Raw genomic sequence first — 53,227 nt, forward strand, 5'->3', positions numbered from 1 at the left:
GCGGATGCGGGCGAGCGCGGTGTCGGTGCGGGCGTCCACGAGGCCTCCGGGGAACTCGGCGAAGGCGTCGCCGGGCGCCAGGCGCGGGTCGGCGACGATGGTCACCTGGTTCTCGGCGAGCGCCGCGAGGCCCTCGGTGCTGCGCATCTGCTCGACCACGGCGAGGTCCTCCGGGTTGAGGCGGACCGTGATGTCCGCGTGGGTGGGGGCGGCGTCCAGGGCGCGGCGCAGCGCGGTGAAGCCGCGCGTGCCGTCGTCGGCGATCTCCCGGCCGATGACGACCTCGGCGAGGTCGACGACGGCGATGGCGACGGCGTCGGCGACGGCGTCCAGCTGCGGCGCGGTGCGGGCGCGGAGCTCGTCGGCGGCCACCTCCAGGGAGGTGATGGCCTGGGCGACCTGCGCCTGCAGCGCCGCCACCTCGGCGGCGGCGCGGGCGCGCAGCTCGGCGATGACGCGGCGCTCCTCCTCCGCGGCGGCGGCCACGCCCTGGGCCCAGCCCGCGGCGTAGCCGGAGGCCTGGGAGGTGGCGGCGACGTTCTGGGAGGCGAACGCCGCGGCGGTGGCGTGGCCGTCGAAGGAGGACCGGCTGCCCGGCAGCGGCGTGAAGACCGCCGCGTGGGGGCTAGGCGACGAACTCATCGTCGGACTCCCTCTGGATCGTGATCTGACCGGACTCCTCGAGCTGGCGGATCGCGGCCACCACCGCGGAGCGACCCTCCTCGGCCTGCGAGAGGCGGACGGCGCCCATGAGCTCCATCTCCTCGAGCAGGTTCTCCTTGGCGCGCGAGGAGACGTTGTTGAGGATCTTGTCGCGCAGGTCGTCGCGGGCGCCCTTGAGCGCCACCGCCAGCGTGCCGGCGTCGACCTCGCGCAGCACCAGCTGCATCGCCTTGTCCTCAAGGGACAGGATGTCCTCGAAGGTGAACATGGACGCGCGGATCTGGTCCGCGAGCACCGGGTCGCGCTTGGCGAGCTCCTCGAGCAGCTGCTTGCTGGTGCCGGCGTCGGTGCGGTTGATGATCTCCACCAGCGGCTGCATGCCGCCGACCACCTCGTCGACCTGGGCGGTGAGCACCGCCCCGGCCTTGCGGCGGATCGACTCGGCGACGATCGCCACGACGTCGGGCGAGGTGCGCTCCATCGTGGCGATGCGCTGCGCGACGTCCGCCTGGACCTCCGCGGGGAAGGTGACCAGGGCCGCGGACGCCTGGTGGGCGCGCAGGTGCGCCAGCACCAGGGCGATCGTCTGGGGGGTCTCCCCCTGCAGGAACGACACCGTCTGACGGGTGTCGGCCTCCTCGAGGAAGAGGAACGGCTGCTTGTCGTCCCCGCCCTTGAGGCGGTCCATCATCTCGCCGGCCGCCTCCTTGCCGATGGAGGCCTCCAGCATCGCCTTGGCGAAGCCGGGACCGCCCTGGCCGAGGGCCGCCGGGCCCACCAGCTCGCTGAAGCCCGCGATGAGCACCTCGTCGGCCAGCTCGGGGTCGATCTCACCGAGGCGCATGAGCTCGACGGTGATGAGCTCCACCTCCTCGGGGTCGAGCTGGGCCATGAGGAGGGCCGAGCGCTCGGGACCGAGCTGCACGAGCAGCACGGCGGCCTTCTGGGGACCGGTGAGCGCTTCGACGGAGCGCAGGGCGAGGCTGGTGGCCATGGCGGGTCAGCCCTTCTTGGAGGCGGCGAGCCAGCCGCGGAGCAGGTTGGCGACCTCGGCCGGCTGGGTGTCCACCAGCTGGCCGAACTCCTGGCGGCGCAGCGCCTCCGGCTCCGGCTCCGGGGCCACCAGCAGGTGGCCGTCGTCGGCGGCGGGGGCGAGCGCGGACATCGGGGTGCCCGGGGCGGGGACCTCGGGGTAGAGCCGCTCGAGCTCGCCGAGGTCGACCGCCTCGCGGCGGTTCTTCTTCACGGCCCGGCGCCAGGCGATGAGCAGGACGATCGCCAGGAGCAGCACGCCCAGGGCGATGGCGCCCTGCTTGATGAGCGCCCACTGGGCGTCGCTCTTCTGCTGCGCGGCGGCGGCGGCCAGCTGCTGCTTGGCGGCGTCGGCCGCCGTGGTGTCGAACGTGGCCGGGGTGATGGTGACCACGTCGCCGCGAACCTGGTCGAAGCCGGCCGCGGCCGCGATGGCGGCCTGCAGGTTCTGCTGGCCGATCCCGGCGAGCGCTGCCTGGTCCACCATGACCGCCACCGACTGCCGCTGCACAGCGCCCGGAGCGACCATCGTGTTGTCCACCACGGTGTTGTTGGGGTTGTCCTGCACGTTCGACTTCTTCGTGTACCCGCCCTGGCCCGTGGTGGAGCCGGCACCCGCCGTGGTGGACGTGCCGTTCACCCCCAGGACGCCATTGGCGCCGAGCGCACCACCCACGCCGCTGGCACCGCCGTTGTAGACCTCCTCGTTGGTGGACTGCGAGGACGGCAGCGCGCCGCTGGGGGTGTAGGTGGTCTTGACGCGGTTGGTCTGGTCGAAGTTCAGCGTGGCGTTGACGGAGGCGATGGCCTTGCCGGGCCCCAGGGTCTTGTCGAGCATCGCCTGGATCGCCGACTGGGTCTTCGTCTCGTACGCGGTGGTCTGCTCGTCCCCCTGGCCGACGGCGCCCTGGCCGGCCGCGGAGAGCAGCTCCCCCTTGGCGTCGGAGACCGTGACCTGCTTGGGGTCCAGGTCGGGCACGGAGGAGGAGACCAGCTGGATGATGGAGTTGACCTGGTCGTCCGTGGCCTTGGTGATGCCCGTGTCGATGAGGACCGAGGCCTTGGTGGGCTCCTTCGACTCGGTGTAGACCGTTTCCTCCGGGACCGCGATGTGGACGACGGCGGACCGCACCCCGTCCAGCTGCTCGATGGTCTTGGCGAGGTCACCCTCGACAGCGCGCTGGTAGGCGACCTTCTGCTGGAACTGCGACGCGGTGATGCCCTGCTGGTCGAGCAGCGCGAACCCGCTCTTCTCCTTGGGCAGGCCCGCCGCAGCGATGGCCATGGCGGCCTTGGACTCATCGGCGGACGGCACGAGGACCTGGCCGCCCTGGAACGTGCCGGTGATGCCCGCGCTCTGGAGGGCGCCGGTCATGTCGGAGGCGTCGGCGGCCGAGACGCCGCTGGCGACCGGGACCAGGTCCGGCTTGGAGACGTAGGTGACGAAGGCCGACCCCCCGAGGAGGAGGATGCCGATGCCGATCACGGCGAGCACCTTCTGGCCCAGGGACAGCGAGTTCACCTGGGCACCCAGCTTCTTGAGCTGGTCCGTGAGCTGCGGGGGCATCAGAACTGCATCCTCATGATCTCGGAGAACGCCTCGAGGGCCTTGTTGCGGAGGGCCACGGTCACCTGGGTCGCCATGCCGGCCTCGGCAGCGGCGACGGTGTAGTCGTGGACGTCCTTGAGGTCGCCGGTGGCGGCCTGGACGGCGAGCGCGGAGCTCTTGGACTGCAGCGCCTGCACGTTCTCGAGGCTGGAGGCCAGCGTCGTCGCGAACCCGGTGGATCCGGTGGACCTCGTGCCCGACGCGCCGGCGAGGGCCTGCGCGGCCGCTGCGAGGGCGTCGGTGTTCGCGGAGGGGTCGGTGCCGTCGGTGCTGCCGGTCCCGCCGGCAGCGCCCGCGGCGCCGTTCCTCAGGAGTGCGGCGTACTGCTCCAGCGCGGAGCTTCCGCCGGCGCCGAGGGGGAGGATGCCGGCCACGTCACTTCGCTCCGATGTTGATGGCGGCCTCGTAGGAGGCGCGGGCGCGCTCCACGACGGCGGCGTTGGCCTGGTAGGCGCGCTGGCTGATGATCAGCTGGCCCATCTGGCTGTTCATGTCGATGTCGGGCATCTTCACGTAGCCCTTGGCGTCGGCGAGGGCGTTGGACGGGTCGTAGACCAGGCGCCCCTCGCCGCTGCCGAACTGGACGCCGGCCACCTCGACCCCGCCGGCGGTGCTGCCGTCGTGGGCGCTGCCGTAGTCCTTGGCCTGCGCGACCACGAAGCGCTGGCGGAACGCGTCCTGGTCGGTGCGGGAGACGTCGTTGATGTTGGCGATGTTGTCGCCGACGGCGTCCATCCACTTGCGAGCGAGGGTCATGCCGGACCCGGAGGCCTTGAGGGCGTCGAACAGGCTCATGGCTGCCTCAGCTCGTCTTCAGGGCGTTGGCGACGGACGAGAACTTGTTGCTCATCGCCTGCGACACGAGCTGGTAGCGCAGCTGGGTGTCGATGTTGGAGAGCGTCTCGGTGTCGAGGTCGACGTTGTTGCCGTCCTCGCGGGTGGGCGTCGCCATGTCGCGGGACTCGGTGGACGGAGCGACACCGCTGCCCCCGGCGACGGCGTCGCGCAGCGCGGACTCGAAGTCGACGCGCGCGGCCAGGTAGTGGGGGGTGTTGATGTTGGCGATGTTGTCGGCGGTGGCGCGCTGGCGTGCTGCAAGCCCGTCGAGGGCCGAGCTCAGCGCGGCGGAGCTGACGGAGTCGAACACGGTGCCTCCACAGAAGCGGGCTGCTGAGCAGTCCCGCGAGGGGATGGCCGTGTCCGTGGCCTCTGGGTGAGCGATCCGTCGCTCAGAGGAGTCATCGGCAGACCGGGTGACGTCCTTGAGCCCGAGCGGGTGACGCGTCCAGCGAGGTGTTCAGCGAGGTGTTCAGGAGGTGAGCATGGCCGTGAGGCCCGCCGCCTCGGAGAGCGCTCGCGCGTACGCGCGTCCCGCCTCCACCGGCGATGACGAGGCCTCCCGCGGCGCCGGCGCCGCGGGGCTCGCCTCGGTGGACAGCACGGCGGCCAGCGCCGAGCCGACCGGCCCCTCGAACTGCGTCAGCGCTCCGCGCAGGGAGTCCGGCACGTTGACGGTGGAGAGCAGCTCCTCCACGGACAGGCCCATCGCCTCGGCGGTGCCGGAGAGCAGGCCGGCGGTGTACGCCTCCTGCGAGCGGTCCCCCGCGAGGCGGGACACCGCACCGGCGCGGGCCAGCACGAACGTGAGGGCGGCTCGGCCCTGTCCCCCGCCGGAGCCGGTGGTGGCGCCGACCACGGTGAGGGCCGCCCAGGAGGACAGCGTGCGCCGCCCGACCAGCACGATGGCGTGGCCGACCGAGCTCACCGGCGACAGCGTCGCGACGGCGGAGGAGCTGGCCAGGCGCAGCACGCGGAAGCTCAGCGCGGGGTCGGCCAGCACGAGCCGCTCGATCTCCGCGGTGGGGGTCTCGAGGTCGCTGAGGGCCACGAGGAGCCGCAGCGCGGAGACCCGCGCGGGGTTCATGGAGGTGCTCTCGTGCACCACGGGGCGCTGCACCCAGTAGCCCTGGAAGAGGTCGACGCCCAGTGCGCTGCAGCGCTGGAAGTCCTCCAGGCTCTCCACGCGCTCCACCACGATGAGCGCGGAGCTGTTGTGCTCGCGCACCAGGGAGATCAGCTGCTCGACGTGGTCGAACCTGTTGACGAGCCGGCCGTCGTCGCCGAGGAACACGTCGTCGGCCGGGGGCAGCACCAGCTTGACGAACTGCGCCAGCGGGAGCGTGGGCAGCCGGTGCTCCTCGCCCTCGAAGTCGTCGATGGCCAGGGAGAACCCGCGGTCGCGCAGCCGGTGCACGCCGGCCATGACCTCGTCGTCGACGACGATCTCCTCGGTGATCTCCAGGACGACGTCCTCGAGGCCGGGCGCGAGGGGCAGCTCCCCGACCACGAAGGCGCGGGTGAGGTTGACGAAGAAGCGGGACCCGGTGGACAGGGTCCGGTCGCCGAAGTCGCCGAGGACGGCCGTCAGCACCTGCGAGGTCGCCGCGTCGTGCTCCGCCTGGCTGTGCAGGTTCGCCGCGTCCGCGCCACCGGCGCGGAACAGCAGCTCGTAGCCGACGAGGTTGAGGTCGCGGTCGACGATGGCCTGGCGGCCGACGCGGACCTGGGTGCTGACGGGCACGGGGCTAGACCGCCTTGTCGACGTACACCGGCCGGGGCGCGGTGCCGAGGTCGAGGCGGGCGTGCAGCCTGGTGGAACTGGCCTGCTGGCGGCGGATGGCCAACATCGCCCGCTCGACGCGCGCGGTCATGTCCTGATGGCGAGCCAGCAGAGCGGCGGCGCGGGGCGCGAGCTCGGCGGGCAGCGGCACAGCGGGAGCCTGCCACGTCGGACGGATCTCCGGGAGGACGTCGGTCTGGGCCTGCACCGCCAGAGCGCGCTCGGTCTCGACGACGTCGGCCTCGAGGGCCTCGAGGGCGGCCGCCCAGACGGCGCGCGGGTCGGCGTCCTGGCTGCTCGTCTGCTCGCCGGTCATGCCACTCCCCCGAAGGAGCGGGCGGCCGCCGTCGCCGCGACGGCAGGGGTGGTGGTCACGGCGGGGACGCCGCTGACGGCCTGGCGCCACGCGTCGGCGAGCGGCTCCACCACCGTGCGCAGCTGCGCGGTGAGGTCGGCGTCGCGGGTGACGTTGGCGGTGACCAGCTGCTGCTGGAGCCACGCGTACAGGGACGCCAGGTCGTTGGCGCCGGTCCACGCGTCGCGGTCGAGCGCCCTGTCGAGCTCGGCGACGATGGCCTGCGCGTGCTGGAGCTGGGTGTTGGCGGTCTGCAGGTCGCTCGCGCGCTGGGCGGCCTCGGCCCGGCCGAGGTCGAGGACCAGGCGGTCGGCGAGCAGCACGAGCAGGGTCTGCGGGGAGGCGGCGGCCACGCCGTCGCTGATGAAGCGGGCGCGGCGGGTCTGGAGCGCGTAGGTCATGAGTGGTTCCCTTCCGTCGGCGTCGTCCTGGTGGTCCCTGTCGACGGTCAGTTGTTGTTGTTGCCGCTGAGCTGTCCGAGGGCGGCGGTGACCGCGTTCCCCTGGTCCTTGATCTTGCCGAGCGCCACCTCGAGGGCGGCGTACTGGGAGGTCAGCAGGGTCTGCTTGGCCAGCAGGCGCTGGTCCCAGTCTGAGATGCTGTTGGTGAGGCTGGTGACGTCGCTCTTGTCACCGTTGATCAGGCCCGTGATGGCGCCCGAGACCGGGTCGCTGGCCGTGGCGCCCGCCGCCTTGACCGCGGTGCCGAACGCCTGGAGGACCTTGGCCGCCCGGGCCGGGTCGCTGGCGTAGAGCGCGGAGAACTTCGAGGCGTCGAAGGTGATGTGCCCGTCACGCGTGACAGCCAGTCCCGCGAGGGTCGCGGCGCTCGACCCGACGCTGTCGCTCACGGTGCTCAGCAGGGCGTTGCCCGTGTCGCGCAGCGTGCCGTCGCCCTGGAGGAGACCACCGTTGGTGGCCGACGGGGTGACCCCCTTGCCGACGATCTGGGTGTGGAAGGAGATGTCGTCGAGCACCGCGTTCATGCCGGTCACGAGACTGGTCAGCTGCGAGCTGAGCGCGCCCTGGTTCACAGCCGTCGACACCGTCACCGGTGTGTTGACACCGCCCGCGGTGCTGTTGGTGGTGACGGCGCTGACGGTGACGTTCACGCCCGGCATGAGGTTGGTGAAGGTGTTGGAGTGCGACGTCAGGGTCACGCCGGAGCTGCTGCTGGCCGCCGCGGTGGACCCGACGATCTGGATGGTCGCGTCGCTGCCGCTCTGCAGCGTGGTGAACGAGTCGTTGCTCCCGGAGGTCGGGAGGCCGCTGGTGCTGAACCCGCTCGTCGCGCCGGTGTCCTTGGAGGTGATCTGCAGCTGTGCGCCGCTGCTGCCGTTGACGACGACGGCGCTGTAGCCAGCGCTGCTCGCGCCGGTGGGCTGGCCGCTGAAGGACGCCGCGTTGATGGCGGAGGCGATGTCGGCCGCGCTGCCGCTCGCCGCGGTGATGCTGACGGCGCTGCCGCCCTGCGGGGTGAACGAGAAGGTCAGCGGCCCGCTGCCGGTCCCGGTGGTCGGGGGCGCGGGGATCACCGAGGAGATCTTGCTGGTGGACTGGGCGAGCGCGGTGACGTTGAAGCTGACGGAACCGACGCCGGCCGTGATGTCCGCGGTGGCCGTCACCGAGCTGTTGGTGCTGCTGGCCGCGGCCTTGGTGTACGTGGCCGGGTCGGCGAGCGTCGCGGCGAGGCTGGTGATCGAGGCGGCCTTGGCGTTGATGCCCTGAGCGGCGCTGATCTGGGCGTTGGTGGTGGCCAGCTTGGTCTTGAGGTCTGCCTGCGGCTGCGCGGCGATCTGCATGAGCTGGCTGATGATGCTCTTGGAGTCGATGCCGCTGACAAGGCCGCTGATGGACGTGGTCGAGGAGGACATGGGTCCGCTCTTTCGTCAGGGCCCGGCAGCGGTGGGTGCTCGGGCGGGGCAGGGTCGGTGGGTGGCGCTCAGGAGAGCGGCGCCTGCCGCGCCGGGTGCTGAGCACCCGGCGCGGCAGGCGCGCTGTCAGCGACCACCGGGGCCGGCACCTGGCCGGCCCCGGTCGCCATCAGCCCTGGAGCAGGGACAGCACCGACTGCGGCAGGTTCTTGGCCTGCGACAGCATCGCGGTACCGGCCTGGGCCAGGATCTGCTTGCTGGTGAACTTGACCATCTCGGACGCCATGTCGACGTCCTTGATCGAGCTCATCGACGCCGTGAGGTTCTGGGTCGCGGTGCCCAGGTTGGCGATGGTGTGCTCGAGGCGGTTCTGCACGGCACCGAGGTTCGCCCGGGTGGTGGAGACCTGCTTGATGGCGTTGTCGATCAGGGTGATCGCACCCGACGCACCCGAACCGGTGGTGAAGGTCGGCGTCGCGTTGTCGATCTGCGTCTGCGAGGACGTGGTGGCGCCGGTGTCGGTGAGCGCGTTGCCGCTCGTCGTGGTGAAGCCGGTGATGGCCTGCGTCACCAGGAACTTCAGGTGGCTGGAGTCCGCCGACGTGAACGGCGTGGCGCTCGAGTCGGTGAGGCCGAAGGCGGCACGCGCAGCCTTGTTGAGGGCGTTCAGCGCCTCGGAGGCGGAGACGGTGCCGTCAGCGGTGCCCTTCGTGCCGTCAGCGGCCAGACCGTCAGCGTTGTTCGCGCTGTAGTCCACCGAGCTCAGGTCGAAGGTCTTGCCGCCGAAGCTGATCGTGCCCGTGAGGTGCTGGAACGACGCGGTGCTGAAGCTCGTCCCCGAGAAGTAGTCCTGGGTGGAGCCGGCGGTGCCGTCGGCCTTCGGCGGGGTCGCCGCGTTGAAGGTCAGGTAACCGGCGGCGGACGAGGTGGCGGCGGTGGCAGCGACACCGCCGACGCCGGTGCCCAGGGAGGCGCCGGTGCTGGCGGCGTAGAGGCCCGTGGCCGTCATGTCGACGCCCGAGATGCCCAGGCCCGCGGAACCCATGGACGTGCCGATGTTGACCGAGATGGTCTGGCCCTGGTTCGCGCCCACCTGGAAGGTGGTGCTGAACGAGCCGTCGAGCAGGTTCCGACCGTTGAAGTTCGTGGTCTGGGCGATGCGGTCGAGCTCGGACTTCAGCTGCACGACCTCGGACTGGATGTTGGACTTGGCGTCCGCGTTCATCGAGCCGTTGCTCGCCTGCACCGCCAGGGTGCGCATGCGCTGGAGGATCGAGGTGCTCTCGGAGAGCGAGCCTTCAGCGGTCTGGACGACGTTGATGCCGTCCTGGCTGTTGCGCGTGGCCTGGGTGAGGCCCTGGATCTGGGAGTTGAGGCCCTCGGAGATGGCCAGCCCGGCCGCGTCGTCCGCAGCGCGGTTGATGCGGTAGCCACTGGACAGCTTCTCGAGGCTCTTCGACAGGTCGCTCTGGGTGGACGTGAGGTTCCGGTACGTGTTGAACGCCTGGATGTTGTTGTTGACCGAGATGGCCATGGCTGACTCCTCCGTGACAGGTGGGTGTAGCGGTGATGCCCGTCCGTGGGCGATCACCAGGTCCATCGGCGCCGGCGGAGCGGGCCTGAAGGAAAACGACCCGACTGCTGGAAGACACCCGTTCGGCTCAAGGAGGGCGGCCGAGCGGCCGATCCCCTCTGCGTGACCACCATCCGCACCCTGAGCCCCCGCGAGACCCCGCCCGGGGTCGTCATCGTGCACTGCGGTGCGCTGACCGTCCCCCGGCTCGAGCGACGCCTGCGGGCCGTCGTCGCGACGGTGCCGGACTCCGTGCGCGTCATCGCCACCGTGCTGGCCCCCCAGAAGCTGGGACCCTCGCTCGCGCGGCGCGTGGAGGTCTGCGTCATCGCCGACGGCGGCATGGGACTCATCGAGCGGGAGGTGGCAGGAGCCGCCGACGTCGTGGTGCTCCCCTTCACCTGCCGGGTCGCGGGCGGGTGGTGGTCAGTCGCGCAGCGCAGGATGGGCCAGCAGCAGGACCGGATCGGTGTGCTGCCGCTCGCCGTGGGGTTCGTGTTCTGCTACCCCGCCCCCCTGACCTCGGTGGACGCGCCCCGCGTGGGCTGGCAGCCCCTGGAGGGCGTCACCTCCGTGGTGGCCCGCACGACGCAGCCGCTGCCCACCCTGGCCGCGGTCCTCATCGTCAAGGACGAGGAGCGCCGTCTCCCCCGGTGCCTGGACGCCCTGGTCGACGTGGTCGACGAGGTGGTCGTGTACGACACCGGGAGCTCGGACAGCACCGTCACGATCGCGCGCGCGTCGGGCGCCACGGTGGTCGAGGGCTTCTGGGACGACGACTTCGGCGCCGCCCGCAACCGCGCGCTGGAACACGCCACGAGCGAGTGGGTCCTGTCGGTCGACGCCGACGAGGTCCTCGAGACCGATCGCGACGAGCTCCTCGCGTGGTTGGCCTCGGTGGAGGAGGACCTGTGCCTCGTGCGCCTGGAGTCGACCACCACCGAGGGCGCCGCCCACGGCCACGAGAGCCGGCTCTCGCGCCTCTTCCGCCGCGAGAAGACGACGTGGGCCAACGCGCTGCACGAGCAGCCGGTCGCCAAGGGCGGTGGCGCCCTGCGCATGTGCCAGTCGATCCCCCCGCTGCGCCTCCTCCACTCCGGCTACACCATCGGCCACGAGAAGGTGGGCGAGAAGGCCGAGCGCAACCTGCGCATCAGCCGACGCGCCTTCGAGGCGGTCCCCACCGAGAGCCCTGCCTGGCCCCAGGTCGCCGTCGACTACGCGCGCTCGCTGGCGCTCGCCGGCCGCGCCGAGGAGGTCCTGAGCACCACCGACCAGCTGGCGGACCGGGAGATGGAACGACCGCTGGTCGTCCAGGTCGCCCGCAGCGTGGTCCCGCTCCTGCTCAGCCCCGACCGTGCCGCCCGCGCCGCTCACTGGGTGGACCGCGCCGCTGCGGCGGGTGAGTCCCCCGGCCTGGTGTCGCTGTGGCGCGCCCAGGTCCAGGGGGTCCGCGGTGACATCACCGGGGGCGTCGCAGCGCTCGAGCACCTCGTCTCGCAGCCACCGGTGGAGACCGGCTTCGACCTGTGGGGGAAGGAGTTCGACGCCGTGTCGGCCACGAGCGCCCTCGCGCGCGCCTACGACGCGACGGGACGCAGCGCTGCGGCCGCGGACCTGCTGACGACCATGATGCAGGACGAGCCCGACCGCGTTCCCGTCGAGCAGCTGCTGCTGACGGCGCAGCGAGCGGGCAGGCGCCTGGAGGACCTGGCGCTGCTCGCCCCCGACGCCCTGGTCCGGCGCTCCCTCCTGGAGACGACCGTGGTCGCCCCCGCCCTCGCGCTGGCCTGGTACCGGGCGCTCCACGCGGCCCGGCCCCTCGACGAGCGCGTGCTCGCCGTGGGCAGCGCGGCGGCTGCGCGCACGAGCGTCGAGGCAGCGCTCGAGTGGTCCGTCCTGTCCCGCGAGGCCGGGCTGGGCGAGGGGATCTGCGCCCTGCGCTGGCTCGCGGAGGGCGAGGTCGCGCACCCTCGGACCAGGGCGCTCGCCTGGGCGGTCCTGGTGCACGGCTTCGGCCAGGCGGTCGACGGGCCGCTGCTGGAGGAGGCCGTCGACCGGCTGTCCGGCGATGACGCGGCCGAGGTGCTCGACACCCTCCGGCGGCTGCTGCCGGAGGTCGCCTCGCTGCGACCGCACCGGCCGTCGCTGGACCACGTCGGCTGAGGGCTCAAGGTCGTCACCCGATCGGCCGATCCACTCCTCGTGACCGAACGACGTCCAGCGAAGGTCAACCTGTGCCTGGCGCACGTGCCCGGCAACCCGTTCACGCTCGGGCTGCTGGACCCCCTGCACCAGGTCGGGGAGGCGCTGACCGCCGTCGGCGTCGACGTGACGATGGGCCGCAACCGGCTGCAGCGCGGGGTGCCCAACTGGGTGTTCGGTGGCTTCCGCGGCTTCGACCCCGACCTCGCGCGCAGCTACGAGTGCGTCATCGTCAACCTCGAGCAGCTCGGTGCTGGCGGCGGGGCCACCGGGACCGACTACCAGCGGCTGCTCGTGGAGAACGCGGTGGTGGACTACCACCCGGACAACCCGGCCGCCTACGGCAAGACCCTCGACGAGGTCCCGCTGCTCGCCTTCGGGCACTCCCCCCGCCTGGCGACGTCCCCTCCGCTCCCTCTGCAGGAGCGGCCCATCGACCTGCTCTTCCTGGGGCTCCCCGGGCCGCGTCGGAACGCCGTGCTCGACCGCGTGCGCGCCACCGGGGTGGAGGTGTTCGTCCCCGACGGACCGGTCTTCGGCCCCGAGCGCGACGAGCTGGTCCGCAGCGCCAAGGCCGTGCTCAACGTGGCGGCCTACGACCTCAACCGCTTCGAGCAGGTGCGTGCGTCCCTGTGCCTGTCCCTCGGGACCCCGGTGGTCAGCGAGAGGCGCGAGCTCGCCTCTGACGGCGAGAAGGCCTTCGAGGACCACGTCTCGTGGTTCGACCTCGCCGATCTCGAGGCGTACTTCACCGGGACGTTCCTGACGGGGTCCTGGCTCGCCGCGGCGCAGGAGCAGGTCTCGAGCTTCACCGGGGTGTCGATGGTCCCGAGCCTCGAGCGGGCCCTCTCGGTCCTCTCGGGGAGGCCCCAGCGCGCGCTCGAGGCCCCTCCTGCCTCCGAGCGGGTCACCATCGGCATGGGTACCGGCTACCGAGCTGGTTGGCTGAACGTCTCGACGTCGTCCTCGCACATGCCCGACGTCCAGGTCTCCAGCTGGTCGCAGCTGCGCTCGGGACTGCACCTCGACACCGCCGCCCACGGCGCCGTCACGACCGGGAGCGCCCGGGAGGTCCTCGTCGCGCCCGGTCCCGAGGGCCTGCTGCTCGACCACCTGCACGCCGCACTGGACCTGCTCGCCGACGGACAGCTCGCCCGGATCGAGGTGCCCCTGGGCGACAGCGTCGCGGCCGCGGAGGTCCACATGAAGCGGTTCTGGGCTCACGGCGTGGCGAGGAGCCGGTTCGAGTTCGTGGAGGCGCACCCTGTCGACATGAACGGCGAGCCCTGCGGGGAGGACTCGGCCATGCACCTGCGCGTGGTGCTCCGCAAGGTTCCCTGCACCAGCGCGCAGACCACGTCCTCGAGGACGTTCCTCGACGACCTCGGCGGACTGCTCCCGAGCGCGCCACCACCGCTGCGCCTCGAGACCTCGGAGGACGACCCCCGATGACGACGACGGCCGACACCCTGGCGCCTCGCGTGACGATCGTCATCCCTGTCCACAACCAGGTGGCGTTCACCCTGCTCTGCCTCCAGAGCATCGAAGAGGCCCAAGCGCGCAACACCACGACCTTCGAGGTCGTCGTCGTCGACAACGCCTCGACGGACGGCACGCGCGAGCTCCTCGACTCGCTCTCGGGGGACGTCCGCACCGTCCGCAACGAGGAGAACCGCGGGTTCGGCGACGCGTGCAACCAGGGGGCGGAGGTCGCCCGCGGCGAGTTCGTGCTGTTCCTCAACAACGACACGGCCGTCACCGGCGACTGGCTCGACGTGCTCGTCGCCGCGATGGACGAGGACGCCCGCCGCGGTGCCGTCCAGCCGAAGCTCCTGTACCCCGACGGCCGCGTCAACGACGCCGGTGGTCTGGTGTTCCGCGACGGCGTGGCCGTGGTCTACGGCAAGGGCCACCTCCACCCGAGCGCACCGGAGCTGGACGTCAGGCGAGCCCCCGACTACGCCTCCGGGGCGTGCCTGCTCGTCCGTTCGACCGCGTTCCGCGAGATCGGCGGCTTCGACCACCGCTACGCGCCCGCCTACTACGAGGACACCGACCTGTCCTTCGCGCTCCGCGCCGCGGGGTGGACGGTGCTGTACGAGCCGGCGGCCGTGGTCATCCACGTCGAGGGCGCCACCGCCGGGACGGACACGACCGCGGGCTTCAAGGCCCACATGCCGCGCAACCAGCGCCTCTTCGCCGAGAAGTGGGCCGACGAGCTCCGCCACCGCCCCGCCTTCACCCCGGAGGCCATCGACGCGTGGGCCCACCGACCGCAGGCGGGGTGGGGACCGGGAGAGTCCGCGGAGGCCACGACCGAGGGGCTCCGCGTGCTGGTGCTGGATCCCTTCCCGCCGATGTACGACCGCGCCAGCGGCAGCCTGCGGACCCTCGAGATCGAGAAGGCCCTCCGAGCCCTCGGGCACGCCGTGGTGCACGAGGCCACCGGGGCGGCCCCCGAGCGCGCGCGCTACTCCCGTCACCTCTCGCGCTGGGGCATCAGGCTCCACGGAGAGGACCCTGCGGCCCCCGGGCCACCGCTCAACGGCTCGACGCTGCACCGCCCCCTGCACCCCGAGGACGGGTACGACTGCGTGGTCGTCGGCCCCTGGCAGACGGCAGAGCACCTGCTGCCGCGCATCCGCCAGCACTTCCCGAGCGCTGCGGTCGTCGTCGACTCCTGCGACCTGCACTTCGTGAGAGAGGCACGGGGCGCGACCTTCCCTCCGGAGGAGCTCGTGCAGCGACGCGAGAGGGAGCTCGCGGTCTACGCGGCCGCTGACCACGTGCTCGTCGTCAGCGACGTGGAGCGCGAGCTCCTCCGCAGCCTGCTCCCCGGCGTCTCCGTCTCCGTGGTCGGCAACGCCCACAGCGCGGTCGACGCTCCGCCCCCCGCGCAGGGCCGCAGCGGTGTCCTCTTCGTGGGCAACGCCAACCACCCGCCGAACGTGGACGGGGCCCGCTGGCTCGTCGAGGAGGTGTGGCCGCGGGTGCGGGCACACCGACCGGACGTCGAGCTGGCCATCGTCGGCAACGACCCGCTGGGCGCCTTCAGGGCCTTCGCCCAGGAGTCCGTGATCGTCACCGGCTGGGTCCCCACCACCCGCCCCTTCCTCGACGCCGCTCGCGCGTCCGTGGCCCCGCTGCTCTCGGGTGCGGGGGTCAAGGGCAAGGTCGGCGAAGCGCTCGCTGCCGGCCTGCCGGTCGTGGCGACCAGCATCGGCGCTGAGGGTCTGGGCCTGACCGACGGCGTGGACGTCGCCGTCGCCGACGGTGCGGCGGCCTTCGCGGAGCGCGTCCTGCGGCTCCTGGACGACGACGACGCCTGGTCGGCGCAGAGCGCCGCCGGCCTCCACCGCTCGCGTGAGGCGCTCGGTCCGGACCGGCTCACGACGGACGTGCGCACTGCTCTCGAAGCGGCGGCCACGGCCCACGCGAAGAGACCGCGGCCGGTGGTGTTCCTCGTCGACTCGGACGAGAGGACCGTGGACGAGGTCCTGCGCCTCGAGCTGTCGCAGAGGTCTGGCGCTGTGCTGCACGGGCGCGTGACGAGGCACTCGCCCCAGACAGGTGTCATCCCGCTCTTCCGCGGCCCGCAGACCTCCCGGGCAGTGGGGGATGACGCAGTGGCCGAGGCCCTGGGGCAGCTGGTCCGGCAGCACGCCGTCGACGTGGTGGTCTTCGCGGGACTCGGCACCCCTGACCACCTCAACGCACACCTCGTCGAGACCGCCCAGCAGTGCGGTGCTGTCGCCGTCGTCACCGTCGACCACGACGACACCGTGCCGTGGTCGTCGCCTGGTGGCGGCGCAGGTGCTGAGGGCACCGACGGTGACCTCGTGGACCAGCTGCTGCTCCGGAGCGCATCGCGCGCCCTGGGCCGTGCGGACGTCCTGGTCCTGCCGTCGGCAGCGACGCAGCTGGCGCAGCAGGAGCTCACGGGTGCGAGGGCACGCCTCGCCTGCGGACCCCTGGTGCAGTGGTGGCCCGCCGTCCTCGACGTCCTGGGAGACCTCACCCCCCCTCCTGCGCCCAGCGAGGTGGGTGGGCCTGAGATCAGCGTGGTCATCAGCACGTTCGACCGCCCGGACGCCTTGGCTCGGGCGCTCGAGGGGTTCTGCCGGCAGACCTTGCCGAGCGAGCGCTTCGAGGTGGTCGTCGTGGACGACGCTTCGAGCGTCCCAGCAGCTCCCGTGGCCGAACGCTTCACCGATCGCCTCTCCATCCGGTGCGTGCGCCGGGAGCTGAACGGGGGCGTGGGCCCAGCACGAGCCACCGGTGTGGAACTCGCTCGCGGGGCGGTGGTGCTGTGCTTCGACGACGATCTCGAACCACGGCCGCGGCTGCTCGCTGAGCACCTTCGCTCTCACCGGGCCAACCCGGCCGTGCACGACGTCGTCCTCGGGTTCCTCGGCGCCGGCCGCGGACTGACGACCAGCAACGTGACGTACGCCGTCACCCAGACCCTGCAGACCTACACCGGCTACAGAGACCTCACGGACGGTCAGTCGCTGCCGTGGCACTACGCCTGGGGAGGATGCTCGTCGTACAAGACCGAGCTGCTGCGCCAGCACGGGCTGAGGATGCCGTGGATGGAGGACATGGAGCTCGCTTGGCGTCTCCGAGACCACGGCCTGCGCGTGGTCTTCAACCGCCATGCGGCCATGGTCTTCGACGACGAGATGACGATCGAGGGCTTCTGTGCGCGCAGCGCCAAGCACGGTCGGGCTCAGGTGGCCATCTCGACCCTCCACGACGCGCAAGAGCTGGTCCGGCACTTCGGGCTCGACGACCTGCAGGCCCGACATGACGCCATGGACGACGCACGTCTCCAGAAGTCGCTCAGCACGGCCGAAGCGCTGGTCGGAATTCCGCGCACGGTCCTGCGTGCCTCACCGGTGCGAGGTGGGGCCGGGTCCGGGCGGTCTGGAGCAGATGTGCTCGACGAAGCACTGGGGGTCGTCTTCGAGCAAGCGCGCCTCGCCGCCGCCGTCGGCGCACTCAGAGGTGCTGGAGGGCGCTGACACCGCCCCCCCGTCGCTCCACCCGACCTGACTCCTGGATCCATCCGGCCACTGCCCGTGCTTCAGCCTCGTTCAGGAGCACTCCGCGCGCGCTGCCGCTCCTCACCGGCATCAGCGAGAGGTCATCGATCTTCTCGATGACGACGTCCCCGGCGTCATCGAGGTCGATGCCGCGCGCTGCAGCGGTGAACCGCTCGAAGGTCTCCTGCTCGGAGCGCCCGAGGGTCGGTAGGACCCAGCGCACGGGGCTCTCCGCCCGGGTGTGGCGCCGCCAGGCGGCGACCACGGTCCGTGCCGCCGGCCCCTCGGGTTCAGCCAGGTCGAGGTAGAGGCTGTTCGTAGCGGCCGGCACCCCGTCCCACGACGCGATCCCGGACGACATCGACCGCCAGGCGGTGACCGCCTCGTCCAGTGCGGCCGAGGGGCGCCTCAGCTCGAGCTGGGCCCAGCTGCCGTTGCCGATCGCTGCTGAGAGCGCGGTCCCGGCGGGCTCGTGGCGACCGACCAGAGCTCGCGCCCCGCTCGTCTCACCGAGGGCTGCAAGGGTGATCGCCAGGTTCACCACGCCGGCCTCAGACACGTGCTCCCCGACGGCGCGCTCGTAGAAGTGCCGCGCTAGAACGAGGTCCTCGCCGACGACCGCGTTGCCGAGGTGGATGAAGGCGTCGGAGCGCAGCACCGGGCTCCCCCGTTCGGCGATCTCGGGGAAGAAGTCGAGGAGATCGCGTCGGCTCAGCTCGTTCCTGCGCGCGCGGTGGCCGTCGCGCCACGTCCGGTCGCGACCCGCCGAGGTCGTCGACAGAGAGGTGTCGTGGCGCCGGTAGCGCACCAGGCGCTGCGGGAGGAAGCGGAACCGGGCCCTGCCCGCAGCCTTGAGCCAGAACTGGTAGTCGCAGGTCAGCCCGTCCTCCATGCCGCCCAGCGCCTCGAACGTCGTGCGGCGCACCGTCACGGACGGGTGCCCTATGAGGCAGACGGGCGTGAGGTCGCGGAGGAGGGAGGCTTCGTCGTACCCCACCGGAAGGTGGAACTCCTGGCCCACGACGGCACCACTGCTGTCGATGGTGAGCGCGGCGGTGTGGACCACGTCGAGCCGCGGGTCCCTCACGAAGGCCTCGAGCTGCTCGATGAGCCTGGAGGGCTCGTTGACGTCGTCACCGCCGAGGAAGGCGAGGTAGTCCCCGCGTGCTCGCCGGGCCGCGGCGTTCCAGACGAGGTCCATGCGGCCCGAGCCTCCGACGTTGCGCTGGTGCACCACGCGGATCCGCGGGTCACGAGCGGCGTAGTCGTCGAGGATACCGGCGGTGCCGTCCGAGGAGCCGTCGTCGACAGCGATGACCTCCCAGTCCTCGAAGGTCTGGGCGATGCATGAGTCCAGCGCAGCAGCCGCGAAGGCCCGCGAGTCGTGGAAGGCGATGAGGAAGCTGACGAGGGGGCCCCTGGCCCTGGAGGTGGTGGCCCGGGTCGACGCGCCGGGCACCTCCGGAGCACCGAGGCTCGGTCCAGCCGCCGGGTCTCGCCGCTCGGGCCCGGCGGTGGCGACCAGCTCTCCCTCGATCCGAGCCACGATCCTCTCCGGCGCGCACAACGTCACGCGGTGCGCGTCGACCAGCTGCTGGAGGATCTCGCGGGGCAGGTCGTCGGCGACGACGACCTCCTCAGGATCGCAAGCGCTGACCAGCCAGCTCACCACATCAGACGGAGCGCGACTGATGCACGAGTCAGTGGCAGCGACGGGGTCGAACCCGATGAAGCGGCGACCGAGCACAGCGGTGGAGCTGCTGATGGCCCTCCCCAGGGGTGCGTGGATCCCCTCCGCGCCCTCTGCGAGGACGAGGACCAGGCCACGACCACTCGTGCGCATGCGTCGCTCCTCCGACTCGTCCGCCCGCACTGGGGCGGACACGCGTCGTCGCACGACGCCCCGGCCCATGGTCAGCCATGACGCGCAGCTCTCCCGGGAGGCTCTCGCACGGGCGTGTCACGCGCAGGACTGCCACGACACGAGCCCGCTTCGAGCAACGCAGCTCCTCGTAGCTCGCGGTGTGCGACGGTGACCCCATGAGCTCGACCGGGTCGCGCGCCCGGCGGGTGGTGGTGGCCGGCAGCCACTCACCGGCCGTCGCCGCGCTCAACATGGTCCTCGAGCGCGTACCGGCTGAGGACGTCCTCGTGATCGCGCCCGCGGGCGGACGCACGCACAGCTGGCACGATTCGCTGGAGACCGCCGCCGTGTTCCGGGGGGTCCGCGCAACGGCTCCCGAGGACGTGAACAGCCCCCGCGTGGTCGAGGCCCTGGCCGAACATGAGCCCGACCTCGTGCTCAGCGTCTACTACAACCAGATATTCGGCAGGGAGTTCCTCAGCGTCGCACGAGGTCGTGTCGTCAACCTGCACCCGTCGCTGCTCCCGCGCCACCGCGGGACCGCACCTCTGATCTGGGCCATCGCCGAAGGGGACCTCAAGACCGGCGTCACGCTCCACCACGTCGACACCGGGGTCGACACCGGAGCGGTCATCCGGCAGGCGTCCATCCCCATACACCTGGACGACACCGGGTTCGACCTGCACCAGAAGGTCAGCCGGCTGGCCTCGGGGATGCTCGCCGCGTTCCTCAGGGACTTCTTCGAGCACGGCACGGTGCCCGAAGGTCGACCGCAGAGCGGGGTCCCGTCCCTCCACCGGCGCAGAGACGCGCACCTGAACCACCTCGACTGGAGCGAGAGCTCCGACCGACTCCGGAACGTCGTCCGCGCCCTGAGCCATCCCCTCGACGGCGCCCACACCTACGCGGAGGAGCGCAGGATCGGCATCGAGCGGCTCCGTCCTGTGGAGCACCACCACGACCTCACGAGCAAGCGGCCAGGCGTCGTCGAGACACCCCCTGGAGCAGCTCCGCTGGTGTGGTGCTCCACCGGCCTCCTGAGGGTGGATCTCTGGCGCGCTGATGACGGCTCCGTGCGCCCGGGCGCCGAGCTGGCCCTCTCCCTCCGCGAAGGCACGGCACTGTCGTGACCTACTCACCTCCGCCCGTCATCTTCGGGCAGCCGTACTTCGACGAGGACGAGGCGACGCTGCTGCTGTCGACGCTGCGCAGCGGGTGGATCGGCCAGGGACCGCTGGTGAGCGACTTCGAGAGGCGCCTCGCCGAGTACACCGGAGCCCCGCACGTCGTAGCCGTGAGCTCGTGCACAGCCGCCCTGCACCTGTCGCTGGTGGGCATGGGCGTCGGGCCTGGTGACGAGGTCATCACCACCGCCATGACCTTCGTGGCGACGGTGAACGCGATCGAGCACGCCGGAGCCACGCCGGTGCTGGTGGACATCGATCCGGAGACGCTCAACATCTCCCTCGACGCAGTGCTCGAGGCCATCACCCCGCGGACCAGAGCGGTCGTCCCGGTGCACTTCGGCGGCCGGGCGGTGGACACGCTGGCCATCGACGCGCTCGCGCAGGAGCACGACCTCTTCGTCGTGGAGGACGCGGCTCATGCGCTGGGCGGAGTGGTGCGGGGCCGGCGGGTCGGTGGCCACGCACGCGAGCGGGTGGCCACCTGCTACAGCTTCTACCCGAACAAGAACCTGGCGAGCGCCGAAGGCGGAGCCATCGCTCTCGCCGACCCGCACCTGGCCTCCAGGCTCCGCTCCCTGCGCCTCCACGGCCTCGAGGAAGACGCCTGGGGCCGGTACAGGTCTCAGGTCTACCGGCCCTCCATGGCGACCTACCCAGGGTTCAAGGCCAACTTCACCGACCTCCAGGCCTCCATAGCCCTCGGCCAGCTCGACAAGCTCGAGGGCTTCCTCGCTGCCCGTGAGCACCTCGCGGACATCTACGACGAGAGGCTCGCCGACGTCGCCGGCGTCGAGCTGGTGCCCCGAGGTGAGCCCTCGCTCGAGTGGCGACATGCGCTGCACCTCTACCAGGTCCGGATCACCGGGGGCGCCCCCAGACGAGACGCGGTGCTCGACAAGATGCGCGCCGACCAGATCGGGGCAGCTGTCCACTACGTCCCTGTGCACCGTCACCCCTACTACGCCGGGCGGCTCGATGCCGTGCTCCCGGTGACTGACGAGGTGGCGGACTCCCTGCTGACCCTGCCCCTGCACCTGCACATGAGCCGCAGCACTGTTCTGCGCGTCGTGGGGTCCCTGCGTCGGGCGATGGCGGAGACCTGAGGATGACGGCCGCCAGGTCCCGACCGGGCGATCAGCACTCCGGTCGCGCTCAGCTCGGCCAGAGAGACCGAACGTCCTGGTCCGGCCTCGGCTGGATGCCGAGGCTGATCCAGTTCCGCCGCAGCGTGTCCTCCGTGTTCATCGACCTGTCGGCCATGAAGGGCCTGGGTCCGACCACCACCTGCCCGGGCTTCTCGCCCAACCAGGCGGCCCACCAGCTGTAGGTGCTGTTGGCGATGATGTGGTGGTCGCACTCCGCCATGAGGAACATGTCCTCGACAGGGGGGGTGCTGGGCGTGGGCCACATCACCGTCCGACGCTCCCCGCCGAGGTGCTCGGCGGACCACGCCGCATCGTTGGAGAAGACGAAGTACCAGGGGTTCTCGACGAGTCTCTCCACGAGCAGAACGGCGTTCGCGTAGTACTCCGGCGAGCACACGCCGTGGGCGGCGAGCGTGTGCGCCTCCTGGACGTAGTCCCCACGACGCACGTGCAGCGCGACGGGTGAGTACCCTTCCGCCCTCTTCGCCCTGATGGCCTCGTTCGCCTCGACCGCGTAAGCGTCCGGCGTGCTGACGCGCTTGAAATCGCTGCGGATGACGTCGGCCACGTCGAAGAAGTAGTCCTCGCTCGTGTAGTTGCCCACCATGAGCACCTCCGCGACCGGCAGGTGCAGGACTGCTCGGTCGACGTGGAGGTGACGAGGACGCACAGTCGTGACGAACTCGTTCGACGGGCCGCAGATCTCGTCGGCCTGCTCCGGCGTCAGCATCACCGCCTCGACGTCGAGGTGGTGGAGCTCCGGAGACCACTTCTTGTACGTGCGGTAGTTCCGAGGGTCTATGAGCACCTGCGCGCCGTGCTGCAGAGCGAGTCTGCGAGCCGCGGCGTACCCGAACATCTGACTGGCGAGACCGCCCTCGATCTGAGCGATAGTCATGCGTAGAGGGTCGTCACAGGGCGCCATCCACTTGAGGTCGTCGGCGACCACCCCAGCGCGCCCGGCTACAGCACCGACCCATGAGGGAGAGGACACGAACGGCTCAAGGAGTCCACCCGAACGGCCGATGCTCGGAGCGGACCGGCGGAGACGCTGTCGGGCAGATCTCGGGGAGGCACCAGTGGAGGCTCGGCCAGGAGAGGTGGGCGCTGCGCCACTCGTCAGTCCCGTCCGCGGCCGCCGGCCGGCCGTGGCACCACCCCGACGACGAGTGCTGCTCACCGGAGGCGCCGGTCTCCTCGGCAGCGCGGTCCGGGCAGCTGCCGCCGCAGCTGGTCCGGCGCTGGACCTCCAGGTCGCCACCCGTGCGCACGCCGATCTCACAGACCCGGTCGCGACCCGTGCCCTGCTGTCCAGGACCCAGCCCGACGTCATCGTGCACTGCGCAGCTCGCGTCGGCGGGATCAAGGCCAACGCTGCGGACCAGACCGGGTTCCTCCTCGACAACCTGGCGATCGACACCTCGCTCTTCCGGGCAGCGCTCGACGCCGGCGTCGAGCGGCTGGTCTACCTGGGCAGCTCGTGCACGTACCCGCGCGACCACCGGCAGCCGCTCGTCGAGAGCGACCTGCTGCAGGCTCCGCTCGAGCCGACCAACGAGGGTTACGCCCTGGCCAAGCTCGCGGGTACCCGTTTGTGCGCGTTCGCCTCCGCCCAGCACGGCGTCGCGTACCGCGCCTTCGTGGCCTCCAACCTCTACGGCCCGGGGGACGACTTCTCAGCCGACCGAGCACACCTGGTGGCTGCAGCCATCGCCAAGGTGCACGCCGCCAAGACCGCAGGTTCTCCGACGGTGACGATCTGGGGTGACGGCACGGCCCGCCGTGAGTTCACCTACGCCGGTGATGTGGCGAGCTGGATCATCCAGAGCCTGCCCCATCTCGAGTCGCTCCCGCCCGTCCTCAACATCGGCGCGGGGGTCGACCACTCGGTCACCGAGTACTACGAAGCGGCACGAGCTGTCGTGGGCTACCAGGGCGAGTTCGTCTACGACACCAGCATGCCCAAGGGCATGCACCAGAAGCTCATGGACAGCTCCAAGGCCCGCGCGCTCGGGTGGGCCCCTGCGACGACCCTGGAGGACGGTGTGCGCGCGACCTACGAGAGCCACCTCGATGCGCTGGTGGCGGCGTGAGCACCGACGTCCGGGTCCCCGCTCCGCGCAAGGCGCGCCCGCCGCAGGTCGAGCAGCAGGGACTCCCCCTCGCCACGAGCACCTGGGACCACCGCGAGCTGCAGGCGCTGCAGGACGTCATCGCCTCGGGGCAGTTCACGATGGGTGCCCACGTGCAAGCCTTCGAGCGCGCCTTCGCTGAGGCCTTCGGCGCCCGACACGCCGTCATGGTGAACTCCGGGAGCAGCGCCAACCTCCTCATGGTGGCTGCCGCCGTCCTCGACGACCGGACGGACCTCAACCCCGGTGACGAGGTCCTCGTCACCGCGGTCTCCTGGGCGACGACCTACTACCCGCTCACGCAGTACGGCCTGCGTCCCGTGCTGGTCGACGTCGATCCGCACACGCTGAACATCGACCTCGAAGCCGCTCGCGCTCGCTGCACGGACCGCACGAGAGCGATCCTCGCCGTCAACCTCCTCGGCAACCCCAACCGCTTCGACGAGCTGCAGCGGCTCGCGGATGAGAAGGGGTTGGTGGTCCTGGAGGACAACTGCGAGTCGATGGGCGCCACGTTCGCGGACCGCAGCGCAGGCACCTTCGGCCTCATGGGGACCTTCAGCACGTTCTTCTCCCACCACATCTCCACGATGGAAGGCGGGGTCGTCGTCACCGATGACGAGCACCTGGCCGACATGCTCCTGTCGCTGCGCTCTCACGGCTGGACGCGCAACCTCCCCCGAGGCAGCGCCCTCCGCCCTGCCGGCTCGGAGGGGTTCCACGACCTCTTCCAGTTCGTGCTGCCGGGCTACAACGTGCGGCCGCTGGAGATGTCCGGAGCTGTCGGGCTCCACCAGCTCGAGAAGCTGCCCGCCATGGTCGCCGCTCGCCGGGCCAACGCGGACACCTTCCGGGAGCTCATGTCCGGCGTTCCCGGCGTGCGCATCCAGAAGGAGGTCGGCGAGAGCAGCTGGTTCGGGTTCTCCTGCGTCCTGGTCGACCACCTCGCGGGGCGTCGTCATGAGGTCGTCTCAGCCCTCAGTGCCGCGGGCATCCAGACACGTCCGGTCGTGGCAGGGAACTTCGCGCGCAACCCCGTCATGCGGCACCTGAACGCGGATGCCTGCGGAAGTCTCGTCCACGCTGACGAGGTCCACGACAACGGCTTCTACGTCGGAAACCACCACTACTTCGTGGGCGACGCGCTCAGGCACCTCGCCCGGGTGGTCCACAGCGTCCGCTGATCTCCTCCAGCAGGGCACCACGGCCGCCGGGCCTGGAGACCTGCCCCTCGATCCACCGCGTGGTGGACTCGGGGACGGTCGAGGCTGTTGAGCGTGGTCGGCAGGGTCGATGACCCCGATGGGCGTGCCGTGGCAGCCGGCCTACCTGGCCCTTCCCCTCGCGTGCTGCTCGTAGGGGCCGCACCGTGTCAGCGGCGGGGCAGGCCCTTGGTCGGAGCGGCCAGCCCGACGACGCTGGCGAAGCGGACCCAGTGAACCGCCCCGCCTCCGCCGGAGGCTCCGGTGTGCCCCGGGTCGTCCTCCTCGATGCTGGCGGTCTGACGGTGGTGCTCCTCCTCGGGCTCAGCCGGCGGGGTGCACCCGCAGGCGCTCGCACGGCCGCCCCCGCGGCGGGCCACCGCACTCGCCAGAGCGTCCACCGCCAGGCGTGACCTCATCCGCCAGTGACTGGAGCAGCCCACGACGCGCTCGGAGCGCACGCCCTCGCCGGCACTGCCGCTCCTCACATCGAGCGTCGCGACGATCGCTGAGATCCACGCGGTGGCGTGCTCGGTACTGGTGGGCGGGTCCGCCCGGGCTCGTCGCCACCGGTCGCGGAAAGCCCACTGCACACCGACCACCAGCGGTTGCCAGTGCAGGTGCGCCGCACCGTGCGCTCACAGCGGTCGTGGCCGACCTCGCGGACCTCATCGGCGAGCAACCGGTAGCCGCACTCGGGGTCGGCGTGGTGAGCCTCGAAGGCGGCACCGGTCAGGTAGGCCCGCTCGACCTCGCGGGTGGTGATGGCAGTGGCCAGCCATCGGCAGTCGGGCTGGTGGGTGAGCTCGAGGACCCGGCACCTCACCGCCACGGGGATCCCGGGGACGACGAGCTCTCTCACGAGCGCGCAGAGGACCTTCCCGGCGGGTTCGCCTGGGACAGGTAGGCCGCAGCGCGTCGCAGCACCTCGTCCTCCTGATCCACCAGGCGGTTGCGCCGGCGCAGCCCGGCGGCTTCGAGGGTGGGGACTCGGGCGCAGTGGTGATCCTTCCGGCGACGCCGCAGAGCGTCACAGATCTGCTGTCACCTGTTCGTGCAGCAGTCCCTCACCTCCGCCTGGACCAGCAGCACCGCCCAGGTGCGCGGGACCACGAGACCCGCATCGACACGATGCGTGGCGATGGCCCTGTCGCGATGCTGACGTGGTTCCTGGCCCGCCGACGGTAGTTCTCGGACGCGCCCTCAGACGAGGAGCTCAGCCGGCAGCTGCGACGCGAGGAAGTCGGGCCGGTGGGCGCGCAGCCACTGCAGGCCCGCCTGGAGCATGTCGTCGTCGGTGCGCCCCTGGGCGGACGCCCGCTGGCCGACGTGGTGGACGTAGGAGCGGCTGATGAAGTGGCGGTGGCCCGTGCGCGTCAGGTCCCAGCTGATGAGGTCGTCGGCGAACCAGTTGGTCGCGGGGAAGCCACCCACCCCGTCGAAGACCGCCTTCTCCACCCAGGCGAGCACGGGGACCACCATCGGGACCTCGTGGATCTCCGCCTCGCTCGAGAACTGGACCGACCCGAGCTGCCCCTCGTTGGCGTACCGGACGTTCTGAGGACCCTTGGCGAAGTTCGTGCGCGCCCCGACGAAGCCCAGGCTGATGGCGGGCACCTGGGCTCGCAGGAGCGCCACGTCCTCCAGCAGCCTCGTGACGGAGTCGGGGTGCAGCACGCAGTCGTCTCCGAGGATGAGCAGCTCGTCACCTCCGGCCTGCTCGGCGCACCAGTTCCACGCCTCGCTGCCGGTCGTGATCCCTGGGGGCTGTCGCAGCAGCCTCATGGCCGGGTTCGCCGGGAGGTCACGGGGTTCTTCAGCGCCGGCCCAGCCGACGATGACCTCCACGCCCGGGGCGTAGGCCTTCACGGAGGCCAGCGCGACGCGCAGGTCGTCCCAGGCCGTCTGCTCCTGTCCGGGCGCCGTCCGGCGGGCGGTGGGCAGGAGGATGCTCAACACGATGGGCCTCGCAGGGTCGTCGGAAGGACCGCAGGACAGCTCGGGGCACGAACCCCTCACGAGGTTCATCGGCCAGATGGGTGACGGAGTTGAGCCGCCTCCGCCCGTGGACCTCGTCGGGGCGTCATCGTGCGTTCGGGTGACACCGCTGATCGATCGCTCAGCAGATGCCGATGACTGGTCCGTGACCACCAGCAGGAGGCTGGAGGCCGGGGACCACGGAGGGATCCCATGATCACAGGCGTGACCGCGGTCGCTCCCAGCGGCGACGGAGGACCTGTCCGCACTGCCGTGAGCACTGCGGCGTCGAGCCGCAGCACCGCTGCAGACGAGACGGGCGCCACCGCATCGCCAGCCGCCGTCCAGAGGCCTGAGAGCAGCTCGGCCGGCTCTCAGACCCGGAGCAGCGACGACGGCGACTCCGGCGACCGCTCTGCCACGGGCACCTACCTGGCGAGCCTGCTCGCCGCCCAGATCACCGGACGCCCTCCCGCGGAGGGCCGGCCGGTGAAGATCACCCCGGAGCGGCTGGCCAGCCTCATCACCTACCTCGAGGCGACCGTCGCCTCCACCCAGGCCGCACGCTCTCCCGAGGAGCACGCGGTCGACGTGAAGAGCTGAGCCACGTCCGCAGCACCGCACGAAGACCCCCGCGCCAGGTGCGCGGGGGTCTTCGTCACGTGGGGCCCCGCCGCCGCCCGGGTGGGGAAGTCACCGGGCGGCGGCCGGGGGTCTGGGGGGGCCGCTCAGCCGGTGGCGGACCAGCCGGTGCGGCGCGGGGCCGGCACGGGCGCGGCGGCCGTCGTCGTCACCACGGCAGTCACCACGGCATCGGCCGCCACAGCGGCTGAGGCGCTGGGTGCGACGGACGCGTGCGCGGCCACGGCCGCGAAGTACGCCTGCCGGCGCCGGTCGACCACACCGCCCGGACGCTCGACCGGAGCGACCATCGTGGGCTCGAGGGAGGCGTTCATGCCGTCCCGCATGAGGCCGAGGGCCTCGGTGCGGAGCTGGCTGATGCGGGACTCGGTGACGCCGAGCTCAGCGGCCATGTCGGCCACGGAGCGGTCCTCGAGGTAGAGGCCGGCGACGACGACGCGCAGGCGCTCGGGCAGCGCCTCCACAGCGGCCCTGAGGTAGCGGACCTGCTCGCCCTGGAGCACGTGCTCCTCCGGGCCGATGCCCCGCTGCGGCAGCACGTCGGACAGGGCGCCGTCGAAGGCGTCGAGGGAGACCACGGCGCGCTGGACGTCTCCTCGGACGGCGTCGACGTCCTCGGGCGCGCAGCCCATGGCAGCGGCGAGCTCGTCACGGGACGGTCGGCGGCCCAGCTCGGTGGTGAGCCGCTCCTCCACGCCCTCCATCGCCCGGGCGCGGGAGCGGGCGCCGCGCGGCGCCCAGTCCATGCCGCGCAGCTCGTCGAGCAGCGCGCCGCGGATGCGCAGCGTGGCGTACCTCGCGAACGGCACGCCCGTGGAGGGGTCGTAGCCGGCTGCGGCAGCGGCGAGGGCCGCCATGCCCGCGGAGACGAGGTCGTCGCGCAGCACGTGGCCCGGGAGGCGCACGAGCATCTCGTTCACCTGGTAGCCGACGATCGGCAGGTGGGAGGTCACGAGCTCCTCCACGGCGCCGCGCGAGAGCGGGGTCCGGGAGGAGGGCGACGACGTCGATCCGGTCACGGAGGATGTGTCGGCGCACCGGCGCGTCGGCTTGAGCCGAGCGGGTGGACCTCCCCCGGTTGCGCTCAGGACGGCGCCCTCGGCAGCCGTTCCGTCTCAGCTTCTCCTCAGCCCGGCGCCTCGGACGCCGATGGACAGCGTGAAGGACCGCACCGCCGTGGTGCAGTCGGCAGCGATGGGAGGGCGCGTGGGCGTCGCCGAGGTCTCCAACGTGCTGTGGCGGGAGCGCGAGCAGCTGGAGCTGCTCCTGTTCAAGCTGGAGGAGGAGCGCCTGATCCTGCTGAGCGGCAACACCCGCTGGGTGGCGCACGCCTCCCACGAGGTGCAGCTGCTCGTGGAGCAGCTCCGCGAGACCGAGCTGCTGCGCAGCATGGAGGTCGACGCCTACGCCGCGAGCGTCGGCATGCCGCCGTCGTCGTCCCTCAAGGACCTCGCGGTCGCCTCCGACGGGCCGTGGGCCTCGATCCTCACCTCCCACCGCGACGCGCTGCTGGAGCTGACGGGCGAGATCGCCCGGGTCTCCGCCCACAACCGCGAGGTGCTGGCCATCAACGCCCGGGCCACCCGCGAGACGCTGCTGAACCTCACCGGCACCCTCGAGACGTACGCCCCCACGGGCCGCACCACCTCCCCGGCGCCCGCGCACCTCATCGACCGGGCGCTCTGAGCGCCCCTCCCCCACCTGACCCCGCCCGCTCCCCGAACCCACCCTGACCCCGAGGACTCCGACCCATGAGCACCTTCTCCGGCATCAACGCCGCGGTGACGGCGCTGCGGGCCCACCGCAGCGCGATGGACGTCATCGGGCAGAACGTCGCCAACGTCAACACCCCCGGGTACACCCGGCAGCGCGCCGACCTGCAGGAGCTGAACGCTCCCGGCGGTTCGGGGATGCTGACCGGCAACCCCGTCACCGGCGGTGGCGTGCAGGTGGTGAGCATCTCCCGCGCCTACGACGCCGTGCTGGGCCAGCAGGTCAACGTCCAGACCGGCGACCACGCCCTGCAGCAGCAGCGCGCCGACACGCTGTCCGGCCTGGAGAGCCTCACGCAGGAGCCCAGCGCCAACGGCCTGGCCACCCAGCTGAACACCATGTGGGCGGCCTGGGCGAGCGCGGCCACCAAGGCCGGCGCCACCAACGCCGACGGCGCCGCCCGCAACAGCGTGCTCGGTGCGGCGCAGAACGTGGTGGCCACGCTGCACGCGGCCTGGAACACCATCAACAACCAGTGGTCGGCCACGCGCAGCCAGGTGGACGCCGACGTCAACGAGGTCAACACCCTCGCCGGCAACGTCGCCACCCTCAACGACCAGATCCAGAAGGCCACCACCACCGGTGGCGCGCCCAACGAGCTCATGGACAAGCGCGACCAGATGGTCACGCGCATCGTCGAGCTCACCGGCGCCACGACGCAGGCGGGGCCCAACGGCCAGACCGACCTCTACGTGGGCGGCGCGCTGCTCGTGCAGGGGAGCACGAACGCGGCCCTGACCATCAGCCAGACCCCGACGTCGATGGGTGACGTCGTCAAGGGCCAGGCGCCGGGCGCCTCGGCCTCCGACGTCGCCACCGGGACGATCGTGGTGAAGGTGGGCGTCAACAGCGTCAACCCGCTCAGCGGCAAGCTGACGGGTGAGCTCGAGGCGCTGCGCTCGACGCTCCCGAAGGCCTCGGCGCAGTACGACGCCGTCGCGCAGAGCCTGGCCACCCAGGTCAACGCCCTGCAGGACAGCACCCAGAACGCGAACGCCGTCGACGCGAACCGCAACCCCTCCCCGCCGCTCTTCACCGGCGACGCGCCCGCGGGGACCTTCTCGGCGCAGAGCATCGCGATCGCGTCCACCTTCACCGGTGCGAACCTCGCGATCGGTGCGTCGGGCAAGGGCGCGAACGACGCGTCCATCGCCACGGCCATCGCCGCGATCGGGACCAGGACCACCAGCCCGGACGCCACGTGGAGCGCCTACGTCTCCAAGCTCGGCGCCGACAGCAGCTCCGCCTCGGCCCGCACCGACGCGGCCCAGGCCGTGCTCACCGCCACCCTCGCCGACCAGCAGGGCGCCGCGGGCGTCTCCCTGGACGAGGAGAGCGCGGACCTCATCGCCGCCCAGCGCGCCTACCAGGGCGCGGCGCGCGTGCTGACAGCGGTCGACGAGATGCTCGACACGCTCATCAACAAGACCGGACTCGTGGGCAGGTGACCTGATGACCGAACGCGTGACACACCGCTCGCTCCAGGAGTCGGCGCTCGCCCGCATCCAGGGCAACCTGCAGCGGATCGGCCTCCTGCAGGACCAGATCTCCAGCGGCAAGAAGATCACGAAGCCGTCGGACGACCCGTCGGGCACGGTCTCCAGCCTCGCGCTGCGCCAGCAGCTGCGGCTGAACGACATGTACCAGACGCAGGCCGACGACGGCACGAGCTGGCTCAACGCCCAGGACACGGCGCTGCAGACCACCAGCCACCTGCTCACCGCCGCGCGCACCGACGTGGTGGCGGCCCTGAACGCGGGCTTCCAGAACGACGGCAGCCGCACCGCCACCGCTGTGGACATCGACGGCATCCGGTCGAGCATCCTGGCCCTGGCCAACTCCCAGTACATGGGCCGCAACCTCTTCGCGGGCACCGCGGGCGGTGCCGCCGTCACCGCGACGGCTGCGTCCGTGACCACCCCGCCGCCCACCGGCTCTCCCGCCGGCACGCCGCCCACGTACACGCCCGCGGTCTACACGTGGTCCGCCACCGGTCCTACGGCCGCCGACGACTCCCCGGTCCAGCGCCAGATCGACGCGCAGTCGTTCGTGCGGGTCGACACCAACGGGGCGCAGATCTTCGGGACGGACACCGCCGCGAACGGCCAGACCGCCGGGCAGTCGGTGTTCTCGCTGCTGCAGCAGATCAGCGACGAGCTGAAGTCGCCCAAGTCCACCGGCACCACCACCGACCCGGCCACCGGCACCCCGGGGACCTGCCTGCCCGACCTGCTCACCAAGCTCGACGGGGCCATCAGCAAGGTGCTGACCGGCCTGGCCGACGTCGGTGCGCGCACCAACCGCCTCCAGCGGGCCCAGGAGGTCGCGACCTCCAGCAAGTACGACCTCACCGACCAGCTGTCCAAGGTCGAGGACGTCGACCTGCCGTCGTCGATGATCCAGATGTCCCTGCAGGACACGGCCTACAAGGCCGCGCTGCAGGTCACGTCCAAGGTGCTGAACACCAGCCTCATGGACTTCCTGCGCTGACCGCCGTGACCGCCCTCCTGACGGCGCCTGCGGCGCTGAGCACCCACCTGACGGAACCCTCCCCAGCCACGGACGGCGCGGACCACTCGAGGAGACTCGTGAGCAGTACCGTGATCGTGATGGACAGCGAGACGACCGGGGCCGAGTCCGCCGGTGCACCCGACCTGGCGGAGGTCCGCTTCGCCGCGCCACTGCTCGGCCTGGAGCACCTGAGCCGCTTCGCCCTGGTCGAGATCGACCCGGAGAGCCCGCTCATGGCGCTGCAGAGCCTGGAGGACGAGGCGGTCCGGCTGTTCGTGCTGGACCCCGCCGAGGTCGTCACCGGCTACTCCCCCGTCTTCGACGGCGTGTCCCGCGCAGCCGTCGGCCTCGCTCCCGGGGAGCCGGGCCTGCTGCTCGTCGTGGTGAGCCCGGGCGCCTCGCTGGTGGACTCCACCGTCAACCTGCTCGCGCCGATCCTCGTGAACGGCACGAGCGGCGTGGCCGCCCAGGTCGTGCTGGCCGGCAGCAGCTACCCGCTGCGCCAGCCGCTGGCGGCCTGACCCACCAGCTCGCACCCGCTGCGCCCCAGAGGCCGGCGCCCCCACCGGGGTGCCGGCCTCCGGCGTGTGAGAGCTCGCCACCACGCGTCGACAGGCGCCCCGCCGTCGGATCCTCACCTCGCCCACGATCGAGCACCTGCGCACCACCCGGGTGCTCCGCACGCAGCCGTCGTGACGCGCAGACGTGTGATCGTCAACAGGTGGGGGTGCAGCCGGCGGTCATCCTGGGCGGCGCGGCTCATCGTCGTCGCCCTCGGCACCGTCGATCGTGGCGTTCCGTGGCCGCGCTCTCCCTCCTCGAGACACGGAACGCCAAGGTCGACACGCCGTGGGCGGGTGGCGCGCAGCAGCCCCGCGGCACAGCCACCACGATCAAGCACCTGCGCGCCACCCGGGTGCACCGCACGCAGCCGTCGTGGCGCGTAGACGTGTGATCGTCAACGGGAGGGGTGCAGCCAGCGCCTGGCGGCGAGCCAGTCACGGGAGCTGGGCGCGGACGCGCGGGAGGGCCGGCTCCCCCACCAGGGGGAGCCGGCCCTCCGTGCGCTGCCGAGCGCTGACCGACCCGCGAGGGCCGGAGCTGTGACGCCCGGTGCGTCAGACCAGGACGACCGCCAGGGCGCCCTTGCCGTAGCCCTTGACCTCGACGGTGTAGTCGACGCGGCCGCCGCGCTTGGCGAGGTTGGCCGAGACGTCGCCCGCGAGCGCCTCGCCGGGGGCGTGGTGGCTGTAGAGGCGCAGGTGCGGGGCACCGGGGGTGTTGAAGAGCGACGCCATGATGTTGAGCACCTCGGCGGCGTTCTCGCGGTGGGTCTTGGGGAGCTCGCCGTCGGACACGAGGTCCTGGGCCCCGCCGGGCGGCATGAGGCCGATGGCGGCTCCGGAGTAGACCGCCAGCGGCAGGTCCACGGCCACGAGGGCGCGCATGGCGAGCGCGTCGTCCACGTAGGTGGCCACGAGGTTCTTGCCGGACGCGTCCAGCGTGCCGCCCTCGTGGAACTCGCAGCTCTTGCCCAGGAGGCCCTCGAAGAGGTCCTTGACGTCCTTGGCCGCGGGCAGCGGCGTGGTGGCGGTCCCGGGCATCAGCCGATCACCGAGCCCAGGTGGCTCTCGAACGTCTCGGGGGTGAAGGGCTTGGCGATGAGGAACAGGGCACCGGCGGCCGAGGCCGTGGAGCGCATGTCGTCGGAGCCCTCCGAGGTCACGAAGCCGAACGGCACCTCGGAGCCGGAGGCGCGCAGGGCGCGCAGGCACTCGATGCCGGTCATCTCGGGCATGTTCCAGTCGGACAGCACCAGGTCCGGCCGCTCGCTGGCGACCTTGTCGAGGGCGTCGCGGCCGTTCTCGGCCTCCACGACCTCGTGGCTGTCGTACCCCGCCTGGCGCAGTGTGCGGATCACGATCTGCCGCATCACGCGGCTGTCGTCAGCGATGAGGATCTTCACGGTCGGTTCCCTCGCGGTAGGGGTGGGTGGTCGGTCAGCTCGGCAGCGGGACGGAGCAGATGGCGATGTCGAAGGGCTCACCGCGCCAGAGGCTGGCGATGCGGTGCTCGTCGACGCCGTTGTGGGGCGCGTCGGTGCCCACGAGGGGCAGCGTCAGGGAGGAGGCCTCCGGCAGGAGGGCCTTGAGGCCACCGCCGACGACGTTGGCGAGCTCGCCGAAGCCGTCCTCGACGTCCTCGGCGTCCAGCACCTCGGGGGCCCGGCCGCGCAGCAGGGCGCGGGTGAGCTCCTCAGCGGTGCTGGGCGAGCAGGTGAGGGTGACGCGACCGCGCCAGGGGCCGTCGATGCCGACCCACGCGCTGACGGTCTCCTCGGGCAGCTCGCCCTCCAGTGGCACGAGGACCTCGTCCTCGCCCACGAAGGAGGCGAAGATCTCGTCCGCGATGGCGCGGACGCTGTCCTCGGGGAGCAGCTCGGCGGGGGTCACCGCGGTCGAGGGGGTGTCCAGGAGCTCGCTCACGGCACCTCCACCGGGACCAGGCCGAGCAGCGACAGCTTGTCGCGCAGGGCGTCGGGGGTGAAGGGCTTGATGAGGTACTCGTGGGCGCCGGCGGCCAGCGCCCGGACGATCTGCCCGTGCTCGCTCTCCGTGGTCACCATCATGAGCGTGACGTCGCGCCACGCCGCGTTCGCCCGGACCGCGCTGACGAAGGACAGGCCGTCCATGACGGGCATGTTCCAGTCGATGCAGGCGAGGTCGGGGACGCGCCCGGCCTCGAGGACGTCCAGCGCCTCGCGGCCGTCGCCGGCCTGCTCGACCTCGTAGCCGAGGTCCTCGAGGATGCCGCCGACGATCCTGCGCATCGCGCGCGAGTCGTCGATCACCAGTGCGTGCACTGCTCTCCCTCTCTCTGTGCGGTCCGTCGCGGTCTGCGGCGGGTGGTGCGGGTCGGAACGGTCAGGGACGGTCGGGGGACGGTCGGGGACGGGACGCCGGCGGCTCAGCCGACCGGCCGGTAGGCGGAGGTGCGGCCCAGGGCCACGCGCTCCCACCCGGCGTCCACGCCGAGCGTGGTCTCGGCGGCCCCGAGGAACAGCCAGCCGTCGGGGCGCATGAGGGCGCGGACGCGGCGCAGGATGTCCTGCTTGGTGGGGACGTCGAAGTAGATGAGCACGTTGCGCAGGAAGACCACGTCGAACGGGCCCATCCGCGGGAACGGCTGCGCGAGGTTCATCTGGCTCGCGGTGACCATCGAGCGCAGGGCCGGGGCGACCTCCCACTCGGCTCCCGCGCGGGTGAAGTGGCGCACGAGCATGGGGGCGGGCAGGCCGCGGTTGACCTCGAGCTGGCTGAACCGGCCGGCCTTCGTGCGCTCGACCATCTCCACCGACAGGTCGGTGGCGGTGATGGCCAGGCGCGAGGCGGCGGCCGGGACGGTGTCGGAGGCGACCATCGCGATGGTGTAGGCCTCCTGGCCGCTGGAGCAGGCAGCGGACCAGAAGCGCAGCTTCTCGCCGGGGTTGCGGGCGGCGAGCAGCTGCGGGAACACCGTGGTGCCCAGCTGGGAGAACGGGTCGCCGTCGCGGAACCAGGAGGTCTCGTTGGTGGTGAGCGCCTCCACGATGGACTGCGTGGTGGCGCGGTCGGGGTGGCGGCGGGCCTTCTCCACCAGCTCGGCGACGCCGGAGGCACCGGCGCGGCGCGCCAGCGGCAGCAGACGCGCCTCGACCAGGTACTCCTTGCCGGGGCTCAGGACGATGGCGCTCTCGCGGCGCACCAGGTCGGCGACGAAGCCGAAGTCGTGGGCGGCCAGGCTCATCGAGCACCTCCGAACAGGGTCGGGCGCGCGGTGTGCGGCGCCGGGGGGCGGTGGAAGGCGGGGGAGGCCGCCGGAGCCAGGGACGGCCCGGTGGCGGGGCGTGCGGCGGGAACAGCAGCGGCGGGCTCGGGCGCGGCTGCGCGCTGCACCCCGGATCCGCGGGGCAGGCGCCGCAGCACGGCGTCGGCGATGGAGCCCAGCGGCAGCACCTCGTCGGCGCTTCCGGAGGTGGTGACGGCGCCCGGCATGCCCCAGACCACGGAGGTGGCCTTGTCCTGGGCGATGACGTAGCCGCCGGCGGCGCGCACGCGGGCCGCGCCGAGCTTGCCGTCCGAGCCCATGCCGGTGAGGACGACGGCCAGGACGGCACCGTCGTAGGCGTCCACCACGGAGCGGAACAGCGGGTCGACGGCGGGGCGGCAGAAGTTCTCCGGCGGGTCCTGCGTCAGCACGGTGCGCTTCTCGCGGTCCACGGTCTTCACCGTGAGGTGCCAGTCACCGGGGGCGAGGTGCACGGTGCCGGGCCGCAGCACGGTCCCCGCGGTCGCCTCGACCACGTCGAGCGCGCACAGCCGGTCCAGGCGCGCGGCGAACTGCGTGGTGAACAGCGGCGGCATGTGCTGCACGAGGAGCACCGGCACGGGGAGGTCGCGGGGCAGCCGCGGCAGGACGCTCGTGAGCGCCTCGGGACCGCCGGTGGAGGAACCGATGACCAGGACCGACGCCTGGCGGGGCGGGACCGTGCGCGGCCCGGGGACCACTGGGGCGGCGGCGCTGCCCCCGGGGACGGCGGCGAGGTCCGCGGCGCGCGGCACGGCGGCCGTCTGCGCGGGGGTGGGGGTGCGACCGGTCAGGGCCAGCAGCTTGGGCAGCAGCTGCTCGCGCACCTGCGCCATGGACGCCTGCACGGAGCCGACGTTGGCGGGCTTGGTGACGTAGTCGGACGCGCCGGCGGTCAGCGCCTCGAGGGTCGCGGCGGCGCCGCGGTCCGTCAGGGTGCTGAACATGATGATGGGCAGGCGGCGCTCGGTCTTGCGGATCTCGCGGACCGCCTCGATGCCGTTCATCTCGGGCATCTCGATGTCCATGGTCACCGCGTCCGGACGCAGCGCTGCGATCTTGCCGAGGGCGAGCCGGCCGTTGGACGCGGTGCCGACCACCTCGACCTGCGGGTCCCCCGACAGGCAGTCGGTGACGATCTTGCGGACGACGACGGAGTCATCGACGACGAGCACCCTGATCGGCTGCACCGACGGCCTCCCTGACTCGAGCGCACCTGCGCTGGTGCGCGGCGTACTCAGGGGATCGGCGGTCGGGGGCGGTGGGTTGAGCGGCTAGTGGTGGAGACCTCGCGGGGGGACGGCTGTTGCCCCGTTCAGCCCACTGCCTCGCGGGCGGCAGGCCTGCGACCTGCGGTTCAGCAGCCGGCCAGGGTGCGCCCGGTGACGGCGGCCCACGGCTGGGCGAGCAGCTCGAGGGACTCCGAGCCCAGCAGGTCGGCCACGAGGACGCCCTGCACGCAGCCGGCCACGGCGTTCCAGACGCCCGTGGCGCCGTCGTCGACGCCGAACCCGCCGTCCAGGAAGGCCTGCACGGCCAGCATCTGCGCGGCCGCGGCGGCCTCGGTGCGACCCGACGCGTGGGCGGCCCAGCACGCGTCGTGCATGGCCTCCGACCACGACCGGCCCGGGGCCCCGTCGACGGAGCCACCGCCGCCGGGCGCCAGGCGGGCCTGAGCGGCCAGGCGGGAGGCGTCCACGGCCGCGCGCCACCGGCGGCGGCCCTCGGCGTCGGTGCTGCGCAGGCCGGACAGGACCTCGGACAGCGCCGGTCCCCACGGCGTGCGAGGGTCCGGGGCGAGGTCGAAGGTGCCGGGCACCGAGCCCGCCACGGCGCGCTCGTACGGCTCGGACAGGCGCCGGCGCAGGGAGCGGGGCAGCTCACGGGCGGCGTAGGCGGCCACGGCGGCGTCGGCCAGCACGTCGGCTGCCAGGGCGCGGTCCACGGCTCCCCCGTCGGTGAGGTCGTCGTCCACCGGACCGTCGACGGGGCCGTCCGCAGCGCCGACGACGGCGAGGGCCTCGCTGCGCACGAGCCGCTCGAAGGCGGCGGCGCTGCCGACCATCGCCGAGCGCAGCTGCTCGGCCAGAGCGGCGAGCCGCTCGTGCTCTCCGGAGGCGACGGCGTCCGCCGTGGTCGAGGAGTGCTGCAGGCGCGGTCCCTGCGCGGCCATCTCGCGGGCCCGCACGGACTCCTGGGCGCACAGCAGCGGGTCGGCCGAGGGGTCGGAGGTGCGCAGCGGGTGGTGCGCGGCGAGCAGTGCCCACTCCGCGGGTCCGCTGCGCAGGGCCGAGACCACCACGCCGGCCGCCTGGCGGCCGCCAGGCAGCCGGACCAGGTCGTAGCCGAGGGTGGCGGCGCTGGTCAGGGTGTACGGCACCGGCCCAGGGTGCATCGCTCAGCGTGACGACGCGAACCCCGCTCACCCATCCGCCGTAGCGGAGGGTGAGCGGGGTTCGGCGCTGGGTGTCCGATCCGGGCGCTTTGCGGCGTCCGGACCGCGACGGGTGGCGCCCGACCGGGTGTCGGCCGGTGTCAGCCCGTGACGGCGCGGTTGACGTCGAGGGCCAGCAGCAGCCGTCCCTCGGTCTTGTACGCCCCGCGGATGAGGTCGCGGACCTCGCCGTCCAGGGTGTCGGGGACCGGCTCGAAGCTGCGGTCGTCCAGCTCGACGACGTCGGCGATGGAGTCGACCAGCAGGCTGATGGACTCCCCGTGCAGGCGGACCACGATGTTCACCGCGTCCTGGCCCTCCGGGCGCGCCGGCATCGACAGCCGCGCCCGCAGGTCGATGGCGGTGACCACCTCGCCGCGCAGGTTGATGAGGCCGGCGATGGCGGCGCTGTGCAGCGGCACCCGCGTGACCTTCTGGGCCCGCAGCACCTCCTGCACCTGTTCCACCTCGAGGCCGTACAGGGCCCCTGCCAGCTCGAACGTCAGCATCCGCGTGGCCACGGCGGTGGTCGGGCGGGTGGCTGTCCTGGTGCTCACGTCAGACCTCCACGGACTCGGTCAGGCCCTCGACGCCCACGGCGTCGTCGAGGATGCGGGAGAAGAACGCCGGGTCGGCGGTGAGGATCGCGGCGCGGACGTCGAGCATCTCCGTGACGCGGTCCGCGATGACGGCCGAGCCCAGCAGGCCGTGGTCGTCGATGTCGGACAGCACCGAGGCGCTGGAGCCGTCCACCACGTCCAGGATCGACTCGACCACGATGGCGACGCTGCGGCCGCCCTGGCGCGGGTCGGCGTACACGACCACCTCGAGGTCGGTGCGGTCGGACTCGGCGTAGGCGCCGAGGTAGCGGTCCAGGCGCACGATCGGGAGGATCTCCCCGCGGTACTGGACCACCTCGCGCGACCCGACGGTCTCCACGCTGCTGGCGGCGATGCGCTCCAGGCGGGTGACCATGTCGAGCGGGATCGCCACCTGGCGGCCACCGCCGATGCCGGCGACGAGCAGGCGCTCGCCGGTGCCGGCAGCGGCCTCGGTGCGGTCGTCGCGCAGGCTCTCGAGGCGCTCGGCCGCCACGCCGCGCAGGGCGCGGCGCGCGAGGGACTGCACGTCGAGGATGAGCGCGACGGCGCCGTCGCCCAGGATCGTGGCGCCGGAGAACAGGCCCACGGCCTTGAGCTGGTTGCCCAGCGCCTTGACCACGATCTCCTCGGTGTTGAGCACCCGGTCGACCACGAGGCCGAAGCGGCGCCCCTCGGAGGCGAGGACGGCGATGGTGATCCGCTCGCCCGCGCCGTCGGCGCGCACGCTCGGCGTGACGCCGAGGACGTCGGCGAGGTTGACCAGCGGGAGCAGCTCCCCGCGCAGGCGGTAGACGGGAGCGCCGCCGACCTCCTCCAGCAGGCCCGGGTCGGACTCGACGTCCAGCGCCACGAGCTCCTGGAGGTTGACGCGCGGGATGGCGTACTGCTCGGTGCCGGAGACCACGGTCAGCGCCGGCATGATCGCCAGCGTCAGCGGGATCCGCAGGCGGCAGGTGGTGCCGCGGCCCGGGACGGACTCGACCTCGATGGTCCCGCCGATGGCCTCGACGTTGGTCTTGACCACGTCCATGCCCACACCGCGCCCGGAGACGTTGGTGACGGCGGCGGCCGTGGAGAAGCCGGGCGCGAAGATCAGCTGGAGGACGTCGGCCGGGGCCATGCGGTCCAGCACGTCCTGGGTGATGACGCCCTTGCGGACGGCCGAGGCGCCGATGACGGCGGGGTCGATGCCCTTGCCGTCGTCGGAGACCTCCACGACCACCTGGCCGCTCTCGTGGCGGGCCGCGAGCCGCAGCACGCCCTCGCGGGGCTTGCCGGCGGCGACGCGGTCGGCCGGCGCCTCGATGCCGTGGTCCACCGCGTTGCGCACCAGGTGCGTCAGCGGGTCCTTGACGGCCTCCAGGAGCGTGCGGTCGAGCTCGGTCTCGCGGCCCACCATGTCGAGGCGGACCTGGCGGCCGCACTGGGCGCCCAGGTCGCGCACGACGCGGGGCAGCTTGGCCCACAGCGCGTCGATGGGCTGCATGCGCGTCTTCATGACGCCCTCCTGCAGCTCACCGGCGATGAGGTTGAGGCGCTGGGCGGCGCGGGTGAGCTCCAGGTCGTCCGTGAGGGCGGCCACCTGGCGCAGGATCTGGTTGCGGGCCAGCACCAGCTCACCGGTGAGGCGCATGAGGTCGTCGAGCACGTCGACGTCCACGCGGATCGAGGAGTCCGCCGCGCTGCGGCGGTGCTCGCCGTCGTTCGCGGCGGCCTTGGCCGGTGCGGCGGCGGCCGCGGGAGCCTTGGCCGGGGTCGCGGCGGCGGTCATAGGGACCTCTACGACCTCGGCGACCGGCTCGGCCTCGTCGTCGGCGTGCTGGTCGGCCGGCTCGTCGGCGTGCGCGTCGGCGTGCGCGTCGGCGTGCGCGTCGACACCGTCCTGGACCGGCTCCTCAGCGACAGGAGCGGCCTCGGCCACCGGAGCAGCCTCAGCGACAGGAGCGGGCTCGGCGACCGGGGCGGCAGCGGCGCGGCCGCGCTTGGCCGGGGCCTTCTCCACGGCGGGAGCGGCCGCGGGGGCCGCGGCGGCCGGAGCCGCCGGAGCGGCGGTGCCGTCGAGCACGGCCTTGATCTGCGCCACCGTCGGCTCGACGTCGAGGTCGCCCTCGGACCCGCTGTCCTCGAGGCTGCCGAGCAGCCCGCGGATGGTGTCGACCATGGCCAGCAGCGCGTCGGCCGTGGCCGGCTCCATGACCATCACGCCGTCGCGCAGCTTGGCGAGGAGGTTCTCGCCCACGTGCGCGACGCTCTCGAGCTTGCTCAGCGCGAGGAACCCGCTGGTGCCCTTGATGGTGTGGATGGTGCGGAACACGCTCGCCAGCAGCTCGCGCGATCCGGGCGCCTGCTCGAGCGCCACCAGGTCCCTGTCGAGCTGGTCGAGGTTCTCGTAGCTCTCGACGAGGAACTCGCCGATGATCTCATCCATGCCGTCCACGCGGCTGCCTCCTGGTCCTGGTGACTGATCGGTCGGGGTAGGGGTCAGAGCCGGAACGCGCCGACCGCGGAGCGCAGCTCCGCTGCCGTGCGTGACAGCTCCTCCGCCGTCCGCGTCGTCTCCGACGCCGACAGCGTGGTCTGGGTGGCGGCGCTCGCGACGCCGCCGATGTTCGCGCTGATCTCCTGCGCGCCGGAGGAGACCTCGGTGACCGAGCGGACCATCTCCGCCGTCGTCGCCGACTGCTCCTCGACCGCCGAGGCCACGGTGGCCTGCAGCGCGTCGATGCGGGCGATGACCTCGCTGATCTGCTCGATCGCCGCGGTCGCGTCGGCAGCGTCGGCCTGGGCGGTGTGGACCCGGGCCACGATCTGCTCGGTCGCCTTGGAGGTCTGGCCCGCGAGGTCCTTGACCTCACCGGCCACCACGGCGAAGCCCTTGCCGGCCTCGCCGGCGCGGGCGGCCTCGATGGTGGCGTTCAGGGCCAGCAGGTTGGTCTGCTCGGCGATGGAGGTGATGAGCTTGACGACGTCGCCGATCTCGCGGCTGGACGTGCCGAGGCGCTCGAGGATCTTCCCCGCGGACTCGGCGTTGGCCACCGCGTCAGCGGCGGTGCGGGACGCGGTGGAGGTGGAGGAGGCGATCTCCCCGATGGCGGAGGTCATCTCCTCGCCGGCCGCGGCGATGGTGGACATCGACGCGGAGATCTCCTCCGAGGCCGCAGCGACCAGCTTCGCCTGGACGGCGGACTCCTCCGCCCCGGCCGACAGCTGCGTCGACGTGGCGGTGAGCCCCTGCGAGGCGGAGCCGAGGTCGTCGGCCCGGCGGCTGATCTGCCGGACCACCACGGCGAGGTTCTCGATGGAGGCGTCGGTGGCGGCGGCCAGCTGGCCGACCTCGTCCCGGCTGGTGATGCCGGTGCGCTGGTCCAGGTGGCCGTCAGCCAGGCCCTTCACAACCTGCAGCACGCGGGCCAGCGGACGGGTGATGCCGCGGCTGATGACCAGGCCGAGGGCGAGGACCACCACCAGGCCGACCAGGGAGACGGCCACGAAGAGCACGACGCTGCGCGAGTACGCGGCCTGACCGCTGGTCACCATGGCGTCCGCGGAGGCGGCCTCCGCCTTCTGCACCGCGTCCAGGGCCGCGAAGGCCGCGTCGGCGGCGGGCGTCACCTTGGCGTCGCGCAGGGCGCTGTAGCCGGCGGCGTCACCGGCCAGCGCGAGCTGCACGGACTGGTCGCGCAGGGTCCCCCACGCGCCCACGGCGTTCCACAGCGCGGTCCGGTCGGCCTCCGCGGCCTGCGGCTCGCTCCCCTGGTAGGACTTCCACGCCACCCCCATGGCGTCGACGTCCTGGGTCAGGGAGTCCGCGGCCGCCTGCTTCTTGTCCGCGCCGGCCAGCGCCACGCGCAGGACGTCGGAGCGCACCACGAGCATGCTGCTGCGCACGGCCGCGATGTCGGAGACGGAGTCGAGCTGGCTGTTGATGGCGCCGGCCCGCTGCTCAGCCGCGGAGAGCTGGACGAGGGCCGTCGCGACGACGACGACGACGAGCAGCGTGCTGAGAGCCAGCATGCCGGCGAGCTTGACCGTGATCTTCAGGTCGGCGAAGCGCTTGGCCACAGGGGTGGGCTCCTTCGGGATGGTCCTCGCTGGGGGAAGAGGACTGCTGTGCTCCCATCGGCGCGTGCGGGCCCGGACCTGAGCCTGTGGTCGGTGCCTGCTCCAGGTGAACACGAACAGCGGGTATCCCCGACGGCCGACGGCGGTCAGGGAGCGCCGCGCTCAACAGCGGCGACCGTCCTGCCGATGGGAGGACATGACCTCCTCCGCCACCAGTCCCCGCACCCGGCCCGACGGAGCTGCCCGCGCCACCGACCGCTGGACCCCCGTGCGCCTGGCCGGCGCCGGCCTCGGGTCCGTCTACCTGCTCGTCGGCGTGGCGGGCTTCGTCCTGACCGGCGTGACGTCCTGGTCGATGCAGAACAGCGCGACCCTCCTGCTGTTCCAGATCAACCCCGTGCACAACATCGCCCACCTCGGGCTGGGCGGCGCCCTGCTCGTCGGTGCGCTGCTCGGCACGGACTCCGCGCGCAGCGTGGACCGCCTGGTGGGCTTCGTCTTCCTGCTGCTCGGCCTGGTCGGCCCGTTCGTCATGGGCGGTCACATGGACCCGATCGCCCTCAACAGCCCCGACCACGCGCTGCACCTCGGCACCGCCGCCGTGCTCCTCGGCGTCGTCTGGGCCACCCGCTCGCGCCAGGCCGCCTGAGGCGCAGCGCTGTGACCCTGCCCGCCACGCCCGGCGCCCCCGGGGTGCTTCGGCGCCTGCCCGGAGGCGCGCTGCGCCTGCTGCAGCGCGCCTCCGCGCAGACCCCGGTCATCGTCAAGGTGGGCGGGCCGGTCGTCGCGGTGTCGCTGGGGATGGCCCTCTACCTCGAGGGCGCCCTGGACACGAAGGAGTGCGGCGGCACACCCGCCTGCACCGAGCTCAGCCAGCAGGTCTCGCTGGTCACCACCGACGGCACCGCGCTGCTGCTGGTGGTGCTGTGGCTGGTCTTCACGGCCTTCGTCGGCCGGCGCGCCAAGCGCCTCGCCGACGTCGCCCGGAGGGTCTCCGAGGGGGACCTCACCGCCCGCGTGGGCGCGGGCGCGGTGAGCGCCGGCTCGTCGCGCCCTCCCCGCGACGAGCTCATCCTCGTCGGCGGGCAGTTCGACAGGATGCTCGACACCCTCGTGCACGAGCAGCAGCGCCTGCGAGGGCTCACCGACGAGCTCGAGCACCGCGCCACCCACGACGACCTCACCGGGCTGGGCAACCGCCAGCTGCTGCTGCGCCACCTGCAGGAGTCCCTCGACGCGCCCCGGAGCACCCCGCTGGCCGTGGTGAAGCTGGAGCTGGACGACCTCGCCACCATCGACGCGACACTCGGCCACGACGTCGGTGAGCTGGTGGTCAGCACCACCGCGCTGCGCCTGTCCGGCGCCGTGCGCAGCGGTGAGCGGGTGGTGCGCGCCAGCGGCTCGGTCTTCTCCGTCCTCGTCGACGACGTCCCGGACGACGCCGACGCGGCCGCCATCGCCCTGCGCCTGCTCGAGGTGGTCAACCAGCCCGTCGAGGTGGAGGGCGCCACCATCGTGCTCAGCGCCTGCGCCGGCGCGGTGCTCCACCGCCCCGGTGAGGACCGCACCGCCGAGGACGTCCTGCGGGACGCGTCGCTGGCCCTGCACGCCGCGCAGCGGACCGGCGCCGACAACGGCTCCGCGGCCCGCACGGCGCTCTACACCCCCCGCCTGCGCGAGGAGGTGCTCGAGCGGGCCCGGACCGCCGACGAGCTGCGGGCCTCCCTGGCGGGTCAGGCCTCCGCGGGTGACCTGCTGGTCCACTACCAGCCGTACGCCCTGCTCACCGACCCCTCGCGGGTCGCCGGCTTCGAGGCGCTGGTGCGCTGGCAGCACCCGGCGCGCGGTCTGGTCTCGCCGCTGGACTTCGTGCCGGTGGCCGAGGAGGTGGGCCTCATCCGGCCGATCGGGCTGAAGGTGCTGCAGGACGCCGCCGAGCGCTCCGCCGCCTGGCACGCCCTCGACCCCGCGCGGGCGTGGAGCACCAGCGTCAACCTCTCCCCGCAGCAGCTGCTCGACGTCGACCTCGTGCACCGCGTGCGCGACGTGCTCGACCGGACCGGGCTCGCTCCGCAGCTGCTGACCCTCGAGCTCACCGAGACCGCCATGATGCTGGACCTCGACGGCGCGGCACGGCGCCTGCAGGCGCTGCGGGACCTCGGCGTGGGCATCGCCATCGACGACTTCGGCACCGGCTCGTCGTCGCTGTCCTACCTCCACCAGCTGCCCGTCGACGTGGTGAAGCTGGACCGGGCGTTCATCTCCCGCCTGGAGGAGGACGCGACGTCGCTGGCCATGGTCCGGGCGGTGCTCGACATCGCCTCGGCGCTGGGGCTGACCACCATCGCCGAGGGCATCGAGACGCCCGGCCAGCTGCGCATCCTCGGCGAGCTGGGCTGTGACAAGGCGCAGGGCTTCCTGCTGTCGCGCCCGGTCCCCGCCGACGTCGCGCAGGACCTCCTCACAGGGGTGCGCTCCCTCGGCGGGACGTCCCCCGCCGTCCCCGCCCCCACGCCCGCGCCCGTCGTGGAGACGCGGTCACGATGACGACGACGGGGCGCACCGCCACCCCACGCACGCCCGGGGCCGAGGCGGCCCGGGGCCTGGGGATGGTCGGGCTGCTCTCGTCGGCCTTCGTCCTGGTCTCCACCTTCACGCCCGGGCAGTCGCTCACCGTCGACCGCGACGGCGTCCGCTGGGTCAGCCTCGCCACCGCCGCGCTCGCGGCGGCCATGTACCTGCCGGTGTGGGGACGGCTCCCGCGCCGGGCGACGCTGGTCATGGTGCCTCCAGCGCTGGCGCTCATCGCCGTCCACAACAGCGTGGGCGGGGACGACCCCTACCGCTACGGCGTCTTCTACCTGCTGCTGTTCGTGTGGATCGGCTCCCACCACCCGCGGTGGACCTCGCTGTCGACGGCGCCGCTGGCGCTGGTCTCCTACACGGTGCCGCTGCTGCTCCTGCACCACCCGGGCTCGGCCTGGACCGCCGTGTACGCCGTACCGGTCTTCGTGGCGGTCGGGGAGGTCATCGCGGCGCGGTCACGGGCGCTGGGCCTGGCCAACGCCGAGCTGCGCCGCCTCGCGCACACCGACCCGCTCACCGGTCTGCTGGACCGCCGCGCCTTCACGACGTCCGCGGAGCGGCTGCGCGCCGGCGGTGAGACCGGCGTCCTCGTGGCCTTCCTCGACCTCGACGGCTTCAAGCCCGTCAACGACACCCTCGGCCACGCCGCGGGCGACGCCCTCCTGCAGCGCATCGCCGCCTACCTCGTGGCCGACGTGCGCTCGGGGGACCTCGTGGGACGCCTCGGCGGCGACGAGTTCGCCCTCATCCTGCGCGGTGCGTCCAAGCAGGACGACGCCGCCGTGGTCGAGCGCCTCTGTGCGGCGGTGGCCGACGCCTCGCCGCCGGGCGTGCCCGTCGGGGCGAGCGTGGGCCTGGCCCACCTGGACGACCACGACGACGTCGAGGCCGCGCTGCGAGCTGCGGACGCCGCCATGTACGCCGCCAAGCGCGCCGCTCGGCCGGATCGGCGCGCACTCCACGAGACCCAGCTCGAACGGCGGTCCTGAGCGCTTCACACCAAGATCGGGGCTGTCCCCGCTCCAGTTGACTCCTGACCTCGAGGGACCACGGTCACCGCATCGTCCCCTAGCAACGCAGCGAGGTTGCCGATCGCCCCACAGACCGGGGAAAGCAGAGTGCCCCACCTGATGTCCCTGCAGGCGCGGGCCGGCGGAGACACCTGGCATCGATGATTCATCGGCTCCGCTGTCGTACCCGCACGGCATCGTTGACGTCCTCAGGTGACCTAGCGGGAGAACTCTGTGGACAAGTACGAGAGGCGTCTTTGGGAGCGCATTGACGCGGCCGAGGAGCACGGCTGCTGGCTCTGGACAGCCGGCTGCAACGGTGGTGGATACGGGCAGATGTCCTGGGAGGGTCGAATGGTCCTCGTACACCGGCGCGTGTTTGAAATGCTCATCGGTCCGATCGAGAGCGGCATGTGGTTGGACCACCTCTGTCGCGTCAAGCGCTGCTGCAACCCCGATCACCTAGAACCGGTGACCCCCCGTGAGAACACTTTGCGCGGCCATTCCCCGACGGCGCTCAACGCTGCCAAGGAGCAGTGCCCGCGCGGGCATGACTACGACGGTTTCCGCGGCCCGTCGGAGCGGTTCTGCAGGCGGTGTCAGCGCAGGCACCAAGCCGCGTACGACTCGCGTCGTCGCACAACGAACTTGCGCTCCATCGACAGCGACTGATCGGCTCCGCGGAGGGCGTGGGATTCGAACCCACGGACTGGAAGACCAGTCAGCAGCTTTCAAGGCTGCCCCGTTCGGCCGCTCCGGCAGCCCTCCTCGACTCCCCCATCCTGCCCCACGACCTCCCGCTGGCGGGCCGGAGTGTGACCGGGGGTCAGAACGACGTGCCGTACTGGGGATCCCGCTCGCCCAGCAGCGCGGCTCCGAGCCTCGCCAGGACGGCCGGCTCGTCGGCCTCGACGAGACCGGCGCGCGCCAGCGGCCCCAGCCGCGTGCCGCCGAGGTAGGTGGCCCCCAGCGCGGCGACGCCGAGGCGGACGTCGGCGGGGGCGTCCGTGCGGGTGCACTCCGCGCCGTCCGGGCCGCCGCGCAGGCGGACCCGGGCGGAGGCGTCCACGCCGCCGAGCCCGCCGTCGTCGACGACGTCGAGCACGACGTCCACCTCGCACGCGTACGTGCGGGCGGTGAGCGCCGCGGGGACGTCGAGCAGCCGCACCCAGACGCCGTCCTCCACCGCCGTGGTCGTGACGACGGCGGGGTCCACCAGCAGGTGCGGCAGCGGGTCGTCGAGGGGGGCCGCGCGTCCGGCGGTGACCTGCTCCACGAGGTCGAGCGCCAGCAGCGACCGCCACAGCGAGGCGTGGGCGGCCGGGGTGGCGGCCACGAGGTCCACCAGGCGGGCCGTGGTCTGCTCGACGACGCGGTAGGTGGCGTACCCGTCGGGGTGGACCAGCACGAACAGCTCGGTGCCCCCCGAGCGCTGGTCGGGGGTGTCGGCGAGCAGCCAGTCCCACCAGGCCGCGCTGCGGGCCATCGCGCCGGGGGTGGCGGCGCACCAGCGCTCGTGCACGGCGGCGAGGTGCCCGCGCACGGCGGAGGTGGCGGCGTGGCGCGCGACCTCGGCGCACGCCAGCGCCTCCGCGACGGGCGTGAGGCGGGCGCGGCGCCTGTCGACGCGCACGGAGCGGTTGGTGGTCGCGGCGCCGTAGCCGAAGCGGCCGTAGATGGTGGCCTCGCTGGCCGTGAGGGCCGCCACGGCCGCGCCATCGGCGACGAAGCCCGCGTGCAGGTCGGCGAACAGGCGCCTCAGCAGACCGCGGCGCCGCTGGTGCAGGGCGACGCCCACCCAGGTGACACCCGGGACGGGCAGCCGCGACCCGCCGGGCACGGTCATGGTCATGGAGTAGGCGCCCGCCACCCCGACGAGCGCGTCGGACTCGGCGAGACCGGGTGCGGCGGGCTCGTGGGCCATCACGAAGCGCTCCGGCTCGAAGAGGCGCTCGAAGCCGGCGAAGTCGGGGTCAGCCCAGGTGAAGCCGAACACGCGGCCGTCGAAGGCCCGCAGGGCGGGCAGGTCGTCGCGGGTGGCGCGGCGGAGGACGGGCTCGACGGGGGCACCGGAAGGGACGGCGGGGCTCACCCCACCGACCCTGTCAGCCCTCACCACCGCCGCGCCACCGACTTCTCCCCCGTGGTCACGGAGGGGTGGGATGGTTCGAGAGGCCGGCGGTGTTGAGCGCAGCAGGCGCAGTCTGCGCACGAGCGCGCGGAGGGACGGAGGAGCGGTGCTGGCACCGGAGGACCTGTATGAGGTGGTCGCGGAGCCGACCCCTGCTGGGACCGGCGGGCACGGCCCCGTGCTGGTGCACGCCCTCACCGGCTTCGTCGACGCCGGCGCGGCCTCCCAGCTCGTGGCGACGCACCTGCTGGGCCGGCTGGAGTCCCGCGTGCTCGCCCGGTTCGACACCGACCTCGTGCACGACTACCGCGGTCGACGGCCGCCCATGACGTTCAGCGGTGACCGGTTCGAGGACGCCGACCTGCCCGAGCTGGTGCTCCACGAGGTGCTCGACGAGGCCGGGACGCCGTTCCTGCTGCTCGCGGGCTCCGAGCCGGACCTGCACTGGCAGCGGTTCGCCACCGCCGTCCACCAGCTCGCGCAGCGCGCGGGCGCGCGGCTGGCCGTCTCGCTGCAGGGCATCCCGTGGGCGGCGCCGCACACCCGCCCGGCCGCCCTCACGGCCCACGCCAGCGACCGCGCCCTCATCGCGGGGCGGCCGCGGTGGTTCGACGCCGTGGTCGTCCCCGGTCACGCGGGCGCCTTCGTGGAGCTCTCGCTGGCCCGCGCCGGCCTGCCGTCGATGGGCTTCTCGGTGCACGTCCCCCACTACCTCGGCTCGACCACCTTCCCGCCGTCGGCGGTGGCGCTGCTCGAGGCGCTCTCGCAGGCCACCGGCCTGCAGCTGGAGGAGGCCATCACCGAGCTGGCCGCCACCGGAGTGGAGGTGCTCGTCCAGGTGGACGAGCAGGTGGCCGCGTCCACCGAGACCCGCGAGGCCGTGTCGGCGCTGGAGCACCAGTACGACGCCGTGGCCGCGGGCCGCGGGCTGACCGGCCCGTCCCTCGTCTCACCCCACCTGCCCGAGGACGAGGTGGCCGACGGTGACGAGCTGGCCGCCCAGCTGGAGGCGTTCCTGCGCTCCCAGGACAGCGGTCAGGACGGGTCCGCCACCGGCTCCTGAGGCTGGCCGCCGGACGGACCGTCGTCCGGCAGGCCGGTGGTGCGGCGGGTGACGATCGTGGCCGGGACGCCCACCGCCGTGGCACCGTCGGGGACGTCCGCGAGGACCACGGCGCCCGCTCCGACGCGGGCGTCGTCGCCCACGCGGACCGCGCCGAGCACGGTGGCGCCGGCGCCGAGCACCGCGCGGTCGCCGACGACGGGGTGGCGCCGTCCCTGCTGCTCCCCCTGCAGACCGCTGACGCGGCCGCCGAGCGTGGTGCCGTGGTAGAGCAGGACGTCGTCCCCGACGACGGCGGTCTCCCCGATGACCACGCCCATGCCGTGGTCGATGACCACCCTCCGGCCGATCCGGGCCGCGGGGTGCACCTCGACGCCGGTGCGGCGACGGGCCCAGTGGGCCAGCAGGCGCGCCGGCAGCCGTCCGCTCGGGCCGCGGTGCCACAGGGCGTGCGCGGCGCGATGGGCCCACAGCGCGTGCAGCCCCGGGGACGTGAGCACCACCTCGAGGCGCGAGTGGGCGGCGGGGTCGCGCAGGAGCACCGCGTCGACGTCCTCGCGCACCCGCTCGCGCCACGAGCGCGGCGGCTGCTGGCTCACTGCATGAGGTCGCTGTAGAGGACCGTCGACAGGTAGCGCTCCCCGAAGCTGGGGATGACGACGACGACCAGCTTGCCCTCCATCTCGGGGCGGCTGGCCACCTGCACGGCGGCCGACAGGGCGGCGCCGGAGGACAGGCCCGCGAGGATGCCCTCCTCGGCGGCCGCGCGGCGGGCCCAGGCGACGGAGGTGTCGATGTCGACGTCGACCACCTCGTCGTAGACGCTCGTGTCGAGGACCTCGGGCACGAAGTTGGGGCCGATGCCCTGGATCTTGTGGGGACCGGGCTGGCCGCCGTTGAGGATCGGAGACTCCTTCGGCTCGACCGCCACCACGCGCAGCCCGGGCTTGCGCTCCTTGAGCACCTGCCCGACGCCGGTGATGGTGCCCCCCGTGCCGATGCCCGCGACGACCACGTCGACGGCGCCGTCGGTGTCCTCCCAGATCTCCTCGGCGGTGGTGCGGCGGTGCACCTCGGGGTTGGCGGCGTTGGCGAACTGGCGCACCTGCACCGCGCCGCGCTCGGTGGCGACCTCGACGGCGCGGGCGACGGCGCCCTTCATGCCCTCGCTGCCCGGGGTGAGGACCACCTCGGCGCCGTACGCCCTCAGCAGCGCACGCCGCTCGAGGCTCATCGTCTCGGGCATGGTCAGCACCACGCGGTAGCCCCGGGCCGCACCGGCCATGGCCAGGCCGATGCCGGTGTTGCCGCTGGTCGCCTCGACGACGGTGCCGCCGGGCCGCAGCTCCCCCGACGCCTCGGCGGCGTCGAGCATGGCGACGGCGATGCGGTCCTTCACGCTCGCCGACGGGTTGTAGAACTCGAGCTTGGCGACCACCTGGGCCACCGCGCCCTCGGAGAGGCGGTTGAGGCGCACCAGCGGGGTGCGGCCGACCAGCTGCGTGACGTCGTCGTAGATGCGCACGACCGCATCGAACACCCTCGGCCCGCCGGATCTTCCCCAGGTCCCCCGGGCGGCGGCTCGGGTGGCCCGCCCGGGTCAGGCCGCGAGCTGCTGGACCGCCAGCTGCACGAGGGTCACCAGCGCCTGCTTGGTGGCGGGCCGGGCGCGCGCGTCGGTGTAGAGCACCGGCACGTGGTCGGGGATGGCGAGGGCCTCGCGGACGTCCTCCAGCTCGTGCCGGGCCACGCCGTCGAAGCAGTTGACCGCCACCACGAAGGGGATGCCGCGCTGCTCGAAGTAGTCGACCGCGGAGAAGCACTGCTCGAGGCGCTCGGTGTCGACCAGCACCACCGCGCCGATCGCGCCGCGGACCAGGTCGTCCCACATGAAGAGGAACCGGTCCTGGCCGGGCGTGCCGAACAGGTACAGCCACAGGTTGCCCGGCAGCGCGATGCGGCCGAAGTCCATGGCCACCGTGGTGGTGGTCTTGCGGTCGCTGACGCCGCCGGCGTCGTCGACCCCCACCGAGTGCTCGGTCATGGCCGCCTCGGTGCTCAGCGGCTCGATGTCGGACAGGGAGCCGATGAACGTCGTCTTGCCGACGGCGAATCCGCCCGCGATGACGATCTTGACGGTGGTGGGCGCGGCGTCACCGCTGGTCACCACCTGCGGACGGTCGGCCGTGGTGCTCACCGCGGGGCTCGTGGCCGTGCTGTCAGAGGCTGCTGATGCCATCGAGGACGCTCTCCAGGACGCTGCGGGGGGAAGTGGGCGCCCAGTCGCCGGTGCGGCCGTCCGCACCGCCGCGTGAGGAGGCGCCCGCGCCGACCGGGGGCAGGACGGGGGCGTGCACGCGCACGGCGCCCGAGCGCTGCAGGTCCGTGATGACCACGCGCACCACGGGCACGGGCAGCCGCACGTGGGCGGACAGCTCCGCCACCGAGAGCCAGCCCGACGCCGTGAGCTCCAGGATGCTCCGGCACTCGCGGGTCATGCCCGTCACCGGCGTCCCCAGCGCCTGCACCAGCGCCTCCAGCGGCAGCTCGGCCGCGGTCGGGGCACGGCGACCACCGGCAACGGCGTAGGGACGGACGGTGGGGAGCTCCTCGCCGTCGTCGTCAGCCGGACCGTGGCGGCCCGGGCGCTCGGGAGCCACCGCTCACCCCTCCCGGACGGAGCGTCCGGGACCGTCCACCGGCAGCGCGGCGCGCATCTCGGCCACCAGCTGCGGGGTCAGCGCGGCGTCGGCGCGGGAGACGAGCATGGCCATCTCGTAGCCCACCATGCCCACGTCGCACGTGGCGTCCGCGACCACCGCGAGCACGGAGCCGTCGGACACGCTCATGGTGAAGAGGAACAGCTCGTCCATCTCCACGATGGCCTGCCGCACCTCCCCTCCGCGCAGCTGCCGGGCGGCACCGCGCGTGAGGCTGGACATGCCCGCCACGATGGCGGAGAGCTGGTCCCCCTCGGTGCGGTCGAGGTCCGCCGACATCGCCATGAGCAGGCCGTCGGCGGAGACCGCCAGGGTGTTGCGGGCCCCGGGCACGCGGCGGACGAAGTCGTCCAGGAGCCAGCTGAAGCCCGCGGCGGTCGTCTCCCCTCCCGCCGGCGCCTGGGTGCTCTGGCCGGTCTGAGCTGTCACCGCTCCTCCTTGGTCTGGGTGTCGCTCGGGGCGCCCGCGGGCGTGCGGCGGGCGCGGCTGACACCGCTGGTGTACCCGGCCAGCATGCTGCGGACCTCGGACGGCTCGCGGCGCCGGGGCGGGTGCGGGGCCGCAGCGCTGCGCACGACCGGGGAGGACGACGACGGCGACCGCCGCGCCAGGGGCGCCGCACCCGAGGCGAGGGCCGACGGGCGGTAGGGCTCGCGCGGGATGCGGCCGGTCTCGAAGGACGCCAGCGCCGGGGAGACGCCGGTGGCCGGCGGCATGGAGCGCAGGGGGCGCAGCGGCGCGCCCGGCTGGGCCAGCCAGCCCGCCGCGCGGTCCGCGGCGCCGCTGTCCGCCGGCTGGGCGGTCTGCTGGGCGGTCTGCTGGGCGGTCTGTTGGGCGGTCTGCGAGACCTGCGGGGTGCGACCGGTCGGCGCCGGCGCGCGCCGCGGCAGGGCGGCCGGGGAGCCTGCGGTGGCGGCGGCCACCGGCTGGAAGGCGGCCTCGGCGGTCGGGACCACCAGGCCGGCGGGCAGCGCGGCGGGCCCGGTGGTGGTGGAACCCGCCGGGGCCGCGACCGCGGGACCGGGCACCAGCGGCGGGGCCACGGGCGCCGGTGCGGGACGCGAGGCGGCGGCGGCCGCCAGCGGTGCCTCCGAGGGCGCGGGGGGCGTCTGCGCTGCAGCGGGCGCCACGGCTCGCTGCCGGTCGGTGCGCTGGCCGCGCACGGCGGGGAAGCGGCCGCTGGCCTCCAGGGCCCGCAGCTCCCGCCGCGTCATCGGCTGGACCTCGGCCGCCGCCGCGGGCACGGGGCCGCTGACGGGCGCCGAGGCCGCCGCGGACGCTCCGGCGGGTTTCGGCTCCGCGGGCGCCTCGTCTCGGGAGGGCCGGCGCGGGAAGAGCCCGCGCCGGGGGGCGGCGCGGTCGGCG

General features: G+C 72.8%; 50 protein-coding genes, 1 tRNA gene and 1 pseudogene (1 of these 52 only partly in view). 18 read left to right on the forward strand and 34 right to left on the reverse strand.

The window, feature by feature from the left end:
• The 11 genes from H7K62_RS18915 to H7K62_RS23335 form a co-directional block, all read right to left on the reverse strand.
• A protein-coding gene (locus H7K62_RS18915; protein ID WP_186721544.1) for a FliH/SctL family protein crosses the window boundary here: on the reverse strand, positions 1 to 642 show its 5' portion. The gene continues 51 nt to the left of window position 1, outside the view; 642 of the gene's 693 nt are visible here — the first part of the coding sequence; its start codon is at positions 640 to 642; its stop codon lies off the left edge, out of view.
• Positions 626 to 1,657 carry a flagellar motor switch protein FliG gene (gene fliG, locus H7K62_RS18920; protein WP_186721546.1) on the reverse strand — a complete coding sequence of 344 codons (1,032 nt, stop codon included), beginning with the start codon at positions 1,655 to 1,657 and terminating at the stop codon, positions 626 to 628. Before fliG ends, H7K62_RS18915 begins: the two co-directional genes overlap by 17 nt.
• A gap of 6 nt (positions 1,658 to 1,663) precedes the next feature.
• The gene (gene fliF, locus H7K62_RS18925; protein WP_186721549.1) at positions 1,664 to 3,262 is read right to left on the reverse strand and encodes a flagellar basal-body MS-ring/collar protein FliF; all 1,599 of its coding nucleotides are present in this window, start codon (positions 3,260 to 3,262) and stop codon (positions 1,664 to 1,666) included.
• On the reverse strand, positions 3,262 to 3,678 hold the full coding sequence (gene fliE, locus H7K62_RS18930) for a flagellar hook-basal body complex protein FliE (protein WP_222437876.1): 417 nt from the start codon (positions 3,676 to 3,678) through the stop codon (positions 3,262 to 3,264). Before fliE ends, fliF begins: the two co-directional genes overlap by 1 nt.
• 1 nt (position 3,679) lies before the next feature.
• On the reverse strand, positions 3,680 to 4,099 hold the full coding sequence (locus tag H7K62_RS18935) for a flagellar basal body rod protein FlgC (protein WP_186721551.1): 420 nt from the start codon (positions 4,097 to 4,099) through the stop codon (positions 3,680 to 3,682).
• Between the two features lie 7 nt (positions 4,100 to 4,106).
• A complete protein-coding gene (locus tag H7K62_RS18940) occupies positions 4,107 to 4,451 on the reverse strand; it encodes a flagellar basal body rod protein FlgB (protein ID WP_186721553.1) in 345 nt (114 codons plus the stop codon).
• Positions 4,452 to 4,613: 162 nt separating this feature from the next.
• Positions 4,614 to 5,885, reverse strand: a complete 1,272-nt coding sequence (locus H7K62_RS24290) for an EAL and HDOD domain-containing protein (protein WP_186721555.1) — start codon at positions 5,883 to 5,885, stop codon at positions 4,614 to 4,616.
• 4 nt (positions 5,886 to 5,889) lie between these two features.
• Positions 5,890 to 6,240 (reverse strand): hypothetical protein, encoded by a 351-nt coding sequence (locus tag H7K62_RS18950; protein ID WP_186721557.1) that lies wholly within the window; start codon positions 6,238 to 6,240, stop codon positions 5,890 to 5,892.
• A complete protein-coding gene (gene fliS / locus H7K62_RS18955) occupies positions 6,237 to 6,680 on the reverse strand; it encodes a flagellar export chaperone FliS (protein ID WP_186721559.1) in 444 nt (147 codons plus the stop codon). Before fliS ends, H7K62_RS18950 begins: the two co-directional genes overlap by 4 nt.
• A 47-nt stretch (positions 6,681 to 6,727) precedes the next feature.
• Complete coding sequence (gene fliD / locus H7K62_RS18960; protein WP_186721561.1) at positions 6,728 to 8,152, reverse strand: flagellar filament capping protein FliD; 1,425 nt, start codon at positions 8,150 to 8,152, stop codon at positions 6,728 to 6,730.
• A gap of 169 nt (positions 8,153 to 8,321) precedes the next feature.
• A complete protein-coding gene (locus tag H7K62_RS23335) occupies positions 8,322 to 9,686 on the reverse strand; it encodes a flagellin N-terminal helical domain-containing protein (protein ID WP_186721563.1) in 1,365 nt (454 codons plus the stop codon).
• Between the two features lie 162 nt (positions 9,687 to 9,848).
• Here H7K62_RS23335 and H7K62_RS18970 point away from each other — a divergent pair, with 162 nt between their 5' ends.
• From H7K62_RS18970 to H7K62_RS18980, 3 genes are read left to right on the forward strand one after another with little or no spacing between them, the layout of a single operon-like run.
• Positions 9,849 to 11,891, forward strand: coding sequence for a glycosyltransferase (locus H7K62_RS18970; protein ID WP_186721565.1), 2,043 nt, complete (start codon positions 9,849 to 9,851; stop codon positions 11,889 to 11,891).
• Positions 11,892 to 11,930: 39 nt separating this feature from the next.
• Entirely contained in the window at positions 11,931 to 13,382 is a 1,452-nt protein-coding gene (locus H7K62_RS18975; RefSeq protein WP_186721567.1) for a hypothetical protein, read from the forward strand.
• The gene (locus tag H7K62_RS18980) at positions 13,379 to 16,954 is read left to right on the forward strand and encodes a glycosyltransferase (RefSeq protein ID WP_186721569.1); all 3,576 of its coding nucleotides are present in this window, start codon (positions 13,379 to 13,381) and stop codon (positions 16,952 to 16,954) included. Before H7K62_RS18975 ends, H7K62_RS18980 begins: the two co-directional genes overlap by 4 nt.
• On the opposite strand, the gene H7K62_RS18985 is transcribed toward H7K62_RS18980, so the two are convergent.
• Positions 16,932 to 18,644 carry a glycosyltransferase family 2 protein gene (locus H7K62_RS18985; protein WP_186721571.1) on the reverse strand — a complete coding sequence of 571 codons (1,713 nt, stop codon included), beginning with the start codon at positions 18,642 to 18,644 and terminating at the stop codon, positions 16,932 to 16,934. The genes H7K62_RS18980 and H7K62_RS18985 overlap by 23 nt on opposite strands.
• A 371-nt stretch (positions 18,645 to 19,015) precedes the next feature.
• Between H7K62_RS18985 and H7K62_RS18990 the strand changes: the two genes are divergently transcribed.
• On the forward strand, positions 19,016 to 19,969 hold the full coding sequence (locus tag H7K62_RS18990) for a methionyl-tRNA formyltransferase (RefSeq protein WP_186721573.1): 954 nt from the start codon (positions 19,016 to 19,018) through the stop codon (positions 19,967 to 19,969).
• Positions 19,966 to 21,129, forward strand: coding sequence for a DegT/DnrJ/EryC1/StrS family aminotransferase (locus H7K62_RS18995; protein ID WP_186721575.1), 1,164 nt, complete (start codon positions 19,966 to 19,968; stop codon positions 21,127 to 21,129). The genes H7K62_RS18990 and H7K62_RS18995 overlap by 4 nt, the downstream gene beginning before the upstream one ends.
• A 49-nt stretch (positions 21,130 to 21,178) precedes the next feature.
• Here H7K62_RS18995 and H7K62_RS24295 read toward each other — a convergent pair whose 3' ends face one another.
• The gene (locus H7K62_RS24295) at positions 21,179 to 22,120 is read right to left on the reverse strand and encodes an alpha-1,2-fucosyltransferase (RefSeq protein WP_186721576.1); all 942 of its coding nucleotides are present in this window, start codon (positions 22,118 to 22,120) and stop codon (positions 21,179 to 21,181) included.
• A gap of 220 nt (positions 22,121 to 22,340) precedes the next feature.
• Between H7K62_RS24295 and H7K62_RS19005 the strand changes: the two genes are divergently transcribed.
• A complete protein-coding gene (locus tag H7K62_RS19005) occupies positions 22,341 to 23,264 on the forward strand; it encodes an NAD-dependent epimerase/dehydratase family protein (RefSeq protein WP_186721578.1) in 924 nt (307 codons plus the stop codon).
• Positions 23,261 to 24,487 (forward strand): DegT/DnrJ/EryC1/StrS family aminotransferase, encoded by a 1,227-nt coding sequence (locus H7K62_RS19010; RefSeq protein WP_186721580.1) that lies wholly within the window; start codon positions 23,261 to 23,263, stop codon positions 24,485 to 24,487. The genes H7K62_RS19005 and H7K62_RS19010 overlap by 4 nt, the downstream gene beginning before the upstream one ends.
• Positions 24,488 to 24,675: 188 nt before the next feature.
• Here the strand turns inward: H7K62_RS19010 and H7K62_RS19015 are convergent, their stop codons facing one another.
• Positions 24,676 to 24,924, reverse strand: coding sequence for a hypothetical protein (locus H7K62_RS19015; RefSeq protein ID WP_186721582.1), 249 nt, complete (start codon positions 24,922 to 24,924; stop codon positions 24,676 to 24,678).
• A gap of 784 nt (positions 24,925 to 25,708) precedes the next feature.
• Positions 25,709 to 26,464, reverse strand: coding sequence for a glycosyltransferase family 2 protein (locus tag H7K62_RS19020; RefSeq protein WP_186721584.1), 756 nt, complete (start codon positions 26,462 to 26,464; stop codon positions 25,709 to 25,711).
• Between the two features lie 291 nt (positions 26,465 to 26,755).
• Between H7K62_RS19020 and H7K62_RS19025 the strand changes: the two genes are divergently transcribed.
• Positions 26,756 to 27,085 carry a hypothetical protein gene (locus H7K62_RS19025; protein ID WP_186721586.1) on the forward strand — a complete coding sequence of 110 codons (330 nt, stop codon included), beginning with the start codon at positions 26,756 to 26,758 and terminating at the stop codon, positions 27,083 to 27,085.
• A 125-nt stretch (positions 27,086 to 27,210) separates the two neighbouring features.
• Here the strand turns inward: H7K62_RS19025 and H7K62_RS19030 are convergent, their stop codons facing one another.
• Entirely contained in the window at positions 27,211 to 28,143 is a 933-nt protein-coding gene (locus H7K62_RS19030; protein ID WP_370591850.1) for a sigma-70 family RNA polymerase sigma factor, read from the reverse strand.
• A gap of 139 nt (positions 28,144 to 28,282) precedes the next feature.
• Here H7K62_RS19030 and flgN point away from each other — a divergent pair, with 139 nt between their 5' ends.
• The 5 genes from flgN to H7K62_RS19055 all read left to right on the forward strand — a co-directional run bounded on the left by flgN (position 28,283) and on the right by H7K62_RS19055 (position 32,363).
• Positions 28,283 to 28,810, forward strand: a complete 528-nt coding sequence (gene flgN / locus H7K62_RS19035) for a flagellar export chaperone FlgN (RefSeq protein WP_370591851.1) — start codon at positions 28,283 to 28,285, stop codon at positions 28,808 to 28,810.
• 65 nt (positions 28,811 to 28,875) lie between these two features.
• Positions 28,876 to 30,345, forward strand: a complete 1,470-nt coding sequence (gene flgK / locus H7K62_RS19040; RefSeq protein ID WP_186721588.1) for a flagellar hook-associated protein FlgK — start codon at positions 28,876 to 28,878, stop codon at positions 30,343 to 30,345.
• 4 nt (positions 30,346 to 30,349) lie between these two features.
• A complete protein-coding gene (locus tag H7K62_RS19045) occupies positions 30,350 to 31,387 on the forward strand; it encodes a flagellin N-terminal helical domain-containing protein (RefSeq protein ID WP_186721590.1) in 1,038 nt (345 codons plus the stop codon).
• Between the two features lie 119 nt (positions 31,388 to 31,506).
• The gene (locus H7K62_RS19050) at positions 31,507 to 31,929 is read left to right on the forward strand and encodes a flagellar assembly protein FliW (RefSeq protein WP_186721592.1); all 423 of its coding nucleotides are present in this window, start codon (positions 31,507 to 31,509) and stop codon (positions 31,927 to 31,929) included.
• 278 nt (positions 31,930 to 32,207) lie between these two features.
• Entirely contained in the window at positions 32,208 to 32,363 is a 156-nt protein-coding gene (locus tag H7K62_RS19055) for a hypothetical protein (RefSeq protein WP_186721593.1), read from the forward strand.
• A gap of 163 nt (positions 32,364 to 32,526) precedes the next feature.
• On the opposite strand, the gene H7K62_RS19060 is transcribed toward H7K62_RS19055, so the two are convergent.
• The 10 genes from H7K62_RS19060 to H7K62_RS19105 all read right to left on the reverse strand — a co-directional run bounded on the left by H7K62_RS19060 (position 32,527) and on the right by H7K62_RS19105 (position 42,352).
• On the reverse strand, positions 32,527 to 33,012 hold the full coding sequence (locus H7K62_RS19060) for a hypothetical protein (RefSeq protein WP_186721595.1): 486 nt from the start codon (positions 33,010 to 33,012) through the stop codon (positions 32,527 to 32,529).
• Positions 33,012 to 33,374 carry a response regulator gene (locus H7K62_RS19065; RefSeq protein ID WP_186721597.1) on the reverse strand — a complete coding sequence of 121 codons (363 nt, stop codon included), beginning with the start codon at positions 33,372 to 33,374 and terminating at the stop codon, positions 33,012 to 33,014. The genes H7K62_RS19060 and H7K62_RS19065 overlap by 1 nt, the downstream gene beginning before the upstream one ends.
• Before the next feature lie 34 nt (positions 33,375 to 33,408).
• Positions 33,409 to 33,894, reverse strand: a complete 486-nt coding sequence (locus H7K62_RS19070; protein WP_186721598.1) for a chemotaxis protein CheX — start codon at positions 33,892 to 33,894, stop codon at positions 33,409 to 33,411.
• Complete coding sequence (locus H7K62_RS19075) at positions 33,891 to 34,271, reverse strand: response regulator (protein ID WP_139710793.1); 381 nt, start codon at positions 34,269 to 34,271, stop codon at positions 33,891 to 33,893. The genes H7K62_RS19070 and H7K62_RS19075 overlap by 4 nt, the downstream gene beginning before the upstream one ends.
• Positions 34,272 to 34,375: 104 nt before the next feature.
• Positions 34,376 to 35,194, reverse strand: coding sequence for a CheR family methyltransferase (locus H7K62_RS19080; protein WP_186721600.1), 819 nt, complete (start codon positions 35,192 to 35,194; stop codon positions 34,376 to 34,378).
• Positions 35,191 to 36,444: a protein-glutamate methylesterase/protein-glutamine glutaminase gene (locus H7K62_RS19085; protein WP_186721602.1), complete on the reverse strand. Its 1,254-nt coding sequence runs from the start codon at positions 36,442 to 36,444 to the stop codon at positions 35,191 to 35,193. Before H7K62_RS19085 ends, H7K62_RS19080 begins: the two co-directional genes overlap by 4 nt.
• Positions 36,445 to 36,611: 167 nt before the next feature.
• Positions 36,612 to 37,634 carry a hypothetical protein gene (locus H7K62_RS19090; RefSeq protein ID WP_186721604.1) on the reverse strand — a complete coding sequence of 341 codons (1,023 nt, stop codon included), beginning with the start codon at positions 37,632 to 37,634 and terminating at the stop codon, positions 36,612 to 36,614.
• 155 nt (positions 37,635 to 37,789) lie between these two features.
• On the reverse strand, positions 37,790 to 38,197 hold the full coding sequence (locus tag H7K62_RS19095; protein ID WP_186721647.1) for a chemotaxis protein CheW: 408 nt from the start codon (positions 38,195 to 38,197) through the stop codon (positions 37,790 to 37,792).
• A gap of 49 nt (positions 38,198 to 38,246) precedes the next feature.
• Positions 38,247 to 40,727 (reverse strand): chemotaxis protein CheA, encoded by a 2,481-nt coding sequence (locus H7K62_RS19100; RefSeq protein WP_186721606.1) that lies wholly within the window; start codon positions 40,725 to 40,727, stop codon positions 38,247 to 38,249.
• Between the two features lie 44 nt (positions 40,728 to 40,771).
• Positions 40,772 to 42,352, reverse strand: a complete 1,581-nt coding sequence (locus H7K62_RS19105) for a methyl-accepting chemotaxis protein (RefSeq protein ID WP_370591852.1) — start codon at positions 42,350 to 42,352, stop codon at positions 40,772 to 40,774.
• A 196-nt stretch (positions 42,353 to 42,548) separates the two neighbouring features.
• Here H7K62_RS19105 and H7K62_RS19110 point away from each other — a divergent pair, with 196 nt between their 5' ends.
• The 4 genes from H7K62_RS19110 to H7K62_RS24300 all read left to right on the forward strand — a co-directional run bounded on the left by H7K62_RS19110 (position 42,549) and on the right by H7K62_RS24300 (position 46,620).
• A complete protein-coding gene (locus H7K62_RS19110) occupies positions 42,549 to 43,001 on the forward strand; it encodes a DUF4383 domain-containing protein (RefSeq protein ID WP_186721608.1) in 453 nt (150 codons plus the stop codon).
• A gap of 11 nt (positions 43,002 to 43,012) precedes the next feature.
• Positions 43,013 to 44,899 carry a putative bifunctional diguanylate cyclase/phosphodiesterase gene (locus tag H7K62_RS19115; RefSeq protein WP_186721610.1) on the forward strand — a complete coding sequence of 629 codons (1,887 nt, stop codon included), beginning with the start codon at positions 43,013 to 43,015 and terminating at the stop codon, positions 44,897 to 44,899.
• Positions 44,896 to 45,927 carry a GGDEF domain-containing protein gene (locus H7K62_RS19120; RefSeq protein WP_186721612.1) on the forward strand — a complete coding sequence of 344 codons (1,032 nt, stop codon included), beginning with the start codon at positions 44,896 to 44,898 and terminating at the stop codon, positions 45,925 to 45,927. The genes H7K62_RS19115 and H7K62_RS19120 overlap by 4 nt, the downstream gene beginning before the upstream one ends.
• A gap of 375 nt (positions 45,928 to 46,302) precedes the next feature.
• The gene (locus H7K62_RS24300) at positions 46,303 to 46,620 is read left to right on the forward strand and encodes an HNH endonuclease signature motif containing protein (RefSeq protein WP_370591854.1); all 318 of its coding nucleotides are present in this window, start codon (positions 46,303 to 46,305) and stop codon (positions 46,618 to 46,620) included.
• 9 nt (positions 46,621 to 46,629) lie between these two features.
• Here the strand turns inward: H7K62_RS24300 and H7K62_RS19130 are convergent.
• Together H7K62_RS19130 and H7K62_RS19135 are read right to left on the reverse strand one after the other, a co-directional pair.
• Positions 46,630 to 46,716 (reverse strand) — tRNA-Ser (locus H7K62_RS19130).
• 58 nt (positions 46,717 to 46,774) lie between these two features.
• Positions 46,775 to 48,040 (reverse strand): GNAT family N-acetyltransferase, encoded by a 1,266-nt coding sequence (locus tag H7K62_RS19135; protein ID WP_186721616.1) that lies wholly within the window; start codon positions 48,038 to 48,040, stop codon positions 46,775 to 46,777.
• Between the two features lie 145 nt (positions 48,041 to 48,185).
• On the opposite strand from H7K62_RS19135, the gene H7K62_RS19140 reads away from it, so the two are divergent.
• The gene (locus H7K62_RS19140; RefSeq protein WP_222437877.1) at positions 48,186 to 49,142 is read left to right on the forward strand and encodes a PAC2 family protein; all 957 of its coding nucleotides are present in this window, start codon (positions 48,186 to 48,188) and stop codon (positions 49,140 to 49,142) included.
• On the opposite strand, the gene epsC is transcribed toward H7K62_RS19140, so the two are convergent.
• From epsC to H7K62_RS19170, 6 genes and pseudogenes are all read right to left on the reverse strand, one after another.
• Positions 49,115 to 49,741, reverse strand: a complete 627-nt coding sequence (epsC, locus tag H7K62_RS19145; protein WP_186721620.1) for a serine O-acetyltransferase EpsC — start codon at positions 49,739 to 49,741, stop codon at positions 49,115 to 49,117. The two genes, H7K62_RS19140 and epsC, sit on opposite strands and share 28 nt — an antisense overlap.
• Positions 49,738 to 50,667 (reverse strand): cysteine synthase A, encoded by a 930-nt coding sequence (cysK, locus tag H7K62_RS19150; RefSeq protein WP_186721622.1) that lies wholly within the window; start codon positions 50,665 to 50,667, stop codon positions 49,738 to 49,740. Before cysK ends, epsC begins: the two co-directional genes overlap by 4 nt.
• A gap of 75 nt (positions 50,668 to 50,742) precedes the next feature.
• Positions 50,743 to 51,381 carry a GTP-binding protein gene (locus tag H7K62_RS19155; RefSeq protein WP_186721624.1) on the reverse strand — a complete coding sequence of 213 codons (639 nt, stop codon included), beginning with the start codon at positions 51,379 to 51,381 and terminating at the stop codon, positions 50,743 to 50,745.
• Positions 51,362 to 51,802, reverse strand: a complete 441-nt coding sequence (locus H7K62_RS19160; RefSeq protein ID WP_186721626.1) for a DUF742 domain-containing protein — start codon at positions 51,800 to 51,802, stop codon at positions 51,362 to 51,364. Before H7K62_RS19160 ends, H7K62_RS19155 begins: the two co-directional genes overlap by 20 nt.
• Before the next feature lie 3 nt (positions 51,803 to 51,805).
• Positions 51,806 to 52,291, reverse strand: a complete 486-nt coding sequence (locus tag H7K62_RS19165; RefSeq protein ID WP_186721628.1) for a roadblock/LC7 domain-containing protein — start codon at positions 52,289 to 52,291, stop codon at positions 51,806 to 51,808.
• Positions 52,288 to 53,227 (reverse strand): annotated as a pseudogene (locus tag H7K62_RS19170) (hypothetical protein); the annotation flags it as partial. The gene H7K62_RS19165 and the pseudogene H7K62_RS19170, both read right to left, overlap by 4 nt.

Origin of the sequence: Quadrisphaera sp. RL12-1S (assembly GCF_014270065.1) — a bacterium.
Taxonomy (GTDB): Bacteria; Actinomycetota; Actinomycetes; order Actinomycetales; family Quadrisphaeraceae; genus Quadrisphaera.

What these genes read in the sequence shown, in the direction of transcription:
- H7K62_RS19060 (WP_186721595.1), bottom strand. Translation starts at nt 33,012, where the DNA reads ATGCCCGGGACCGCCACCACGCCGCTGCCCGCGGCCAAGGACGTCAAG.
- H7K62_RS23335 (WP_186721563.1), bottom strand. Translation starts at nt 9,686, where the DNA reads ATGGCCATCTCGGTCAACAACAACATCCAGGCGTTCAACACGTACCGG.
- fliG (WP_186721546.1), bottom strand. Translation starts at nt 1,657, where the DNA reads ATGGCCACCAGCCTCGCCCTGCGCTCCGTCGAAGCGCTCACCGGTCCC.
- H7K62_RS18935 (WP_186721551.1), bottom strand. Translation starts at nt 4,099, where the DNA reads ATGAGCCTGTTCGACGCCCTCAAGGCCTCCGGGTCCGGCATGACCCTC.
- H7K62_RS18980 (WP_186721569.1), top strand. Translation starts at nt 13,379, where the DNA reads ATGACGACGACGGCCGACACCCTGGCGCCTCGCGTGACGATCGTCATC.
- H7K62_RS18950 (WP_186721557.1), bottom strand. Translation starts at nt 6,240, where the DNA reads ATGACCGGCGAGCAGACGAGCAGCCAGGACGCCGACCCGCGCGCCGTC.
- flgK (WP_186721588.1), top strand. Translation starts at nt 28,876, where the DNA reads ATGAGCACCTTCTCCGGCATCAACGCCGCGGTGACGGCGCTGCGGGCC.
- fliF (WP_186721549.1), bottom strand. Translation starts at nt 3,262, where the DNA reads ATGCCCCCGCAGCTCACGGACCAGCTCAAGAAGCTGGGTGCCCAGGTG.
- fliS (WP_186721559.1), bottom strand. Translation starts at nt 6,680, where the DNA reads ATGACCTACGCGCTCCAGACCCGCCGCGCCCGCTTCATCAGCGACGGC.
- H7K62_RS19050 (WP_186721592.1), top strand. Translation starts at nt 31,507, where the DNA reads ATGGACAGCGAGACGACCGGGGCCGAGTCCGCCGGTGCACCCGACCTG.
- H7K62_RS19095 (WP_186721647.1), bottom strand. Translation starts at nt 38,197, where the DNA reads ATGCTGACGTTCGAGCTGGCAGGGGCCCTGTACGGCCTCGAGGTGGAA.
- H7K62_RS18990 (WP_186721573.1), top strand. Translation starts at nt 19,016, where the DNA reads ATGAGCTCGACCGGGTCGCGCGCCCGGCGGGTGGTGGTGGCCGGCAGC.
- H7K62_RS19080 (WP_186721600.1), bottom strand. Translation starts at nt 35,194, where the DNA reads ATGAGCCTGGCCGCCCACGACTTCGGCTTCGTCGCCGACCTGGTGCGC.
- H7K62_RS19155 (WP_186721624.1), bottom strand. Translation starts at nt 51,381, where the DNA reads ATGGCATCAGCAGCCTCTGACAGCACGGCCACGAGCCCCGCGGTGAGC.
- H7K62_RS19110 (WP_186721608.1), top strand. Translation starts at nt 42,549, where the DNA reads ATGACCTCCTCCGCCACCAGTCCCCGCACCCGGCCCGACGGAGCTGCC.
- fliD (WP_186721561.1), bottom strand. Translation starts at nt 8,152, where the DNA reads ATGTCCTCCTCGACCACGTCCATCAGCGGCCTTGTCAGCGGCATCGAC.
- H7K62_RS19015 (WP_186721582.1), bottom strand. Translation starts at nt 24,924, where the DNA reads ATGAGGTCACGCCTGGCGGTGGACGCTCTGGCGAGTGCGGTGGCCCGC.
- H7K62_RS24300 (WP_370591854.1), top strand. Translation starts at nt 46,303, where the DNA reads ATGGTCCTCGTACACCGGCGCGTGTTTGAAATGCTCATCGGTCCGATC.
- H7K62_RS19045 (WP_186721590.1), top strand. Translation starts at nt 30,350, where the DNA reads ATGACCGAACGCGTGACACACCGCTCGCTCCAGGAGTCGGCGCTCGCC.
- H7K62_RS19120 (WP_186721612.1), top strand. Translation starts at nt 44,896, where the DNA reads ATGACGACGACGGGGCGCACCGCCACCCCACGCACGCCCGGGGCCGAG.